The following is a 57,671-nucleotide window of genomic DNA, read 5'->3' on the forward strand; positions in this document are numbered from 1 at the left end:
TAATTACTAAGTAATCTGGGGGACTAATTCGAGAAGGTAAGTCTGTTAAATCGAAAAATCGTATATCTATTGCTTCGCTTTCATCGAATTTTAAAGAGCCATTATAATTTTTACAAATAAATGCAGTGACTACGTTATAAACTTCATCACCATTAGGATATTTATAATAAAAATCTTTACCTGAAAATGTTTTTAATAAATCTAAACTTATTGGAATTAATCCAGTTTCTTCTACCATTTCTCTTTCTGCAACTTCTTCCAAACTTTCTCCTAATTCCATAGACCCACCAGCAAGTCCCCAACATTGATTGTCTTTTCTATGTTGTAAAAGTAATTGATTTTTTTCATTCAGTATTAAAACACAAGCACCAACCATGATAATGGGAGCTGTACCAATCTTCTTTCGTAAATCCATTATATAATTCATTAAAATCACCTACTGTTAGTTTAATAAATCTTACGTTTTGGGATTCTTAAGGTTCCCAAAGCGTCCTTTTCTATGAGATTCTATTTATATGTTATCGCCATTCAGAACAAGTGGATCGAACAGTCTTCTTTAAAATTGAAGTACCAACAAACCACACACAAAAATACTAATGTTAATAAACCCGTCCATAAAGCACGAATAAATTTTTCCTTGTTGTCTAATTCCCAAAAGAGAAATTTCATAGTACCACCAACCTTTTAGTAAATTTTATTTCCATAGTGTATGTTCATCTTAACTTTGTTCAACTCTTTATCAATTTTGGAAATTAACATATGTAACTCTTCATTTTCTGAAGCCGTAAAGGTTTTACCTCTTTGTTTGCTTAAAATTACAGTTTGATTAATCAGCCTCAAACAAGATTTAATCAATGCCAAATCAACATTTATTGCTTCTTTGCTTGTGTCTAATCCATACATTTATACCACCTCTTATCATAAATTATATGACAGCAGCATTTACTTTTCTACCAAATAATAGGAATGTTTAACTAAATGAAAAAATGCACTAGCGTCAGACTACAATGAGACCTATAGAATAAGTACTTGAAAAAGGTCATCTTATAGGGTTATTTTTTAGTTGATAGTAAACAAGTTACCAAACCCTCGTTTGGTAACTTTCATTCCAGTTAAAACAGTCCAATCCCGTTCCCAAAATCGTATTTGTGTACTTTTCTATCCTTGACATTGTAAATCCGCATAAATCTGACGGAAAGTCACCGTAAATGACACTATTTTCCGTAAAATCTCTAATAGTTAAATAAGCATTACACGTTGAATTTCGATCACCGTAAACTTCGATAGGTTTTGTCATTTCAAAAACAAAGGACGTCAAAAGAAATTCTTTAATATTATGTTTTGTGCTTTCATTACTATAACTATCTACAAATAAAAACCAAGCAAGGTACTCGTCTGATTTAATGCGGTAGTGTTCTATCCTTTTTTCATTTGCATACGTTTTATAGGCTCTCCAAGCTTCTGTTACAAGTTACATTATTAGATGTCAATTTAGTGCCTATAATACCGTCAATTTTCGTCTTCACAACAAGCCCCAAACAAGCTACATTAACCTTTAACAGAGCAAAAAAATAAGAAAGTAACAAAGAGTCGTACTTTCTTTTCAAGTTAACATTACTTATTTGATTTCCTCAGCCAACTCCAAAATAATTCCTTCTGGACCACGAACGTAGCATAATTTATAACTTTCTTCATATTGCTGTATCTCGCTAAAGATTTCCGTATCCTTCTTTTTCAATTTAGCAACAACAGCTTCAATATCTTCAACAGTAAATGCAATATGTCGGATACCCAGTGTATTTGCAAAGGGTTGCTGAATATCTTTTTCATCTGCCGGAGTATAAAATTTGATTAGCTCTATCCATGTCTGACCGTCTGTCGTTCCCAAACCTACACACGCTACTTTAACGTCATTAAGCCCAGCTGCATATCCCATTAAATCTCCTTCCATTTCCCATTCCCCTTTCACCTCAAGTCCAAAATCGAGAAAAAACTCTTTAGCTGCAGAGAGATCATTTACGATTACACCCACATGATCTATTCTTTGGATCTTCAAATTTCATACCTCCATTGTTTTTGTTTTTTTGCAATATCCTGTATTCAAATTCTAGTATTAACTAAATCTGTTTGTTTGTATTAACAGCTACATAAAACAGAAAACTCGATAATTATCTAGGCCTCTTTATTTCTCATGTCGCAGTGATATGGAATCTTCCTTGTGTAGTTTTAATTTCAAAGTAATATTTTTCATTATTAGCGTGATTTGTGATCTCCTTATTCCACAAAACGCTATGTTATATCAGTTAATCTTTGTCATTTCCCCGATGCTTTTTGTTCTGCGCTATTAATCTCACCGCTTCCTTAATCCCAGTTATTTATCTTTTTATTCTAAAATATAAATGTCCTTCTTCAACTAAACGGCTTCTGCTTTATTTGGTAAATGGCCCCAAATCATTCTCCCTAATCCTTTACCGATATAATTAGGATCTATAAACAATGCATATAATTTCCGTTCACTAATTGTAAAGCTATAAAAAGCTACTATCTTGTTATCACTCTCCATTAAATAAACGGGATTTTCTTCTATGTATTCTTTAGTTACAGTCAAATCATCTTTACATTGTTGTAGAAAATCTTCTGTATATCCCCAGTAGGCTTTTGATTTATAGGCTAAGTTTGTTAGAAAATTGCAATCTTTTATTTTTGCTCTCCTAATTAACATTATAATTCCCCCTGAACTAATTTTTCCACACCACTTCACTTGGAAAATTTAATTTAAAGTTCCACAATATAGGCTCATCACCAAAAGTTGTGGATGACATTTGTTAAGACGTATGCTTTGTATATTAGTTGATTGGAGTGGAGACTGGGCGACTCCTTGGGGATTAGCGCTAGAGGAACGAAGGCTAAGAGCATCACGTCCTGTGATAACGCCTTCGTGACCTACATCGTGTAGACCCGAGACCCTGGAGCGAGCAACGCGAGTGAAGCGGCTCATCGGACGCCCCCAGGAAAGCGCCCAGTCGGAACGGAAATCAACCACACGTTATGGTGATGATCCACAATATAACTATACCTCGATACTTAAAGCTAAAAAGTTGATCTTGCCATTGCTGCTGTTTCTGGTGAAGGAAAAACGAAGAGGACCCGAGAGTAATAGTGGGTATCATGCAGTCGTTGATGAGTTTACGCCTACACAAAAAATAAAATGGGGATTATATATTCCCAATTGTGAAGGATAAGATAATTGAATTTGTCATAGAAGGTTTATTAAAAGAATAGAATTAGTGAGTTATCGAAATTCGATTACATACTTGGTGAAAAAAAATAATATAGAGATAAAAATATGTAGATACAAGTATTAAAGTGTGTTATTTTAAATGGTAATAATAGTTAAAGGAGGAGTTTACTGTGAGCAAACGAATGTTAGCAAAGGGCAAATTTTTCAAGGGGAAAACGCATAGCTAGCCCTCTAAACTGCGAACCCCCCTACTATTGAGAGGGGTATTATTTTGAGCCAATCATCAACAGAGTTTTTCATTCGTAACTTCAAACATGGGGATATGCCTTTACTTGGTGAGTTGTACCAATCAGTAACAGCAAAAGACAACGCGACATTTTGGTGGGTCGGGGACGAAGATAATTGGAGTAACGTTTATTGCGCATTTGAAGATGGGAAAATGGTCGCTAAGGGGCAAGTTAGCATCATTAACGTTGTTCCTCCTGGTCGTTCAAAAGAGAACAATCACTCTATATATATTAATCTGAAAACCATTTCTGAAAGAGAACAGGACATTACTCTGCTCGACAAAGTCTATCAATATCTTTTCACAAGAGCAAAGCAATTAAAGGTAACTTTACCTCAAGAATATGGAACAATACTTTGTGTTGGTAACGATTCGAAAGAAACAGCAAACAATCAGTTTTTTATCCAAAAAGGATATCTCCCTCTGAATAGTTTGTATAGCATGAATAGAGATTTGACTGAACCGATTCTTGAGTTAAAACTTCAGGAGGAGTTGCAATTCTCACACTGGAGCATGGAGACATCTAGCGAGGAAAGAGATTACCTTGATATTGAAGCTGAAATTTGGCCAGACGCTCCACTTGGTCTTAATAGGTTATCTGAATACAAAAATAACAAGTTATGGACATCCATGGTCATACGTCAAATAGACACTATTGTCGGCGGACTAATGACATGGCAGGAAGAAGACTATGGTGTAATTGAGGACGTTTTTGTCCGTGAACCATGGAGAAAGCGTGGGATTGCAAAGTTTACGCTTACACAGGCTTTGAAATATCTTCAATCTCATAAGCTACAAAAAGCTACTCTCATGGTACTAACGACAAATAAATCAGCCTTATCTCTATACGAATCAGTTGGATTTTATACGGATAAAGAAGAAATAAGATACTTCACAAAACTCAATTAGGTAACAAAAAGAGGGGTGGACTGCCCCTCTTTACTATTTCCCTCAATACATTACCGATTTAATTATCCATCCGAGCCAACAGTGAATAATACATGTATGTATAAACAGCATCTGGCTAGTGTTCGTAAGGAGCATCATTGCTGTCCACTTAATATTATTACCACTATCATTTCCACCTATCATCAAGAACGTTTGTTTGTGTATATTATTGAACTAACGTTCTGTTTATAAAAAATTGACCAGTATCACAAAATAATGTGAATATCTAGTCATAGTTATTCGTTATAACGTACGTTGTACAACAGAAATTAATAAGCTCAATGCCTCTTCATCTGTCATAAGCCTAATTTTTCGCTATGGTCAACCTTTATAACCCCTTTTTGAAATGTCGTTTTTAATAATGATTTTAAATCCTCTTTTGCGGTTGAAGTTAATGAGTTTGCCATATTAGTTTCCTCCTTTGGTTGTGCTGGTGTATATTGTTTTAAAGATTTCCCTAAATACTTTGCTAGTTCAGATGCTATCGCAAAGCATATTTTTTCGAAGTCGCGTCTATAAACAACTTTCCTGAAGTCTATCAGCAATTATATCAACACTGAGTTTGGAATCTTAGCGTGTTCAAATAAAATTTCAGCTGCAAATGGGGATGTTTTCTTATTAACCCAAGAGGACTGAGCCATTTAGAATACGTGAGCATTGAAAAGCTTGCCTTTTTTAATGTGATGTACTAGGTCGAGTGACGGTTGATAGTTTAAATATCCGCCAAGAAGCTAACGCTACTTCTGCAGTAGTAAGTAAGCTAAAAAAGGGCGAATATGTTCAAGTAAAAAGTGTTAAAAGAAGCAAGAAACCCTACATACTTAACTCTGTAGGGTTTCTTGTTCATGAATTATATCAACATGACAAGTAAGTAAACCTTCATGAATTGTAACTTCAAGTTGTGTATTTGTAGAAATCCAACCCATAGTATGGGAATGTCCAATAATGTTGAATATTATTTTCGCGAATTATAACAAAGTCTAAAAAACAATCAGGTTGAGTACCAGTGAAAAATCAATAGCATTCTTCATTATTTTCCCCTGCTTCAAGAATTAGAACAGACGTTATTTATCATTTTTCAATGTTTTAGCCATAACAGCACCAGCAGGTCCGGTTTCGACAATAATATAATCAAATTGTTGGTGATAAGAACTTGACTCACTCATCGCCATGATACTTTTTACAGTCACAATGTTTGAGTTCTTGGTCGCAGCACTGGGTAAATGAATCGTCCCGGCATACGCCTGGAATAGGGATGCATGGATCAAAATCATGATTTTGAAGTACTTGGTAAGGGCGCATCATATCATGATCCTCATGTTCAATGATATGACAATGCCATACATAAGTTCCGGTAAACGGCCCAAAACGTGCAATGATACGGGTAACTTCTCCAGGGTTTGCACGTACGGTATCTTTCCAACCCATTTCATTCAGATCCGGTTTCTTTGCTTTCCCTACTTTAATTATATTCCCATTTTCATCCACGGTAATTGGTGCTCTATTGAGAATCTGAAATTGAACTAGATGCAAATGTATTGGATGGGTATCGGGGGTTAAATTATAAAGTTCCCAAATTTCTATTGTTCCATTATATGGTGTTTCTGTAATAGGATCGACCCACATCTTGTTATTGAGTTCAAACAACGGTCGGCCATATTCATCAGTAGTTTCAACTAAAAAGTTTTTTCTTACATATATAGCATCTTTAGGTTCGAGTTTTTCTAAGCAACTTAATCTTTCAGGTACTGTACTTGTATCCGGCTTGGAAGATTTTTGTTTAACTTTAAATTCCATAATTTGCGAAAGATCTGGAGAAGGAGGAACTCCATCAGGAAAAGGTGCCGGAGCATCATTTGTCAGTATGATATTTTGCCCTCTATGTTTTGAAAAATCAATGATTACATCTGCTCGTTCTGCCGGAGCCAGTATGATTTCAGAAACCAGTACAGGTTTTTCTAATAATCCGCCATCCGTACCGATTTGAACGAAATCTTGACCAGAACTCAATCGCATACGGTAAAAGCGGGCATTAGAACCATTGAGGATTCGAAATCGGTATTTTCTCGGTTCAACTCTAAGGTAGGGCCATATTTTTCCATTTACTAAAATTGTATCTCCAACAAAACTCGGAACAATCGATGGATTCGGAAGATCAGGATCTATTGGAGGTGGTGGTTGTGGTGCAGGTGGTGGTTTTTGTCCGGGCTGAGAAGGATAGAACAGTTGACCGTCATCATAGAAGGAACGATCCTGGATAACTAATGGAATTTCAAATTCACCTTTGGGCAGATTTAGTTTTTCTTCTTCTTTGTCTCGAATAAGGTAAAACCCTGCTAACCCGGCATAAACATTTAATCGAGTGATTCCAAGGGCATGGTCGTGATACCAGAGAGTTGTCGGACGCTGACAATTCGGATAGTAGTAAACTTCATGCACGAATTTGCTGCCAAAGTTTTCAAAGTTTTTGGTAAACCATGCTTCTGGATATCCATCATTTTCAGGGCGAACACGTCCCCCATGCAAGTGAACTACCGTTCTCACAGGAGGTTGACTAGGTTCAGCACCGTGAATAGTAGTATCTACTGGCAGAAGGTGTGTAAAAGGTAGTTTATTTTCCCACTTCACAAGAATTGGAAGGTCCCTGAGAACATCAAATGTCGGCCCAGGATACATACCATTATATCCCCAAACTGTTGTCGGTGGTAAGGCCCGATGTAGCTTTTGTTTTATCTGCTGCATCAACACCTCATAGTAAGGGATTCCATCATGTATTCCAGCTGGTTTAATAGTAGGTGGAATCGGTAATGCATCAATAAACTTTTTTAATTTCAAATTAATTCCCTCCTTAATCAATAATTTATCCCATAGTCATTGTTAGTCATAGAATCAACATGACTTACTTTATTAAATGTATAAGCAGATAAAAATGTTTAGGTAAAGGAGGAAGGACAACATAAAATCTCAGAATTTTTCTACTAAGACGCCGTTAGTTGCGTTAAAGGTATTTATTTTTATTGAGATAAATGTTTGTAATCAAATATTTCAATTTTGAAACCGAGAGTACATTTATCCATATCACCTGTTAGCCATCTATGTAGCGCAAAAAGCAGCACCTCATCACAGAAAGATAATTAAATTCTTTCATGGGAGTTGAATAAGAACATTGACACATTAAACAATCGCAACCGATTCTTGAACAGTGTAAAACCGTTGATTTCCGTTCCAGACGGACACGTTCCGGAGGGCGTGCTGTGAACCAACCCGTTTGCTTCGCTTTCGTTGTTTGTTTCACCTGTCCCCTCGCCCTCCCATAGTCGCCGTCTTCCACTTCAATCAACTTTGAATCTGCTCCTTCATTTTGTTGGATATTCATATTCTTTTGGTTGCCTGCAAGACTTCTTTAACATGGGCAATATTGCCCCAAAACTTTGATAATTTTTTCTTGCTTCAGTCAATGTTAAGCCATTGTTTTGGTCACTTGCCTCAACATTACTTTGAATAAACAAATCCATCTCCCAAAAACATACGGGGCAAATGTAAGCAGGGGCATCGCCATTATTCGGAATTGTAATAAACTCGCAGCAAGGGCATGGTGAATTTCCAACTACTATATCAGATTCAATGTCATGTTCGCAGTTAGTTGTATCATCGTAGTTTATTTTTGGCACGTATTTTTTTGTCTTATTTTCTTCGTTTTTCATTTTTCATAGACCTCCAACATACCCGTCAACTTTATCCTCATTAATTTATCAAAAATTGTGGTAAAACCCTTCAAATTCTCTTTACCTAAGTTCTGGAACAACAATCTTTATGAAAAGCACTTTCCTTATTCCAGAAAAGCGAACGTTTGAAGATCATTGCTGAGCATTGATTAAGAAAAACACCTTTTCAATAAAGTCTTTTTGTATAACTTTCCTGAAGTCTTTCAGCAATTATATCAACACTAGAGTTTGGAATCTTAGCGTGTTCAAATAAAATTTTAGCAGCAGATGGTAATGTTTCTTTATTAGCCCAAGTAGACGGTTCCCATAATTTTGACCTCTTAAAAGCTTTTGCACAATGTATGAAACATTCCTCTACTTCCACTCCAATACCTACAATAGGTTTTTGTCCTTTAACAGCCATCTTTTCAAGTAGTTCATCATCTTTTACCAAATAAGCCTTACCGTTAACTCTGAGTGTTTCCCCTAATCCCGGAATAAAAAATAAAAGACCCACTTTCGGATTTAATATAATATTACGCATAGAATCTATTCTTTTGTTTCCTGGTCTTTCTGGAATAATTAAATGCTTATTATCTAGTACACGAACAAAGCCAGGCATATCCCCTCTTGGTGAAACATCACAGAAACCTAAATTATCAGAAGTTGAAATCACCAAAAAAGGTGACTTAGAAATAAAATCATAACAATGATGGTCTAAATCTGTAATCACCTTTCTTATTACTAAATCACTCGGAAATCCAATAATTGAACGTAATTCTTCTTCAGTTTCAATAGTATTTTTAAATTTTATATTTTGTTTCAAACAGACTTCGCTCCTTCGATTTAAGACTAACATATGAACTGATAAAACCATTCTTCTTAAATTAAATGAACCTTAAAAGCAAAAAGGGAGCAATTCTTATTCCATGAAAGCGCCCTTTTACGGAATAACTAAACTTCATTTTGTTGACTTTAAGTGTGTTTTCAAACTTTCATTTGGGAACGTTTATTGAATTTATAATGTATTTAGTATTTATTATTCAAGAATAGACATTACAGTAACACTTCAGACAATTAATACTAAAGTACCTGTTTTTTTAAGCACATTTGAAGCCAACAGTTATCCAAAGTAATTATGAAAACACCAAACAACAAGAAAAATACTTACTATCCCCCAAGCAGTGGTACTCCATATCCACCAAATTACGGATTTAGCTTTTGATGGATTTTCCTCTTCTTCCATATTTGCTTTTATAAAAGCGACCTTACTTTCCATACCTTTTTTTATAGAAGTGAGAACAACAAATCCAGCGAGAAGTCGCTACCATATACAGCACGTTGGAGAGGTAGTAAATTTATCAACATAAATCGCAATGTTTAAAATGCTTTATTCAACCACTAATCCAACCTTTTTCTTTTATATAAAATGAAAAACACAACAATGCCAATAGCTACTGCCACTGCAGCCCAAATATATATATGATTTCTATTATGTTTACCACTTAAATTAACTTCTTCAATCGGGGGCTGTCCTTCTCCAAGTACCTCCAAATCCTCCTGTGAAGAACTCAACACACCGGTACGATCACACATGGTTGATACAAGCGATTTTGCCTCGTACATAATTGATTCGTTAGCATAAACCAAATATTCTTCTCCCTTTATAAAATTATATCCACAATCGCCTCCACCTTGACCAGTAGTAATGATAATTTGTGATTGTTCAATACCCTTCCAGGTGTTCGTTACCTCAAAAAGAACTGATTTAGTTGTATATCCTTTTAAACTTAGTTTCTCTTTTATATCAACAACTTTCCCACTAAATACGGCTTTTGAACGTTCATATTCTTCTTCTACACTTGGTAAATCTGCACACGAACAAGCACTTGTAATCGAAGGAAAAGAGCCTATCATAAAAATGCCAATAAAAATGAAAGCCAGAAGTGTCATCGCTTTCTTCAAATAAATCACCTCAATCTCTCCTACTATCACCCGGGTTTAGTATTTTTTATAATCTAATACTAATATTAACATAGAGATCTAGTTTTGCTTGGTAATATTATTCCATTAAATGGCCCGATTGTTGGACACCTATTAAACAATGGTGCACCCATTGAAGTAATTCAAAGTTTAATGGGGCATAAAAAAAGTGAAACTACTCGGATTTATGCACAACTAAGTGGAAAGCTTAGGAAGGAATTTAACAGAAATATTTTTAGTTTATTTAAAACAGAGAAACACCTTAATAAATATCTCTCTGTTCAATTAACGCACCAGTTAGTTGAAGTAAAAATCTTCATAGTCTTTTTTTACCTCAACAAAATTTTATCCCTCAATGTATAGGGCATATTTTTTCGCTGTAAAGTACCATCTCACTTCTTTAGTTATTTATTTCGGGACCGATACCTAGCAGTCTTCTACCCATTAACCATATTGCCCGACCAGTTCTCCACAAGATTAGGGCAGAGCCAAAGCCTACCACAGACATAAATGCATTTATTTGATGTCCCCCTAGTGTGATCTTCGCAGGCACAAACAGTCATGTAATAATAGCAAGTAAACAAAGGAGTGCACCTGTAAAATAATAGAATTTAACTTGGAATAGAGGGGCCAATGGGATAAAATGAACACCGACAATAATAGCTATTAAGACAGGTAAAAGTTCAGTGTGACGAGTAGCGTTACAGACAGCAATTGTAATTGCTATTGCTAAACCCTCTGCCGCGAAAATAATGTTAAACCAAAACCTCGTACGATTCCCACATAACAATCAAATCAATATTCAAAACAATAATAATATAATAAAAAACAAAATAAATTTATTGATAATCGATAAACATTATATTAAAATCAAATAATCATTAAATCAGTGAGGTGCTTTAGATGAATGGTAAACTAGGTTCAACTTTTTTCTTAAAGGTTGTTGCTTTTCTTATTGGAATTGCGGTAGTTGTCGTGTGTATATTTTTGTTGCCTGAAGCAGCCAGAAGAGATGCTATAGAGCGTCCAGGAGATTACTCGATATATCCGTTGTTAATATGTGCGTATGGAGTATGCATTACGTTTTCTGTAGCTTTGTATCAAGCATATAAACTATTGAGTTATATCGATAGTAACAACGCTTTTTCTGAGTCATCCCTTAAATCCTTGAAGGTTATAAAAAAATGCGCTTTTACAATTATTTTCTTAATTTTATTAGTAATAGTTTACTTAAGGGTGTATGCCATGTTCACGGGTGATGACCCAGCAGGTCCAATAGCACTTGGACTAATAGGGATATTAGCAACAGCTATCATCACTGCCATTATGGACGTACTTCAAAAGCCATTAAAAAATATCCTAGAAAAAAAGAAATAAAAATGCAGATGTTTATTTTGCAGGTATAATATCTTTTTTCCCTATTAAATTAAATGGCTCTTAAATGAAAAATTGGCGCCTATTCTTTTTCAAGAATTGCGCCCGATTGTTGAATATCAAAATCGTGATTTCTCCTTTTTACAAGATACTTTTATGATCTCGGAAGAGGAGAAAAACCCCTTTTCATTTGTTTAAATGTCTCATTCATCCTTCCAACTACGTAAAAGTTCTTCGAAAAAGAGTTTCGGTGCAGAGGACTTGTCATCTTGTAGATAGCTACTACTTTGAAAAGGTGCTTAGTAATGACGGCCATACGGAAATTTTCTCACTGCAGGATGGACATATTGTTTCCCCCGCTAAATAATGCAAATGCTCGGTCAATATTTGCTCTCCGATAGCTGCTGCCCGCTCCGTTAATGTTCGTACTTCTTCATCAGCAAATGAAGTGACTGGGACAATCACTTGTGGTTCTTGACCCGTGTGAAAGACGGGATCGTGTTCATAGGCTTGAAGAATTCCTGCTTGGTCTTCAATAGGCCATAAATAAACCTCTCCCTCGCAAGCCGGACAGACGGCGACATACTCATCACCTTCACTGAACGTCATTAACATATTGGCAGGGATATATGAGCCGCGATAAGCAGCATCCGCCATAAGGATGTAACGCTTCTTTATCTCATCCATAGTTTGTTGGGATGCATAGTCGAACACTTCCTTTGTAAGCGTCCTTAGCTTGTCAATTGCCTCTACATATTCTCTATACAATTCAGTGCAAACAGAGCTACCTACATCCTCAGCTAGTTCAGCCCATGTGGCCGGGAATGGTGCCTCATCTCTCCCATCACGGCTTGCCTCGATGATACCGCAATTGATATACAGTTCTTTGCGCACTTCCGCATCCGAAGTGGAGCATGCTAGCTGTGCTAAAAACGGCATCGCTGCGTAAGTAGCCGTATATATCGTGTTTTGATGGAACAAATATTCCTGAAAGAGTTCGTCAAAAACTCCTGGCTATACTCCTGCATCAGTTGCTGCAATAACACAGGTACGTTGTCTGCAGAACCATACGGACCTTTCAGCTTACCCCATACATCGCTATCCCACTTAATCAAACTTTCCCTCCGTTCCTAATTGCCAACTTCATCATTCTACTTAATTGTATCAAATAAAAAAACTGGAACCACAATATGTTGGTGTAGTTTCTAAATAAAGTTTGATCAATAAAACTGAAAATGTTATTCAAGGAAAGGATCATATTGTGGAATAGAATTTATAAGTAGATTAGAAGGTCGCGTGTTGATCGATACTGATAACGAACCGATTGAAGCATATTGGGGCACAATGAAGTGAAGGAAGTATTATTTAAATAAGTACGATTCATAGGGAGAGTTAATACAAGCTATTGATGACTATATTCATTTTTATAATCACCATCGCTACCAGAAACGATTAAACGGCTTGATCCCTTTAGCATTCAGGGTTCAAGCCGCAAAGTGGTTAAACTCAATGCGTTACACTTGGCACAAAATCATTATTACTGCTTTAATCGCCATGATAGAAGATTAAACTTTTGAGTATTTAAAAACATCTACAACATTTCGTCTCTCATTATAGTTTAGAGGAATCTCAAGCTTTTCTAGACCAAATGACAACAGGAATAAGTAATAAGGATAAAAGCCCTCCAGCTAAAGATAATACTGCATAACTTGCATTAGCAACTACCATCCCCGAAAGAGCACCACCAGAAGCTCCTGCTAGTGCAACTAAAACATCAATTTTCCCTTGCGTTTTTGCACGTGTAGAAGGCTCTGTCGAATCAACTATTTGAGCAGTACCACTAATTAAGCCAAAGTTCCAACCTAATCCTAGTAAAGAAAGAGCAACTATTAATAGAACCATAGAATCGCTCGGTGCGAATGCAGCTAATAAACCAGCGAATAACAAAGTCACTCCTGACGCAATACTCATAGCTGTTCGTCCAATTTTATCAACAAGAATACCTGTTACAAGCGAGGGAAGATACATGGAACCTACATGAAATCCTATAACAATACCAACTGCCGCCAAACCATGACCATGATGTTTCATATGTACAGGTGTCATTGTCATAATTGCAACCATTACAATTTGAGTAAGTACCATCACCGTTGCACCTACTGTAAGACCTCTTTTATTGATTTCTTTATTAAAGGATTCCGTCTTATTTTTTTGTTCATATTTTTGTTTATGCGCTTCAATCCTTTTTGCAATCTCTAATGGATCAGGACGCAACATAATAAAAAGAACAAGACCTGCTAAAATAAAAGCTGTAGCTGATAAAATAAAAGGACCTGCGAGTGCCGGAACACCAATAGAAGTAGCAAATTGACCCATAATTTCTACTAAATTCGGACCTGCCACAGCCCCGAATGTTGTCATAACCATTGTCGTACTGATAGCGGTTGCTCGTTGTTTATTATTTGCTAAATCTGTCCCTGCATAGCGAGCTTGTAAATTTGTCGCAGTCCCTGCACCATAGATTAGTAGAGAAGCAAATAATAAAATGACACTATTCATCATGGCAGCAATTACAACACCAATTGCCCCCAGTCCACCTACAATAAAACCTGTCGATAAACCTGTACGACGTCCATAACGTTGAGATAGTTTACCTACGATAAAAGCTGCTATTGCTGACCCTAACGTGAATAAAGCAGAGGGCACCCCTGCATAGGCATCCGTGCCAAGCATTTGTTGAGCTAAAAGAGCACCAACCGTAATCCCTGCTGCAAGCCCTGCCCCACCAAATATTTGGGAAAGACTCACAACAAACAGCACACGCCTATATAAATTTTTTAGCTTTTCAGGTGAATCTATATAACTCTCAATAGAATCTTGTGATTGACCAAACACTTATATACACCTTCTTTCTACTTAATATAAATGATTAAAATTATACCCATTTTTTAAGCCTATTCGACAACTTCAACTCTAATTTAATTATTTCGCAAATTGTAGCCATTCTTTAACGCCCTGTTCCATTCGAAATGCCTTAATTCCGTTTGCCTTAAGAATCTTTACCGCATCTGCAGACATTAAACAATAAGGTCCTCTGCAATAAGCAACCACATCACAATTTACTTGTAAAGACGAAAGTGTATCCCCCAATTCTTCAATAGGAATCGAAATAGCACCTGGAATATGCGCCTCGGCAAATTCTTCTTTCGGTCTTACATCCAATAGTAAAACCTCACCTTTCTCCATTCGAGGAATAAGCTCTGAAAGTGTTATTCCTTCTAAGCCAAGTTGTTCATTTAAGAATTCTTCTTTAATTTGTTGAACTTGGATAAGCTGCTTTTCTGCTAAAGCATGGAATGTGATTAAAAAATCAGAAATAACTTCATCTGCTAGTTCATAAATAACAAAATTTCCTTCCTTCTTAAATTTAACCAATCTCGAATTAAAAAGTGTTTTTAAATGTTGAGACACATTGGCAACTGACATATCCGTACTTTTGGCTAAAGCATCTACAGACTTTGGGCCTTGTGATAATATATCAAGAATTTCCAATCGTTTAGGACTTGATAAACTTTTTCCAATCCTTGCGAACTCTTGATATAACAAATCCTTTAAATTTCGTTCATTCAATACAGATGACCACCTTTAAACTATTCAATTAATTTATTGAATAGTTGAATAATAATTCTAAATTTTACTATTGTCAATACAATAGCCTCGAGGATATTGCGCATTAGCCTAGACGACAACTATGCCCTTAGTTATTCACACCTTCAACAATAAAAATATCCGGATAGAACATCATTCTATCCGGATACAGAAGCATTATTTTACCAATAACCAAGAAGCTTCCACCATAATCCTCCAACTATAGTAAAAATCAGAATGGTAACAACGGAAACGACAAATCCAACTGTCCACCACTTTTTTTGTTCAATATAACCTGCGCCAAAAAAGACCGGTGCTGGACCAGAACCATAATGAGTAGTGGCGCCAAATAAATTACTAAAAGCTGCTAATAATATAGCCGCTAGCATAGCTGGTGCCCCTGCTTGCAACATAACAGATAAAAAGGCTGCATACATCGCACTAATATGAGCAGTGGAACTCGCAAAGAAATAATGGGAGTAGAAATACACTAATGCTAATATTACAACAGCCCATACCCAACTATACCCAGATACAAGTCCACCAACTTCATTACTAAACCATGGAATTAGTCCTAGCTTGTTCATAAAAGATGCCATCATAAATAATGTTGCAAACCAGACAAGCGTATCCCATGCCCCTTCTTCCTTTTTGATATCTGCCCATGTTAATACATTTAACAATAAAAGCAAGGAAAGACCGATTAGAGCTGATGTAGTGGCACTAATTCCTAAAGAGTCTCCGCCAATCCATAACGATAACACAACAATAAATACTACAATCATTCGCTTTTCAGAACTTTTCAGTGGACCAAATTCATCCAGCTTCTGTTTAGCGATAGCTGCTGCTTCTGGTGTCTGCTTGATTTCAGGCGGATAGATTTTATAAATAATATAAGGAACAACGATTAAAGCTGTTAGCCCAGGGACAATCATAGCCACCGCCCAGCCAAACCAAGTAATCGTTACTCCAGCTGTATCACTTGCCAACTTTACAATTAAAGGATTCGCTGCCATGGCTGTCATAAACATAGCAGATGTTATTAAATTACCTTGAAAGCCTACCGTCAAAAGAAAGGCCCCCATCTTACGCTCTGTACCGTCTTCTGGTTTAGATCCAAAGGTATGAGATAATGATTGGATGATTGGAAATATAACACCACCAGCACGAGCTGTATTACTAGGAATAGCTGGCGCTAATATTAAATCACTCGCTAGTAATGAATAAGACAGACTCAAGGTTTTTTTCCCAAAAAGACGAACAAATAGATAGGCAATTCGTTCTCCTAGTCCCGTTTTAATAAATCCACGTGAAATAAAGAAGGCAATGACAATTAGCCAAATTGTTGAATTGCCAAAACCGCTTAATGTCTCTTCAATGGTTAATGTATTTGTTATGGCAATCACAGCCATAGCAATAATGGATACAGCACCCATTGGCAACGGTTTAGTAATAAATCCTATAATTGTCGCAACAAAAATAGCAAATAGATGCCACGCCTTTTCATCTACTCCTGAAGGTACTGGACAAAACCAAATAGCCACACCAACAGCAAGGGTAATTAAGAAAGGAACCCATTTGACTGCACTTTTTTCTTCTTTCATGATGTAAATGCTCCTTTACCCCAATGTATTTTCAAAAGTGATTTCTCCCATGTTTTAATATTTCCCCATTATCTAAAAAACATAAGTATTATATATGCTTTATGTAATAGATGAAAAGAGTTTTGGTACATTTTTTAGAAAAAAACGGCCTAGAATTAGAAATATTTATCTATTATGTTAATCTATTGATAAAAACTAACTTTTTATAGGATTTTTTTTACAATAAATACTTACAGCAGGTGGAATGGGGGTTTTAAAATCATGTGAGACACTAGAGAAGAAACCAAAAGTTTATGACCTATTACAATCTTGATCGAGGTAGTGGAACCTAAAAAAGATGACAACTGCACAATGCAGACATCATCTTCTTCAAGTTGCCTAGAGCTTTTTAAAATGACCTTTACAAAGAGCACACTTTATTTTGGTTAGAAATATTATTTTGTTTTGGATCTGTGTTGATCTAAAAGAATAGGATTACCATCAGGATCTTCAATTGTAAAACTTGCAGGGCCATCGCTTGTTTCATCTGCTTCAGATAATATTTTAATTCCTTTTGCTTTAAGATGTTTCTAAATGTCTCGAATGTCTGTAAACGAATTTAGATTTTCTGCATTTTCATTCCATCCTGGATTAAAAGTTAGAATATTCTTTTCGAACATTCCTTGGAATAGACCAATTATACAGCTTTCATTCTTCATAATGAGCCAATTTTGAGTAATATCCCCCCGAATACTTGAAATCCAAGATTTTCGTAAAATGTTTTTGATTTGTGAATGTCTTTTACACTTAAACTTACAGAGAATGCATCAAGTTTTATATTTCCTCCAATAAATTAGGATCATCACCATAACGTGTGGATGATTTCCGTTCCAACTGGGCGCTTTGTTGCTGTCGCTTCGCTTTCGCGCAGATAAAACATTTGCCGCTGACGCTTCGCTTTCGCGCAGAGCAGAGCTTCCTGGGGGCGTCCGATGAGTTGCTTCACTCGCGTTGCTCGCTCCAGGGTCTCGGGCCTACACGATGTAGGTCACGAAGGCGTTATCACAGGACGTGATGCTCTTAGCCTTCGTTCCTCTACCGCTAATCCCCAAGGAGTCGCCCAGTCTCCACTCCAATCAACTAATATACAAAGCATACGTCTTAACAAATGTCATCCACAACTTTTGGCGATGAGCTATAAATTAGTTAACATAGCAAGTTTTTACATAAATCGAGTATATATTACTACTTTGAAAAATACATTTCAGTTTGTCCAATTTTTCTAAAATAAAACCAAAGTTAACTCAATAAGCCATATTCCATTAATTGATCCGATTCAAAAAGGTTGTTCTCTTCATTCAAATAATGTGCCTATAGCTAAATACCTCTCTCTTCAAATATAGTGAAAATAAGAAAGAACTGTCAAAAGTACGACGAAGATTGACAGTTCCTAAAAAAGAAATATTAATTTTTACTCACTTAATGCGCATGCATGACAACATTCTTTTTCTTTGAATATAGTAAAAAAGATATTGTTAAACTTAAACTAATGACGCCGAAAACTAGCCCCATACCACTTAGACCAATTAAATCTAACATCATGCCTGTCGACAATAATACGACTTGAAAGATGACGGAATCGATCATATTTCGGAATGAGAAAAATCGTCCGTGAAAATCTTTTGGTACTTGCTTTTGAAAAATCACCATTGTCGTTGGGAAAAAACAGCCTACTGAAAAACCAAAAATGCCAAATGTCATGAGCGCAAAGAATTTAATATCCGATAATAATAGCATTAGCTCCATCGAACCAATGATAAATGCTAATGAAAAGAGCAGTGTTCCTATTTTCACCCGTTCAGTAATCAATTTTAAACCTGCTGCACCTAGCATAAAACCGATACCTTCAACCGTATACAATAATCCTGATATCGTCGTTGACTGATGGATTTCAGAAATTTTCATAATAACTAAATTAAAGGACCCTAAAAATAATGTTGGAATTAACATTAGAACAAGTGTCATCAATACAACAGGGTGCTCCTTCACCATTGGTAATACCTCTTTAAAACTACCCTTTTCCTTATTTGTTTTCGACTCATTAGCCGTTTCCTCTAATTGTAGGAAGCTCGTAATAACAAACATCATCATATAGACGATCAATGAAATGATGTACAACCATTTAAGCTCAAAGAAACTTAACATAAATCCTGCCGCAGCAGTTCCAATAATTCTAGATATCGTTCGAGCATTCATTTGCCAAGCATTTAATGTAATTAAATCCTTATCCTTGACAATCATTGGAATGATAGATTGTAGCGCCGGCATATAAAAGGCAGCTGCTATTTGCAATGTTATTAAAAAAAGAATCATCCAAATAACCGAATTTGTATAAAGTGCCATAAACATAAATAACACACTTATAATTCGTCCTATACTTGCCTGCTGCACCACTGTTTTTTTCTTCGACTGGTCAATAATACGACCCGCCAACGGACCTACGACTAAACCTGCTAGTATACCGCAAGCAATAATTAATGATTTGTGAAAGTCAGAGGGAACAACCTCTTGCATAAAAGCTAGATTCCCTATAATCCCAGCCCACAAGCCAAGACCTACGACAAATTCACCTAATAAAATTATCCATACATTCCGATTATGCCACATGCGCATCTCCTTGTTGATTCACTTTCAATTAATTACTTCAATAGTAACAAAATTACAAATATTCGTACATATAAATCTGGCTCATCACCATAACGTGTGGTTGGTTTCCGTTCCGACTGTGCGCTTCATGATGAATTCCATCAACACTTGTAGTCGTTACAAAAGTCCAGTCTTCACTCCAATCAACTTACAAAACATACGTCTTAACAAATGCCATCCACAACTTTCGGTGATGACCCTCAAAAATTACAAACTTTGAAATTTTTGTGTTCCTATAAAATATTTTCTACTTACATGCATATGTATTTTGTTACTAATTCTTGCTCATCCACCATTTTTATAAAACATCTAACCATCCGGTTGTCTCCCCTTTTCCATTTACTCTCAAAAGTATACTGTTTTTACAGAAAATAAGTATCATGCAAAAGTTTGAAATAGACACAATAAAATAACAAAAAAGCATTGTTTGAATACATGATCAAACGATGCTTCCACATAATAGAACTTCTAATTTACGAACGAGCGATTTTCTACGGTACTCGAAGATTGTTGACTTACTAATGTAACGACGAAAAAAACTCCCACAGTTGTTGCCTTGATCCCTGCAATGGACGTATCCCCAAGCTTCGCTAAATAATATCACAGTAGTAAAGGAAATTGTTGTCATAAAACCATCATATAGAAAAACAACTGGAATGCCAATGGAGGCAGCATAGACTGGGTTAAAGGTCATTAACTTCATTTCTTTAAAGTATAATAGCAGGAACGTAATATTTATTATCAGGACAAGGAGTAACATCCATACAGCCTTTGGCATTGTAATCGAAAGCAATGACCTTCTATCCCTCTTAATTTATAATAATTTCCTTATAAGCTGGCGCCAGCTTATCCAGAAAACAATTACCATCATTCCCGCTCCGACAGACTCTGTTAGTTTCCATAAAAGTGTAAGAATTATCAAAATACTCAACGGAAGAATTGTTAGCTTCACATCATCTAACTCTTTCATTCACTCACTCTTCTTTCTCGGACGATATTTTGTTTCCTTTAGGAAAGATATATGCTTAATGTAAAAAAAATTCAACCATTTTATGAAATTTTCTTTTAAAAATTTTTTCTTATTACTTTTGCCTAGCACAAAAAACACCAACATTTTTCGTAAAAAATACTGGTGTTTAGTCATTTGTTTGTATCAATACACTCTTTTTAATTACTCGATTCATCAGCATAAAACACGACACAAAAACGAATAGCTTGTGTCAAACCCTCATGGATTTTTCTACTTTTATAACAGTTCCACTTCACTAATTCCTTCTACAACTTCATATTTCATCCGTCATATTAGTTGGTATTCTCCTGATACAAATACCTTAGTCACAATCTATTTCGTTTAGTAGTTTAATGCTTGGCAGTTTGTTTTCGATTTGTGCTGTTTAATTATTTACTTCTTCATAACAGTCGGGTTCTATGTGTTGTTTTTTAAATATCCAGAAACATAAAAAAAAGACGACTCCATCCTATCTTAGAATGAATCGTCTGAGATTTTCACGTTCCCAAAAAATAAGGGGGGTTTTAGGAGCGTAATCATGAACTAGCAATACTTCTGGAGAAAAGTAGCTAAAGTTCATCCTCTCTACACTGTTTTGTAAATGAGGAATAATCTTTATATGAAAATGATAACCATTATCAATTGAAACGTCAACAATAATCTAATAAATTTTTCTATCTTCATGCAGTAGAAGATTCTCTCTCTATAAGTGTTGAGATGAATACCAGTATAATCTTTTTTCAACGGGCACCCAAACATGCACTTAAATAATAAATGGTCAGGATTTTTCAGCACTTCCGAAAAATATCAATTTACTTTTGACTAATCTAAAAATACAGATTTTCAATTTTCCTGCTTTCTTAAAAGAATCGTCTCCTTTAATAGTTTCCTCCCTCGTCCTTTACTAGAAAAATTTGCAGTTTTTATCCGTATACTGCAAACTATTAACATACCTAGCTAGAAAGGATGTCTGAAACTAATGAAAAAATTAGTATGCGCTTTAATGCTTTTTATACTTGTTGTGACAAGTGGTTACACAGTACAAGCTGCTGGCTTTAAAGATGTACCAGAAGATCATTATGCATATGAAGCCATTATGTGGGCCGAGGAATATGAAATCGTTAACGGCTATGCAGATGGTACATTTAAACCTAATGCAACAATTACAGAGCAACAATTTGCGAAACTACTTGCCAATTTTTATGAGCTTGAATCGCCGAATGATGAATTAAAAAAACAGACCCCTGCTGCAAACTGGTCTGATGAATATTACAATCGTCTTGCAAGCTATGGTGTGCCATTAAATGGATATTTCGATAACCATATTCGAGCAGCTACTGTAAAGCGTGGAGTTGTGGCACAGGCAATATCACATTTAACGAATGGTAAAAGTGGATTAGATCAATCGATTCAATTTTTACTCGATTACTACATTTCTACTGGTCAAAATCCTCAGTATGAAAATCGTAATTTGCAGAAGTTTTTCGGCGTTACAAACAATATGACACGTGCTCAAGTCGTTACAATGCTCCATCGTATGGATGAAAGAAATTTTTATGCCATTTCAGAGGACGCGCAAGCCATTCATGAAAATGCTACCAATGCTTCTTTAAATACACGAGCAAAAAATGGCCAAAATCAGCTAGATAAAACAATGCAGCTCACAACACCATCAAAAAGTGCTTGGGAAGGTACCTATTCGTATTACTATAAATGGGGTAAAGGTGCGACTGATTTCAATCGCCGTGATGCCATCATCTCCAATGCAACAAGTAATAGCTTTAATATTTTCATTACTGCCAATGATGGAACAGCGGCCGGGAGTGTCGATGGGACAGCAACGATTACTTCTAGCACGAAGGCCGTGATGAACAAATCCTCAAACGGCAATCGCTGTGTACTAGAATTTGAGCGCCTTCATAATGCACTTAAAATTACCGAGGTTGATTGTAGTGCAGAGCATGATGAAGGAACCAATTTTTCTGGGACTTTGAAGAAGCAATAGGTTGTATGTCCGACTCGTAATCTCTTAACTTATTATGAATATCACAATGTTGAATTACTACACCGTTGAGGTACTTTTATAAGTCAAAATTGTGCAGATCAACTAAAAAGTGCGAAATGAATTATAGTATTCATTCGCACTTTTTTAATAACTCAACTAGCACTTTTATCACTGATGCAATCTTTATAAAAACAAGCGTGTTGATTAGGAAAGTCAGGCTTATTATTGAGCGATAAAAGAATTTTTTTGTTGCTATTTTGCTAATATCTTCCCATTTTAATTGACTGTAGCCTGTGGCGGTAATAAATTCAGTGAAATGTGGTTTCTCTTTTATAAACAGTACAACCCTTATTTTAAATCGACTTTTAGAGTGTTGTCGATTCAATGGCCAGCACCTTTTTGCTAATCAGTCGCTAGTTGGGGGCTCTTAAAACTTCTTATAACTATTAATGGCAATCTCAATAAAATCCGAGAGGTACGGAGATATATGTTTATTCTTATGCCAAGCAATATCCGTAAAAATATCTGCTAAATTCATGGATGTCGTCAATTCTTCTAAACGATGGTTTTCTAACTCCTTTTCCACCACCATTTTCGGTAAGAATGAGATGCCTAAGCCAGCCATCACACATTGCTTAATGGCTTCAATACTAGCAAATTCAATCATTTGGTATGGTAGTGCACCTTCCTGCTGTAACTGTATTTCCAATTGATTACGGTAGGAACAACCACATTCGGTCAAGAGCAGCGTTTCATTTATTAATTGTTGTGAAGAAAATACACCCTTCGCAAAGTGATCATCGGTAGGTGCTGTGACAAATACTAATTGCTCTTGTAAAAGTCGTTCCCTATGTAACATAGGCGTCTCTCTATAAATATCTGTAATAAACGCTACATCGAGATTGCCTGACTGTAATAAATCTTTGGCAATTTCGGTTGTGTGTACGGGCTTAAAAATAATTTTTACTTGGGGATGAGATTTTTGAAATTGTTGTAAAATACTTGGAAGACGATATACACACTGACTTTCCTGTGCACCTATTTTTAACACCGCTTGTTCCTGCTCGTTTAACATTGCTTTTTTCATTTCCATATCTAAGTCGAGCATTTTTTGGGCATACTGTTGTAATCGCTTGCCCTCTTCTGTCAAAGTAATACGTTTTCCTAGCCTCTCAAAAAGAACAACTCCAAGCTCCTCTTCAAGTGATTTAATTTGTGCGGTAATAGTCGACTGTGCATAATCCAGTAGCTGTGCTGTCTGCGTAAAGCTTAACGTTTCTGATGCTGTTAAAAACGTTTGTAGCTGTTTAATATCCATCTCTTTCACCTCTAAATCGCCTTTTTCGATATATTCCATCGAAACATTCATCTTTATCGATAACAAACATAAGTTTACACTAGTTATAACCTGAAAAACAGAGGAGGATTCAAATGAACATTACCGCTTTTATTGGAAGCTCTAGAGCCGATAGTAATAGTGAGCAACTAGCTGACTATGTATTAGAGGGTATAAGACATGAAAAAATAGACCTTAAAAATTTAACGATTGAGCCTATTCACGATTTGCGCCATGATGATAATGGCTTTCAGTTTGTAGATGATGATTATGATCAAATTATTCAAGCATTTTTAACAAGTGATCTCGTTATTTTTGCAACACCGATTTATTGGTACAGCATGTCAGGAATTATGAAAAACATGGTGGATCGACTGAGTCATGCTATTCGTGATGAGCGCTTTCCACAACTAAAAGAAAAACTACAAAATACTGAGGCAATCGTTCTTGCTGTCGGAGGTGATGACCCATATATAAAGGGTCTACCAATGATTCAACAATTCCAATATATCTTTGATTTCTTAAAGATGCAGTTTTCCTCATATATTATTGGAGAAGCAAACATACCTGGTGAGATTCATCATGATGAACAGGCACTAGCACAGGCAGCCATATTAAATAATCAGTTAAAAGCACGTATAAATGTTCAATAAGAAAACGACCTGAAAGCGGTTATGCTTTTAGGTCGTTTTTCAAATGTTCGATTTTTCCATGTGACGTCAAAATATTTTGTAGTAAAGATTTATCGTTAAATGAAGAAGCCCATTGTATAATTTCCATTATCACCCCGAAAAAACGACCACATCTTAATAGTCGTTTGTAAATTCAAGCTCTTTAGGTGGCTCCCCTTTTTTATTCATCAGGCGCATACGAATCGGCTCGATTTTTAAAGTAATCATTTCATCTTGATTACCAACGAAAATACTTGTAAAAAACTCAGCTAACTTATTTTTTAGTCCTTCCTCATGAATTTCTGTTAGCTTTCCTTCAATTTCAACATACGAATCACCAAATCCTCCATTTTCGTACCCAAATAAAATATGTGTATATGGATTATTGTGAAGCTCTTCCATTTTTTCTGAATGTTTATTCGTTACTGTATATAACACAAAATTTTCATTTTCGAACGTCATATAGCGTGAAAAGGGTTTACCATTTCTCACAGTTGCCATCGTTCCTATTTTTTCTCGATTTAAAACTTCTAATATTTCGTCACGTACAGAGCTCATGTGATCCCATCCTTTCTTATCCCCTTATATTTTGTCCTTATTTAGTTAAGTTAACCGTAAAATTTTTAGAAAAATACGAAATATCAATCTTCGGAGTTATTCTCAATCTATTGTTATAATATCTTTTTGGACACAAGAATTTTCAGAATGAGGGTATTTAATGATGAAGCAAGCTTTTTTCACACGCTGTCTGTTCTTTCTTACAGGCATTTTGGTTTTATCTCTTGGTATAACGTTAACGATTAAAGGGCAAATTTTTGGTGTTGGTTCGTGGGACGTTTTACATATTGGACTAACGAAAACGTTCGGGTTAACAATTGGTACTTGGTCAATTATAATTGGACTAGCTATTCTAGCAATTGATATGATCGTAACGAAGAAGTTTCCACTGCCAGGCACATTTATAGATATGTTTTTAGCAGGTATTTTTATTGATATTTTTAACTATTGGCTTCCTGATATAAATGGCTTTTGGATGCAACTGCTTGCTTATATATGTGGCTTAGTATTACTTGGTTGGGGCTGTGGTATGTATATGGTGGCGAATTTAGGTATTGGTCCTCGTGATTCATTAATGCTTCTTATGGTTCATAAGCTTGGCTGGAGTGTCACGCGCGCTCGTACAACGATGGAAGTTACAGTAGCTATACTTGGTTTTTTACTTGGCGGACCTATTGGGGTTGGAACGGCTCTAATGGCCTTTGGGCTTGGACCAATTGTACAATTGGCTTTAACATACAACGAGAAATTATTTACAAAATGGACAGGCGTGAAGAGCGCTGTTATATAAAGTGAAAGTTTATTCCGTGGGGTGTTCTTCACCCCATTTTTATGGGCAATTCATGCGGGATTAACTTTAAGGACAATGCATTTTAAGATGCATTGTCTTTTTTTGTATACAGTTGCATTATACAGTTGGACTATATATAATCAAACTATACAGTTGAACTGAATAAGAGGTGTGACATAGTGAAAAAGCATAAATTACTACCTTTATCGGAAACGATGCACTATATTTTACTAGCTTTACGCGAACCGCTTCATGGTTATGCAATGATGCAAAAAATCGAAGAAATGAGCGAAGGTAGTGTAAGGATTGCTGCTGGGACCATGTATGGGGCAATTGAAAATTTGTTGAAATATCATTGGATTTCGCCTGTAGAGACCCAAGATACGAGGCGTAAGGTTTATCAAACAACAGCTGAGGGACTAGAAGTATTAACGGCCGAGCAAGAAAGATTGCAGCGAATTTTATCTTTATATGAGGGAGCTGATGGACATGATCAAGTTTAAACTCTTTATTGATATCGAAAAGGAAGAAAAATGGTTAAATCATATGTTGTCCAAAGGATGGGTTTGTACAAATGTGATTTCTGGCGGTTTTTATACATTTAAAAAGACAGATGATCTTGAACAAGTTATCCGTATTGATTTTCAGCAAGATCTTAAGAAAGAAGAGCGATCTAACTATAAACAGTTATATGAGGATTTTGGATGGCAAACATTAAAAGAAACATCGTATGATGGTTCTTATTATTGGTTTAAAAGAAAAGATGGCAATGATGAATTATTTTCTGATAATGATTCGCAAATTGCTAAATATAAACGATTAATGAAACATTCCAGCTATTGGGCTATACTCTTTTTTATATGGCTAATGATGTTTTATTCCAATGATAACTTTTACCCTTTCAATATAAAAGATGCTTATTTTACGCCAGGTTTATGGGAAAAAGAAGGTTTTTCTTTCCTTTTTTCTTTTTTATTTGAAACACCCCTTGCCATCATGCGGTTTATCCTACCTTGGCTATTTTCCGCAACTTTCGGTATGTATGTTGTGACTTATTTCCGTTACCGCAAATCTTTACAGCAGTTTATGCAATAAACAGCAAGGAACCACTTACAGCACGTGTAAGATGGCTCCTTTTTTGTTTCTATTCTTCTGATGCAGGTGTATTTTTCCCAGTAGCCTCGATTACTTCTGGGGTACCATCTACTGTGTCGTCCTCCTGTACATTTTCAGCAGCAGGCGGTGTAATTGTCACTAATGTATAGTCATCTTCTTGTAAAATTTCAAAGGAAAACTTTTGACGAATATCTCCTACATAAAGTGATGTTCCGATGGCTACATCAGTCACATCCACCTCTATTGTTTCAGGGATTTTAGTTGGATTTACTTTTATTCGAACTTCACGATTAGGCTGTAATAGGAATCCACCATCTGCAACTCCAATGGCATTACCGGTAACCGTTACTGGAATATCAACCTCTAGTTCCTCCGCCATATTAATGGACTTGAAATCTACATGCTTAACATTGCCTTTTAATGCACAACGTTGCACTTCTGTTAGTACTGCGTTGATCCGATTACCGTCAACATCTAATTGAAAGACACTTTTATTTCCGAATGCCGCTAACATTTTTGCAAATACTCTAGCATCAAGCGATATTGCTGTTGGCTCCATTTGATAGCCATAAACAACACCTGGAATAGCACCTTTCTGCCTAAGCTGAGTTAATGATGATTGACGCCCTTTTTCACGTTTATTTGCGGTTAAAACAGTACTCATCGTCATTTTCCCCTTTCATGGAAACTAGTCTCATAAAAGGTTTTGCCCGTTCTATAGATTTTTATACATTTAATCAATTTCTACAATCAACGCGAAGCTTCCAAAATGTTCCAGCGTCTGTCTCTTCATTTAAAAGGATACTCCAACAACAACATATTTTAAAAAGATTAAAAGCCGAGACGTATTTATGCTCGGCTAATTTTATCCTATTATAATCTTCCAGCAGCGCTCAATGTCACCACTAGCATTTTGGCAAACTCTCCACGTGTAATATATTGATTTGGCGATAGATTTTCATTGTAGTCTAGAGCACCAATGGCATACAATGTCTCCGTATGACGCAATGTTTCCCCTTGGAGATTGTAAGTATCTCGATAAGGTAAAACTGCATATTCTTCTTGTACAAAATCAACAGCATCTAATGTCCGCCCTAGCATTAAAATTGCCTGCTGGCGTGTTATTTTTCCATTTGGATCAAATAATTCTTGCGTTTTCCCTTTAATAATCCCTAGAGAATGTAAGGCACCAACATATCCACCATACCAAGATTTTTTGGCATCAATGTCTTTGAATTGTGTTGGTTGTACTTGCTGAAAGCTGAATGCACGAGCTAGTAATGCACTAAATTGAGCACGCGTTAAGGAATCATTAATGCCAAAATTATTTGCGGTTCTTCCTTGAACAATTCCCCGCTTCGCTAAAGTACTAATGTACGTACTGTATGCTGAATGACCTGTATCACGAAAATAATTGGGCTGTGGATTCACAAATTTTAATTCCGCATTATTATGAAGCGTTACAATCACTCGGTCCCCTAAATCTCGATAAGCAACAGGCTCCATTACGCCTTTTTTAGCAACTTGCTTTAATACACCATCCTGACCATTTTTGAAGATTTCCACTTCAAGCGGCTGACGGTTATTGACAATATCTGCTTTAATGCTAAAAATATCTCCTTTTTCAGATGCATTAATGGTAGCACCATATGCAGAGTAAACTGTCATATTTGGCGTTTTCATATGTACATAATTCGTTGGCTCTTGATAGGCATATGCTTGTAGGGGGGTAGCAAGTGATAGACCTAACATTCCTATTAACACTACCTTTGGAATTTTCCCTTCCATATTACTCCTCCTTCTTTTCATCTAGAACTATCATACTGGATTTCTCTATGTAAAAATATAGTATTTTTAGCACATTCACCAACACTTTAGTGCCATTTAAAAACTACGCTTCAATTGTTTAGACTTCCGAACAATTGAAGCGTAGCTCAAACATGCACTTACAGAATTGCTATTTTATTATCTAATAATACATGTAACTCATAAAGCTTTTTAATTTCAAAATGTGGTTGAATATCGCTTGTATTTTCTATATTACGTATATTAAACCAGCATGTATCAATACCGGCCTGTAATCCGCCTTTAACATCCGAAGTTAAAGAATCCCCAATAATTAGGGTTTTATCTTTATTTAGATCTTCGATACGTTCAAAAACATAATCGAAGAATGCTGGCATTGGTTTTTGATAGCCAGTTTGCTCCGAGATAAAGATACCTTTGAAAAATTGCGCTAAATTAGCATCCTCTAATCGTTTATTTTGAGTCATTGTTTTCCCATTTGAAACGACATATAATTCATAGCTATCTGCAAGCTGTGCGATTACTTCATAGGCACCGTCTACATAATGATGTGCCTCTTTCAAATATTTTTGGAAGATTGCTTCAAAGTATTCCCCATCTACATCTAGGCCGAATTCCTTTAACGCAATTGAAAATCGAGTGTTATGTAGTGTATCTTTAGACACCTCTCCCCGTTCAAAAGCACGCCACATCGATTCATTAATCTCTTTATAACGAGCAATCATCGTTGGAGTAGTTGCAATATTTTCCTGTTTAAATAAACGGTCAAGGGCTGCATTTTCAGCTAAGTCAAAATCTAATAATGTGTCATCCACGTCGAACAATAATGTTTCATATTTAGTCATGTCATTTCCTACTTTCTTTGGTGCAATATTACCATCTTGGTACTTCTATCATAACGTTTTTTTAAAAAAATAACAGGAAATGTACCCAACCTCTCTTTTTACAGAATTTTTGGAAATGTCTTTAAAAAAAGTCGTTAAAATTATTTCCTTAATTGGGTAATAAATATGATCATCTAACCTAAAAATAGCCCTTTCGATAATTTCGTATTTGAAATTTTTAGCGAATATGAGACAATAGAATGCTAGAAAGGAAGATGTACGAATTATGACGACCCTACAAAAAATTACGCCTGTCTTTGATCCATGGGAAGCGTATTTAGATGTTGAACAACATGGGCATATGACCCTATCTAATATTGAATTTACAACGACAACACTTTGTAATATGCGCTGTGCACATTGCGCGGTTGGCTATACATTGCAAACTAAAGATCCTGAAGCACTTCCAATGGAGCTGATTACAAAGCGACTGGATGAAATTCCGCACTTAAAAACGCTAAGCATTACTGGTGGAGAACCGATGATGTCTAAGAAATCCGTTCAAAACTATGTATTGCCTTTATTGAAATATGCACATGAACGAGGCGTGCGAACACAAATCAACTCAAATCTAACAATAGAGCCCGAACGTTATTTAATGATTGCACCGTATTTAGATGTGCTACATATTTCACATAACTGGGGCACAGTTGATGAATTTGTTGAAACAGGCTTTGCCATGATGGAGCGAAAACCAACGTATGAGCAGCGTGCCGCTTTATTCCAACGCATGATCGACAACTCAAAAATGCTTGCAGAACACGGTGTAATGGTATCGGCGGAAACAATGTTAAACAAAAAAACTTTACCATACTTAGAACATATCCATAATCAAATCATTAACGACATGAAATGCGCACGCCATGAAGTGCATCCTATGTACCCTTCAGACTTTGCAAGTGCCCTTACGTCTTTATCACTTGAGGAAACACGTGAAGCTATTCATCATCTACTTGATGTTCGAGATGAAAACACGTGGATGCTATTTGGCACGCTTCCGTTCTATCCATGTAGCGTGAATGAAGAAGATCAAAAGCTCTTAAAACGACTAAGAGAAGCAAAAAACGTTACGATGCGTAATGATCCAGATGGTCGCTCACGCTTAAATATCAATATCTTTACAGGTGATGTCATCGTGACAGACTTTGGCGACACACCTGCACTTGGAAATATTGTGAACGATGAACTGCCTGCAATTTTTGATAAATGGATGGCAACAGATTTAGCGAAATCACTAAACTGTCATTGTCCAGCAGTAAAATGCTTAGGTCCAAACGTTCTTGTTAAAAATATGTATTATAAAAATGCACAGTTTGTTAGCGGCTCTGCTACAGTGTAAAAATGAAAAATGTCCAATGCAAAAGTCTATATGCATTGGACATTTTTTATACTATAGTATTGTTTAATAAATATTTCGGTTGCATTGAAAATGAAAAAGCATCGGGTCACTATAAATTTTATGAAAAAGTGAATATATCCATACTTTATATGTGTTTCTTACAGTAAATCTAAGCTTTTTATTCTTTCAATTTCTTCTCTCGATAAGCCTAATAAATCCATTATTTCTTCAACCGTTTCATGACGTTTCAGCAATTTTTTCACTAACTCTATTTGCGCTTGTTTACGCCCTTGCTCTATTCCCCGCTCTATTCCCTGCTCTATTCCTTGTTCTCTCCCTTTATTGATTCCATCAATGTAGCGAGCTTCTTCATCTAAGATATACTTTAAGCGAGACTGATAAGCAAGAATTGTTTCAGGGGATTGACTAATTTCTCCCCATGTATCAAATGCTGCACGTAAGTTTTCATCTTTCATTGCTAACTCCTCCAATTCACGATATATCTCTGCATATACTTTCTTTTTCCGACCATCGACCATACCAAGTAATAACAACCATCGAATTAAGATATCATCAAGTGCATCCAATTTTTCTTCATGCCAGAGAGTAATAAACTTGTTCATCTCGATAAAGTGGATTTCCAGCACATCTTCGTCTGGCATTAGCCTTGATAATATTCTGTCTTCATACAGATGATAAGTACTATGATAATCTTTGATGTCTTTAAACATTGTAAAATCGCATATATTGATCGTAATGGTTGGGCGTAATTCACTATATCCCATACCTCTGACTAGTTGGGTTTCATACATTTTTGCCCAATAATATAGCGTTCTCTTTGTCATATCTTGCTGATTGGATAGTTGGATTTCCACATTGATAAAATCACCATTTTGTGTTTTCACAAGAATATCGAGCCGAGATTGTTTATCGTCCTGATATTCACCGCCCAATTCATGCTGAATAAATGTTACTTCTTTAATAGTATCTCGCCCAGTAAGCTTTAAAACTGCATTCAAAAAAACTATCGTAATTTTTTTATTCTTTTCACTACCGAACAATTGCTTGAAGGCAAAATCAACCTTCAAATCAAAAAACTTATCTAACGGAATTCTTCGTATTGCTTTTCGATTCATCAGGCATCACCTCTTTTTTATTACTATCATTATAGCACGGGTTACTATTAGACCTCTATAAAACATCAAAAACGAATTATGTTACTTACAAAACCTTAAATATGTGTAAAGAACTATTAATCTCAATTACAGAGCCATCGAAGAAGATGATAAAGTTTAGTATAAAAAAGAAGCCATGTTCATTTTACTGAAACATAGCTCTTTTTTCGTTAATTTCCAAAACACTTCTTATATTTCTGCTACTATCAAAGGAACGGATTTTTGTATCTTTATATATTACATGCCACCATACTTATGATTCTATATTTTGAAATGTAAAGTTTAATATATACTTACATCTGTAACTACATTATTTTTACAACAATTCCTTTGCAAGTAGCTTATAGGAATTCATGCGACTTTTTAGTGCATATTGATTGCAATTAAGCATCACTTCGTCAAATCCATACTGCTCTTGCTCTGCCACTAAAAATTCAGCGATTTCCTTAGGAGTTCCAACAAGATTGGCTTTACGATTATCGGCAATTGTCATTTTATCCAATTCCGTAAGTGGGTAATCCTGTGCTTCCTCAGGTGACATTACCTGAATGATTTGTCCCTTCATAAGCTGGAGACGAGTAATATCAATAGGTCTAGCCAAATATTCCGCTTCCTCTAATGTATCTGCAACTGTCGCCGCATAGGTAACGATTATTTGTGGTTTCTCCATGTAATAGGAAGGTGTAAAGTAAGTTTTATACGCATCAAAAATATCCTTTGTCATATTTCCAGTGAAAAACTGCGCATATGAATAACCCACACCTAGTCGTCCTGCCTGCATAGCGCTTTGACCACTAGAACCAAGTAACCAAGCCTCTGGTAATTGAATATTTACTGGTGCCGCTATCACTTGGTCATAAACATTTTCGCCCGTTTTTTGATTATTCATCAATTTTAAAATGATTTCAAGCTTATCATATTGCTCTGTAAATCGTTCTCTTCGGCCTTCTGCTAGTGCATAAATAGAGGCATGGTCGCCACCAGGGGCTCTGCCTACACCAAAGTCAATTCGATTCGGTGCCAAGCCACATAATGTTTTAAAGACCTCTGCCAGTTTATACGGTGAATAGTGCATCATCATCACGCCACCTGTACCGATGCGAAGACGCTTTGTTTTCGCAGCTAAAAAAGCAGCTGTCACCTCGGGCGCTGAACTTGCCAATGAATGACTATTATGATGCTCCGCTAGCCACATACGATGATAGCCAAGCTCTTCACCTAAAAGCGCTATTTGTTCTGTGCGCTGAAAGGCTTCCTCCGCAGTATGGCCTTTTGGTACAGGCATTTGATCTAAAATACTTAATCTCATTGAACACACCTCTTTGTCTCTATGTCCTCCTCTTCACTCTAATATAGGAAGTTCGTTTTACAAAGTAAAAGACCTTACTCATAGGCAAGCTGCTCCAAATGCCATGTTTCATAAACCATGCCAATAAGCATTCGTCTTTGTTCTGCACTCAATACTTCATCATTAAACTTCGTCGCATAAACAGTAAATTGCTGGGTTTGTTCATCTACTACAAACTGTAAAATCGCATGCCCCTTTTCACCTTGAAATGTAATATCACCTGATAATTCGACAACATGCTCACCCGTTTTAGCCTGATAATATCGCCAATATGGTTCAAAAAATGCATAATTAAATGCATTACGAACAGCTACATCCGAAAAATTTTCCAAATATCCTTCTTTCACTATATTGATATACTCATGATCTGTAATATCTTTTTTAGCATTATAAACATATCCGACAAGTAGCCCCATAAGGACAACACAAATAAATACTCTTACATGATTTGCTAAACTCAAATGTCATCACGTCCCCTTTACGTAAAGAACACTATCACCTACATAATACATTAAAAAATGCACTTAAAATAGAATATTTTTGATTTTTGTAGAATTTTAAAATATTAAATTAAATTTCAATACTACTCTATTAAAAAAATAATAGAGAAATACTATTTAAGCTATTTACAGTTATTTTTCATTTCGCTAATATCAAATTATTATCATAGAAAAGAGATGACCTATTGTGCCTTTCGATTTAGATGTAAACATTTTACTCATTCTTATCTTTTTTGGCTTTCTTGCTGCATTTATCGATTCTGTTGTAGGAGGCGGCGGGCTTATTTCATTACCAGCGCTTATGTTTGTTGGTCTTCCACCATCTGCGGCCGTGGCAACCAATAAATTAGCAGGTACAATGGGGTCACTAACAAGCACTTTGACTTTTTATCGCTCTGGACAATTAGATATTAAATCCGTTTATAAATTGTTCCCGTTTGCTTTTATAGGTTCAATGATTGGTGCATGGATTGTCCATCTGATGGATCCTAGCGTTCTCAAACCATTAATGCTTGTAATGCTAGCAGCCGTAGCTATTTACACTATTTTCAAAAAAGACTGGGGTAGCATGTCTACCCATAAAAAATTGACACCTAAACGTTACGCATTTTTTGTGGTGATCATTACCTTAATTGGGTTCTATGACGGCTTTTTAGGGCCAGGGGCAGGCTCATTTCTACTATTTGCCTTTTTAATGGTTGGCTTTGACTTTTTAAAATCAGCAGGCAATGCCAAATTTTTAAATTTCGCAAGTAATATTGCCGCCCTTCTTATGTTTATATACTTAGGGCAAATAAATTATGCCTATGGTTTACCAATGGGACTTGCACAAATTGCTGGAGCCATTGTTGGTTCTAAATTTGCCATTAAACGTGGGAGTGGGTATGTACGTAAATTATTTATCGTAGTGACAATTCTATTACTATTGAAAAATACATATGACTATTTTTCATAATTGGTTCGAAGGGAGACTTCTGTACCTGTCGCTTTCGGTACAAAAATTATCTGCTGAAGGAAGTACAATTATTTTCATCACAACACTTAAATGGTTGTGTATGATCGCTTTTGTTTTTGTATGGTACTACTTTAGAATGATAAAACTTATCTCATAGTAGAGGTAAGTTTTTTTATTGCTATCAACTTTTTCTCCCCTTTTGCACGTCTAGTAGTTGTATACAATTTGAAAATTAAAAAGGAGCTTCTTTGGACATGAAAACAAGAAATGCATTTCAACATGAAGAAATATTTGTCCAGCTTATTCGTGAACAGAAAGAACGGTTTTATTTGCTCGCGTATAACTATACGAAAAATGAACAGGACGCACTTGATGTTGTACAAGACAGTATTCAAAAAGCAATGCTTTCACTTGATCGACTAGAAAATGTCGAGTATATGAAAAGCTGGTTTTATAAAATCGTCGTACGTACTGCTATTGATTTTTTACGTAAGCATAAACGCTTACAGGTGACAGACGATGATACATTGCAATATTTAACACCTGCACAAGAGGATGTCTACGAAAACGTTGACTTAGAGCATGCGTTAGAGGACTTACCTCAAATGTATCGTGAAGTTGTCATTTTACACTATTTTGAAGATTTAAAGCTCGCTGATGTAGCAGATATCCTTAACATTAAGCTAAGCACAGCCAAATCTCGCCTTTATAAAGCGTTAAAACTGCTAAAAATCCAAATGCAAGATGTGAAGGGAGAAACAGCACATGGATGAAAAATTAAAACAATTAGAAAAACAATATAATGAAATACCTATTCCAAAGGAGCTTGATTTTGTAGTTGAGAAAGCACTAAAGCAAGGTAAAAAGAAGAGAAAAAATCGAGCACCACAATGGTTACTTGGATCTGCAGCGGCTGCAGCCCTTTTTACAGCTAGTTTAAATGTTAGTCCAGCAATGGCACGAACTCTTTCAGAAATTCCTGTTGTTGGTAGTATCGTAAAGGTTTTAACATGGACTGAATATGAGGTAAAAGAAGAAACATTTGATGCTGACATTAAAGTACCTTCTATTGAAAACTTAGAAAATAAAGATCTTGCCAATACTTTAAATGAAAAATACCGTTCAGAAGGTAAGGCTCTTTATGATGACTTTGTTTCTGAAGTTGATTATATAAAGGAAATTGGAGGCGGTCATGCAGGGATAGATAGTGGTTATGAAATTAAAACAGATAATGAGCAAATCTTATCGATTGGCCGTTATACTGTCAATACAGTTGGATCATCTTCTACAGTTATGCAGTACGATACAATTGATAAACAAAATGAAATATTAATTACATTGCCGATGCTATTTAAAGATGATAATTATATTAAAACGATCAGTGAAAACATTATTGAACAAATGCGTGAGCAAGCGGCATCCGACTCAGATAAAACGTACTGGGTAAAAGGAGGAGGCATTCCTGACGAAGAGCTTTTTGACGAATTTAAAGCTATTAAAGCGGATCAACAATTCTATATTTCTGATAAAGGAAAGCTTGTTATCTCCTTCGATAAATACGAAGTAGCACCTGGCTATATGGGTATAGTAGAATTTGAAATCCCAACAGATGTCCTGAAAAAGGATCTTGTAAGCACAGAATATATTCATTAATCATTTTGTTATAAATATAGTTCCAAAACACGAGGTATTTGACGATAAATTGTCAAATACCTCGCTTTTTTATGTATCATACACTCTTTTAAGAGGAGCCTGTCATGCTTATAATCCTCACTTTTTGTCAAAGCTAAAGTGTATCAATTAACGTTAGAGGGTTTTCATATGAAAGGTGTAGGAACAATTAGTATTTTACATGTTATTTTTTTATCCATGACTGTCATTGGCTTAAAAAATCACGTGACAATTATTCCCCCACTACTTGATGTTGCAGGAAGGGACGGATGGATCTCTGTACTAATGGCCTCAGCTATTATATTCTTTTGGCTATTTCTTTTAGTTTATATACAAAAAAAGACAAATCAGGAGCCAATCAGGGACTGGTTAGATGAAAAAATCGGAAAAACAGGCTCAACAATTATTATTTATAGTATCGCTATATTTTTATTCATCCTCAGTGCTTTTACGATGGTTGAAACACTGCAATGGGTAAACACAACATTTTTACCCCAAACTCCAGTCATTATGTTATTACTCATATATACGGTTCTTTGTATTTTACTCGTTACAACAAGTTTACAAACCATTGCTATTTTAAATGTCTTTGTATTATTCGGTGTAGTAGTCTTTGGCTTTTTTGTCGCATTTACAAATCTACAGGTAAAAGAATACGAGTTATTACGCCCATTTTTTGAGCACGGATTCACCCCTGTTATGAAAGGGATGATTTATCCAGCTTCAGGATTTATTGAACTATTAATGCTTTTATTTTTACAACATCAATTTAAAGAGCGTATTCGTTGGTATCATTTTGGCATCATGCTTTTCATTTTAATGGGACTTACTTTAGGTCCGCTGATCGGTGCAATTACAGAATTTGGTCCAACTGAAGCAGCAAAGCAAAGATATCCTGCTTACGAGGAATGGGGATTAGTATCGATTGGTCGCTATATTGAGCATCTTGACTTTTTCTCTATTTATCAATGGCTTACTGGAACATTTATACGAGTTGGCTTCTTTTTATATGTAATAGCTGATTTACTGAAAATGACTGGGGATCCAAAACGAATATGGAAAATGCTAGCTCCCCCCTTCTTTCTACTTTGTTTGCCGTTAATTATTTTAAATGAAAACATATTTTTGAAAGTGAAAGGGAACTATATATTAACAGCTACTTTTATTTTCTTTTTTCTTTTATCCATTTTTTTCGTACTAGTAGCTTTCTTTTCAAATAAATCTTCTAAAAAAGGGAAACCTGAAAAACAAGAAATGGAAAGTGGTGAGTTATAATGCCTCAGCAGGAGAAGGCTATAGACCTAAACACCTTAAAAAAACTATTTCAAAAATCAGCAGATATTCAATTTCAGGAATATACATTTAATCAACAAAAGGTTCAATTCATAACTTGTGATGCAATGATAGACCAACACCTGCTCAATGAAGTCATTATTAGGCGTATCCAATTTCTTTATGATCATTTAGCTGATACATCTTTTGAAGAAAATATTACAAATCAACTTCATATCCCGACTCTTCAAAAAGTCAAAGATAAAGAAGAAGCTATTACCTTTGTATACACTGGTTTCTTATTACTTTACTTTGAGGAAGAAGAACTTTTATATGCTAGTAATATCGCTAAAAAGCCTAATCGAAATCCGGAAGAGACGAGAATGGAAGTTCTTGTTAAGGGACCTAGAGATAATTTTATTGAAGATATTCGCGTCAACATTGCACTATTGCGCAAACGTTTACCAACGAATTCGTTTTGTGTAGAAAAAATGGAAGTAGGTAAACGTTCAAAAACAACCGTGGCCATTCTTTATTTCGATGATATTGTCGATATGGATATTTTACATGGAATAAAAAAACAACTAGCATCTGTAGATACAGATATTGTCTTTAGCGGGGATATACTAATGGAGCGGATTAACAAAAACTCTAAGCTTTTCCCGAAATTTGATTATACTGGACGGCCCGATTATGCAATTCAGTCACTAATTAGAGGACGCTTTCTCATTCTCGTTGATGGTGTAGCATATGCCGTCGTCACACCTGTAAATTTATTTTTACTGCTGAAATCTGCAGAGGATAATGAATATCCTGTCATTTTCAGTTCTGTTGAACGACTTTTGAGGATCTTAGGGATTTTAATTGGGTTACTGTTGCCCGCATTTTGGCTCTCGCTAACGACTTATCACCAAAATCAACTACCATTTCAGCTCTTAGCAACAGTTGTCCAAGCAAAAACAGGGCTACCTCTCCCCTCCTCTCTCGAAATGTTACTAATGCTATTAATGTTTGAATTGTTTCGTGAAGCTGGCTTACGTCTGCCTTCTGTTATTGGAGGGACGATAAGCGTTGTTGGCGGTTTAATTATTGGTGATGCAGCCATTCGCGCAGGTGTGACAAGTCCAGAAATGATTGTAGTTATTGCTATCTCTACAATTGCAACATTTACACTTGTAAACCAATCTCTTGTCACAACCATCAGTATATTGCGTGTTGCTTTCATTCTTGCCAGTGCATTTTTTGGTTTATTTGGATTTTTTATATCCCTTTACCTTACACTTCTTTACTTATGTAATATCCGAATCTATGGTTACTCTTACATGAATCTTGCCACAGATTTAAATTGGTCAACTATTAAAAAATCGATCTTCCGCTTATCTGCAAAAAGTTACACTGAGCGTAATAAAGCACTTGCACCTCAAGATTACACTCGTACCGCTGAAACCAAGGAGAAGAAATGAAGAAAAAAAGGCAATAAGAAATATCCCCTCAAATGAGCATATCTATTTGAGAGGATATTTCAATTTAAGTAATGCCATTTTTAGTTTAATTCAACATACTCCTGCATGGATGGCTCCCCTTGTCCTTTACGAAACTGAATATGATGAAGCTTAGCGAAAATGCCATTTTGTGCAACAAGCTCATCATAAGTTCCATCTTCTTCAATTCCATTTGGTGTCACTACTAGGACTCGATCAGCATTGCGGATGGTTGCCAGTCGATGGGCTATAACTAGGGTTGTTCGATTTTCAGCAAGCTCAGTTAATGACTGTTGGATAATCATCTCTGTTTCTGTATCCAAAGCAGAGGTTGCTTCGTCTAATATTAAAATCGGTGGGTTTTTTAGGAACATTCGAGCAATGGCAATTCGTTGCTTTTGTCCACCGGAAAGCTTTAAACCACGCTCCCCGATTTGCGTCTCATAGCCATTTGGAAGCTCTGCGATAAATGCCTCTAAATGTGCCCTTTTAGCCGCCTCACGAATTTCTTCCTCACTAGCACCTAATTTTCCATAAGCAATATTTTCTCGAATAGTCCCTGTAAATAAAAAGACATCCTGCTGTACGATACCAATTTGCGAACGTAATGAAGCCTGTGTCATATTTCGCACATCAATCCCATCAATCGTAATGGCACCGCTACTTACTTCATAGAACCTTGGAATTAAAGAACAAATCGTTGTTTTACCAGCTCCGGATGAACCAACAAATGCAATCGTTTGTCCAGCAAGTACGTCAAAGGAAATATCCGTTAACACCGTTTTGGATGTGTCATAATTAAAGTGAACATTGTTAAATGAAATATCTCCGTAAAGATGTTGAACTGCCTTTGCCCCTTCACGATCCAGGATTTCTGGTTCCTGTTCTATTAATTCACGGAAGCGTTTAAAGCCTGCCATCCCCTTTGGATAAAGCTCTAGCAATGCACTAATTTTATCGATTGGTTTAATTAGAACATTTGTATATAAAACAAAGCTAACTAGCTCACCGTAAGATAGTTTGCCACTAAAGCTTAGCCATGACCCCACAACAAGCACAACTAACGTTAACAAGCGTGTCATCATATAAATACTGGAGTGCGTTCCTGCCATAATTTTATAAGCATACAATTTGGCAGAGCGGAAAAAGCCGTTTTGCTCCTTAAAGCGTTCAATTTCAAAAGCTTCATTTGTAAAGGATTTGACCACGCGTACGCCAGATACACTATCCTCTACACGACCATTCACATCAGCGATTTTCCCATACATTGTTTTCCATGCATTGTTCATTTTAATATTGCTAAATGTAACAAGCCATGTTAAAAACGGCACCATTATTGCGGCAATTAACGCTAATGTTGGATTAACATTAAACATAATAGCAAAGGCCCCGACAAATGTCATAATCGCAATAAATAAATCCTCCGGTCCATGATGGGCAAACTCGCCGATATCAAATAAATCATTTGTAATACGGCTCATAATATGACCTGTTTTCGTATTATCAAAAAAACGGAATGATTGACGCTGAACATGTGTAAATAACTCTTGTCGCATATCTGTCTCGATGTTAATACCTAGTTTATGTCCTAAATAGTTGACAATAAAGTTAAGGATTGTGCTAATTACATAAACAAGTAATAATAGCACACTTACTTTGACAATCATGCCCCAGTCACCTGTAGGTAATAACTCGTCAATAAACCACTGAACAGCTAGAGGAAAAGCGAGTTCTAAAATTGCTACAATGATCGCACTCGAAAAATCGATCACAAATAATCGTTTATGTGGTTTGTAATATGAAAAAAACTTTCTATACATGTATGTCTCCTCTCTATGCTGCTAATATTTTCGCATCTCTCCAATAGTACCACTTGTTTAAACTGTTCGGTAAAGGATTTTTTCACTTTATTTTCACATTTTTATTTGCAATGGATTAGAAACATGTTATAATCCATGTATAAAGAATTGAATAGCTTTTGACAATTTTGTCAAAGGGGAGTAGCTAGCAGATGTAAATGAAACATCTGATTTCACATTCGTCATTACATGGTCATATGCCATCGGGTGTGAAGGCATTTTTTGTCGTACACGATATTTTTCTGTGCAACTAACAGTTAATTGCTTAGCAAGACCTTTGCCTATTTTTTAGGCAGAGGTCTTTTTATTTTGCCTAAAATGCAAAGAATACGTTAAAAGCAGCACATTCATTTCTGTTCGAAGTATAAAGGAGGAAACAAATTTGGAGGCAATTTTATTAGAGTACGCATGGGTACTCATCGTATTAATTGTACTAGAAGGTTTATTAGCTGCTGATAATGCAGTTGTTATGGCCGTTATGGTAAAACATTTACCTAAGGAACAACAGCAAAAAGCACTATTATATGGTTTAATAGGAGCATTTATTTTCCGCTTTGCTGCACTATTCCTTATTACAACGCTCGTTAATTTCTGGCAAATTCAAGCTCTTGGTGCTGCATACTTATTATTCATGTCAGGTAAGCATATTTATGATTCACGGAAGGCTGCACAAAACCCCGAAGAAATTCAAGAGCCTAAAAAACAATCTGGCTTCTGGATGACTGTTATGAAAGTTGAGCTTGCCGACATCGCCTTTGCGGTAGATTCAATTTTAGCAGCGGTTGCTATTGCAGTAACGCTACCACATGTCGGAGATTTTGATATTGGCGGCATTAATGTTGGTCAATTCTCAGTGATGTTCTTAGGTGGTATTATTGGTGTTATCATGATGCGTTTTGCGGCTCGTTGGTTCGTGCAAGTTCTTGATAAATTCCCATCACTTGAAACAGCTGCCTTCCTAATCGTAGGCTGGGTTGGTGTAAAGCTGGCTGTTCTAGCATTAGCACACGAAAAACTAGCTATAATTCCACATGATTTTCCACACTCAACAACGTGGAAGCTTATTTTCTGGACTGTATTAATTGGTATTGCCCTTGGTGGATACTTAGTTGGCGTGAAAAACCAAAAGAAAAATGCAAAATAATTAATCAAAAATTCGCCTAGACATACCATCTTGGCGAATTTTCGATTTTATACAATTTCTCAGAGGATTCCCTATCACCCTGCCAAAAAACTGGCTAGTCCAGATCCGTCATGATTGTTTCCACAAACCGAAGAAGCTGTGGATGACATTTGTTAAAATATACGCCCTGTATATTAGTTGATTGGAGTGGCGGCTGGGCGACTCCTTGGGGATTAGCGAAAGAGGAACGAAGGCTAAGAGCATCACGTCCTGTGATAACTTCTTCGGACCAACATCCTGCCGCTACGTTAGCACTAAGCTTTCGCGCAAAAAACATCTGTTGCCCCAAGCGGCTCATCGGACGCCCCCAGGAAGCTCTGCTCTGCGCGAAAGCGCAGCGTCAGCAACAAATGTTTTATCTGTGCGAAAGCGAAGCGGCAGCAACAAATGTTTATCTGTGCGAAAGCGAAGCGGCAGCAACAAATGTTTTATCTGTGCGAAAGCGAAGCGGCAGCAACAAATGTTTTATCTGTGCGAAAGCGAAGCGGCAGCAACAAATGTTTTATCTGTGCGAAAGCGAAGCGGCAGCAACAAAGCGCCCAGTCGGAACGGAAATCAACCACACGTAATGAGCCAAATTTTTATAAATTTGAATCTTTTTAGAAACTGGTTCGTATAATTATAGATAATTATTTTACAAAAGAAAGGATTTTTCAACATGGCATATGCTAACCGCAATCATAACTTGAACAAAATTTTGAAACACTTTGCCTTTATGTGGGTGTTAACAGTAATCGGGATGTACATCGCAACATTTTTACCCCCTGCTATTATCATGCCGATATCCATTATTACAATTGTGCTTCTTATCATTGCCTGCTTTGTGCGAAGTCTGAAACTCGCTAATTCCATTATGTATATGATCCCCTTCTTAATGGGGATTACACTATTTTGGACAACACAATTTTTCATTGCAGAGCTAGGACAACAGCTTGTGTTACTTGTTTTCGTAGCGACCGTAGCCATCTTCATTGTGCTAGCACTTGTTGGTATGATGATGAATAAAGACATTTCCAATTGGGGAAGCTATTTATTCACCGTATTAATCGTTGTACTCGTATTTTCTCTAGTTTTTATGTTTATCCCTGTAAGCAATATGGTTGGACTGATTATAGCGGGAGTAACTGTACTACTATTTAGTCTCTATACAGTTTATGACTTTAACCGAATCCGACATAATCACGTTTCAGATGATGAAGTCGTTGGTATGGCCTTAAATCTTTACTTAGATTTTATTAATTTATTTACTAATCTATTAGAAGTAATTTGGCGATTAAAAAATGAATTTGAATAAAATTGAAGATTTCTTCAGTGGGGTTGGGGTTCGCTTCATCCCCCACTGGATAGAAGGACACAAACATTTCCAATGAAAGTATTTGTGTGACCGACATCCTGTTGCCCCTCACCAATCGGGCTTTTACAAGCAGTTAACTTCCCATCTTTCTCCTTAATTTTGAGGTAGGAATCTTACTACGGGATTTTTTAATTGAGAACAAATATCATTTGTATAACCCCCTACCTTCGTTGTATACTATAAGACATCAACAGGTATTTACTACTAAGGGAGGAAAACTTTTATGTTATCTGAAAAACTACACACAGCACTAAACGAACAAATGAATTTTGAATTTTTCTCAGCGCACGCCTATATGGCAATGGCAGCATACTGTACAGACCAAGATTATGATGGCTTTGCCAACTTCTTTTTAGTACAGGCTGAAGAAGAGCGCTTCCATGCTATGAAATTTTATAATTTTCTAAGTGATATGGGCTACCGCGCAACAATCCACGGCTATGATAGCCCTGAAAATAATTTTGATTCGATTCTACATGCTTTTAAATCTGCTCTTTCACACGAAAAAGAAGTGACTCGCCGCATTTACAATTTATCCGATATCGCTTTAGATGAACGTGAGCATGCAACAATGGCTTTCTTAAAATGGTTCATAGACGAGCAAGTAGAAGAAGAATCAACGTTCGATACGTTAATTCGTAAAATTGAACGCATTCAAAGTGATTCCAACGCAATCTTTATGCTTGATGCTGAATTAGCTAGCCGTACTTTTTCACCAGATGCTGAAGCATAAAATTTATATTTAATTAAAAAAGAATCTGCCGTATGAGCAGATTCTTTTTTGACTATTTCAATGGAATTTCAACCGTTTGAGTTCCATCTAAAAAGTTTTCATAATGGGTGAAATAAATGCGGACTGGATTGGCAACTTCCTTTATGTCATATGTTTCTGTTTGTTCGATTATGTTTTCATCAGGTCTATGGAAACTTGCTGAATTACTGTAAACAGTTTCGCCATTTGCATCAATTGCTGTGCCAAGTAAACTGATATTTTTATCTTTATAAGAAGTTGGAACATTTATTGTTACCATTCGCTTATTAACTTGAACCTTTAAGCCCGGGAGTGGTGGTTTGGATAGTACTTTCTTTTGCTTAAAATCTACTTCTATAAAATCCTGTCCTTTTGGCAATGCTTTTACTTTACCAATGGATAAGGTCAACTTTTTGGGCTCTCTAAAATAATTACTTTGCATAAAGACCGTTTCTTCTTCATCTATAAGATTACCTGTAGCTGTTAAGCCATTACTGATTGTCGTCCACTCCTCCCCTTTTTCATCCAATAGACGTATGTCATCAAATCCTAAAATACGCATTTCATTATTTGGATCAAGAACGATTGTAATACCTGTACGAAGTGGTGAAATAGAAACGGACTTGACGATGATATGCTGTTCTTCAAAGCTCATTTTTTCATTCAATTCATAGATCTTCGTTTTCGCAATTGGCTTTTTAAGTAAAAATGGAATCGTAAATTCTGTTTGTTTTTCATCATCAAATTGTATATTTAATTCAAATTTGGCATTGTCATAACTAATAGGATCCTTAAATGTAGCCTCAAGTTTTTCTTCAATCAAAAATGTTTCCTTTTCGTCATACCCGCTGTAACTCATTCCTGCAGGTAATACCCTACCATTTTGGCGGAGCTCTATTTCCTTGATTTTTAAATGACGAACATCAAACGGTGCGGAAAATGTATAAGGTAAAATCATACCTGTTTCATCAGCAATAACCCCTAGTAGTGTAAAAGTTAAACCATTTTTCGTTTGTGACAATCCTAGTTCCTCATAATAGTTATTATGGAGTATATCTTCGACACCTTTATCGTACGTGATCATCTGAACTAGTGGAGCAAAGCCTGGGATTTTTGCGATGGCACTAGCAAAAGCTGGAGATATACGAATGGACGTTACAAATAGCAATAGTAATGCACAAGTAACAACGATGCCCTGCCATTTACGTTGTCGATTACGCTTCTCTTTTTGAAAGCGTATGATACTTTTTATGTACGACTCTTCTAATTGTTCATGTGGAATGTCAATTTGTTCCAACTCTTTGACGAAAGTATCATAATCATGCTTTTTTACCTGTTTCATCTACAGCTCTCCCTTCTCCATAAAATAGAGTTTTAACTTTTTCAATGCCCCATGCAACCTCGATTTCACTGTTCCTTCTGGAATATTTTGAAGTGCAGCAATATCTTGATTTTTATAGTCTTGAAAATATTTCAAAAAAATTAGCTCCTGTTGCTCTTTTGGTAGCTTTGTAATGATATCAGTCATTTCAAAACGCTCATGATTCGATGCAGTGTTACCGATATCTATGTTCTCCTGTAAATCTAGACGCTTACTTTTTTCCCGCATATCATGACAAATATTGAGTAAAATTCGGACAAGCCACGTACCAAAATAAGCTGATTCTTTTACGGTATGTATCTTTTTTAAGCTACGGTATGTTGCTTCTTGCACTGCTTCAATGGCATCATGTTCATTCTTTAAATAGGCGAATGCCATACGGTACATTGTCTGTTCATATTGATTAAGTAATTGTAAAAATGCTAGTTCGTCTCCAGCCATCGCACGCTTTACCAATGCTTGTTCATCCAACACATTCACTCCCTTCTATTTATTAGACAAACGAGCTGACACTTTCGTTCATTTTATTTTCTTTTAATGCAAATAAAAATGCGAAGTTCTTCTCAAAAAGAAAACATATCCCAAAAAACACGGATATGCTTCATCAACAAGTTTTTTATTCATTCACAGTTTACTTTCGTCGCTCATATGGCTTTGCTACTTCGCTAGCTTTAAAATTATAAACGGGTGTAATCACTTTTAATATATCAGCAGTTTCCTCGAGAACAGATGTAATTTCTGACATCGGCTTATAAGCCATTGGCGCTTCATCCAACGTTTCTTCGTTTACGGATGTTGTCCAGATACCTCGCATCGTTTCTTTAAAATCTTCCATGTTTAGCGCTTCTTTTGCAGCACGTCGAGAATACATACGTCCCGCTCCATGTGGTGCCGAGTAATTCCATTCTACATTCCCTTTCCCTATACAAATAAGTGAGCCATCTCGCATATTCATAGGAATAACCAGCTTCTCTCCTTTATTTGCTCGAACGGCTCCTTTTCTTAATGTCATTGTTTCCGTATCAATATAGTTATGGATCGTATCAAACGTTTCGTTAAAGTGCCAGTTCATATGCTTCGCAATTGTTTCAGCAATTGTCCAACGATTCATCCGAGCATACTGCTGAGCAATTTTCATATCGTGAATATAATCATGGAAATACTCACCCTCTAAATACGCCAAATCTTTTGGTACAATAGGATTTTGCTCTTTATAAGCTTGAATCATCGCTTGAATTTCTTTTTCCCGCCCCTGATTTTTCAGTTCGCCTATTTTTTCTTTTAAATCTTCTCGTTGCAATGTTTCATAGGCTCTTTTTTGATGCCAATTTGCTACCTTAGCTCCGACATAACGCGAGCCAGTATGGATAAGTAAATAATGTGTGCCTGCTTCGTCTTTTGCAAGCTCTATAAAATGATTGCCTCCCCCAAGTGTACCTAGTGATAAATTCGTATAGTCATCCTTTAAGCCACTCGCTACAAACTGTTTTCCTTCGAATTCTACAAAATGTCGGGCAGGCGATACTTCCTGATGGATATCCTGTCCGCTTGGTATATGTGCTCGAATTGTAGCATCAAGTTTAGAAAAATCTATACCCGTCTCATTTAACTCAGCTACAAATACACCGCAACCTACATCAATACCTACAAGGTTAGGCACTACACGATTCTGAAGCTGAATCGTTGTGCCAATAACACAGCCCTTCCCTGCATGATAATCTGGCATAATCCGTACTTTTGTTCCTTCCATAAAGGCTTGATTTGCCAATTCTTTAATTTGATCGATAGCCGATTGTAATGCTGTATTAGAATAAATTTTCACTTCCGTAAAACGTCCGTTAATTTGAATCATTTTAATCCCTCCTTCTATTTATACGAAAAAATACCATATTTTGTTTCATCCCTCATCATAAAAAATGCCCTAAAAGTTTAAATTACTTTTAGGACATTTCCTTTTACAGTCTATTCTTCATATTGGATATCTAATTTTTTCGGAATTTCTGGTATATCGTTTGATTTTACATCCTCTTCTACTAAAGCTAACGTATGTAACGGATATTTTTGCTGAGCTTCAAAAGGAATTGCCGTACTTTCCATTTTTTTGTTCATTTGACTACGTGCAAGTAAACCATTATTTGTTAAGTCAATGCTCACTAAACTGTTTATTGTTTCTTTTAGCATTTCAATATCCTTTGTTCTAAGGGGCATTTGCTCGTCCATTAAAAATGGTTGAATCTTTTCTTTAATATAGCCCTGTGCCTCAATCAAACAAGAAAATTCATTTAATTTGTTAGCGTATAATTGTAATTGGTGCTTTTCTCTTGAACGTTGTTGATTAAGTTCTTGCACTTTTTGCTCAATACGTACCAAACGGTTTCTCGATAAATCCATTAGATGACTTTGTATGGATTGAATGGACTGAAGAATCAATGTCTCCGTTTCGTGTACTTTTTCAAAATGTGCAATACATAGTTCTTGCTGCTCATTTAACTTGTCGACACGTTCCTTGAAAAAGTCATTTTGTGTATGCTGACCAAAGATAGCCTTGATCAGACCTTTTCCATGAATTTTTTTATGTTGTGCGTCCAATCGATCATATTCACGCATATATTCGCTCTGCATATTGCGGTATTCCCGTACCTTTAGTTGATAATAAATAGCCTTTTCTGTAAAGCTTTCCACAATTTCATCTTGTAAATAATCATTTTGTGAAATGGTTTGTAAAAGCTGGTATAATGTTTGAACATTTTTAAATACATTGGCAACCTGTTCGTATTCTTGCTCATATTCAGTCACAATCGTTAAATCACGTTGATAGCGTGAAAATTCATATTGTGTATCGCCTGCGTACTTTTCAATGTTCTCAACAGCAGATTGGAAAGGATCTCTTTGTGGAATAACAGTTAATTCGAAGCGGAATCGTTCAAGCCATTGTAAAAAGCGAATTAAAATGGCATACGTTTTCTTATCACTATTTTCTGCAACTCGTTGAATTTCTGTAATTAAATGCTCGTACTGGCTTTTTTGCCAAAGTTCATCACAGTTAGTCTGTTTAGCTTCAAGTGCTTCTGTTGCAGAGATAGCAACAAAATTACTTGTTAAATGGCCAAACCGCTCTCTCTCTGAATTGATAAACATCTCCGTATTTTCATTTGAATCAATACCATTGATGACACAAAGAGGCTCAACACCTTTGTTTTTTAAGGTCTCCATCAATAATATTTCTGGATAAATAGCCATTGAACCTGAGCGTAATACCCAAAAGATTTCGTCAACACGGTTCATCAACGCTTCTGAGAAATAGGCCATTTCTCCTCCCCCTGCCTCCAATGAAACAGAATCTATGATTGTAACTGATTTTAATAAATCATTTTTCAAATATACTTCTAGGTAATCTAAATGCTCGCGTAGTATTTCAGATGCAAAAGTATCGCCAGTAGTCAATAATTCTAGCTTACTCATATCGAATGTGGCTACAACGCCATCTAAAAAATACGCTTTTATTTCTTCATTTTCACCGTAACGCAAGAATGTATTTACACCTGTAGAATGCTGATCACTAACAGACAAAACTTGACGTCCTAGCAGTCCATTCACTAGTGTTGTTTTTCCAACACGCTCTTTCCCAACAAGAAGAATCATCGTTTCGTTGTTAGCATCTTGAATGATACGGTTTAAGTGTTTAGCTGTATCTTTCACATATGTATTTTGTACAATAATGCCATGTAATTGGCGTAAATGATCCACAAACTGTGGCAAAATATTATTCGCTGAGGTCGTATTTTCAATTGGCAGATTGTCAATGTTCGTCATCCTCATAACCTCTTTTCGTATGTATATATATTCATTATAAATGAAACTAGCCCTTCTCTAATACATAGTACTTAGAATTAATAATAAAAAAGGATAATTTACTTACTTTCAGTTGTCACAAATAGGAGTTCATACTTATACTATTAAACCTATAATCTCAAATATTATTCCCCACTAAGACTAAAAGAAATACTATATATATAACTATTATAAATTAAATAGGATAGTTAGTCTTTCAGCACCTACTCTCCTGCTCTATTTTATTAAAGTGACTTTTATACTATAAATCTGTCATTGTACTTTATTCTTCTCCAGCCATACGTGCGTAAACGGCTTCAAGTGTTGGCATCCCGCTTTGGGCACCGTATTTCTCTACAGATAAAGAAGCGGCAAGATTTGCGAAGTACACGGCCTGATCCAAAGATTGTCCTTCTACTAATGCATAAGCGAGTGCACCGTTAAACGTATCCCCTGCGCCAGTCGTATCTACTGCATTTGTCATAAAACCTGGAACATGTATTGGATATTCGCCATCAAAATAGCGTGCTCCATCACTACCTAACGTAATAATCATTTTATTAGGATATTTTTCTAATAGTTGATCAAAATGATCGCCAAACAATTGCTTACACTCCGTTTCATTTGGTGTGATATAAGTGATATCATCCATCCACTGCACATCAAAATTAGCCGCTGGTGCTGGGTTTAATAAAACAGGTACATTAGCTTCTTTACATAATTTTATTGCATACGCAGTCGTTTCCATTGGGATTTCTAGCTGCATAATGACCATCTGACTTTTTTGAATGATTTCTTTCGCTGCCTCTATATGGTCAGGCTTTAATTCATAATTAGCGCCAGGTACGACAATGATGCGGTTATCATTATTGTAGATTAGAATATTAGCTATCCCAGTAGGTACTGAAGTGCTTGCAATCGCTTCTGTTTGAATGTGCTCTTGCTGTAAAACAGTGCGCAATGTTTCACCAAAACTATCAGAGCCTACACACCCTATCATTGCGATTTCACTTCCAAGACGTGCAGCAGCAACTGCCTGATTAGCCCCTTTTCCTCCTGGCATTGTTTGAAAATCTTTACCAAGGATTGTTTCACCTTGCTTTGGAAAAGCTTCCATTTGTACAACTAAATCCATATTTAAGCTACCTATAACTGTAATCATCTGTTGACCTACTTTCTTTTTATTTTTCCATTCTAACCGAGAAAACAGTAGAAAGACAGGATCATTTACATTTGATCATTACGATGAGGTATTTAGCTTCTCATCTGATATTCTCCAGCTTTTTTAATGGGACCCATATATTTTTACCTATAAAATAGTAAGCTGTCTTGAAAGAAGTCTACAATAAAAGTGAAGTTAATTATTTCGATACACCTATTTTCAATTTATAGTTTTCCCAATAAACCTTTCCTTGCCTCTAATTCAATTCTTCGATCACAATCTTCACAGGAAAATTTCCCTTGCATATTTTGTTTATACAGTCTGTATTTCTTTGATCCTTCTACCACTTCAAATGTTTTCTTACAAAAAATACAATGAAGCGAATAACTAATCATAATGTTTCCTCCTTCAAACCTATGTGGATTTTTTTGGAATATAGCACAAAGCATAATGAAACCGAAAATATGATACTTATAATACCTAAAATAATTGCAGTCATTTGAAGCGTAAATAATTCTGCAAACAAACCTAATAGAAACGTAAAGGTAATTTGTAAAATATTTTGAAATATATTTGAAATACTACCGAATCTCCCCATCATTTCTGGCGGTACATTTTGCTGATAAAATGTTTCATAACCTGTATTACTAAATGCCATAAAAAAGCCTAGAAAAATAAAACTTACACATGCCAATATACTTGATGTCGACGCATAAAAGGCTGTATAAAACACCATTGTCAAGAACAAGCCAAAAGCCATATATGAACGGGTGGACCATTTCTTCGCAAAGCTTGCAGCAACCAATCCACCTAAAATCGCTCCTGCTCCTGCAATACTCACAAAAGCTCCATATATGCTATCCGATAAAGCTAAATCTTGTTTTATAAATGTCGCTTCTTGAGAATCAAGCGCAAATGCAATCATTAACGCACTTTGGAACAATAAATAAATCGTAATAAATAACGGATTTTGTCGGATGAAAGCCACTACAGTTACATAATCACTTTTTAATATTTGCCAAGTAATACGTTGCCTCTTCGAAGTTTCCTTCACATCATCTACATCAGGTAATAAGTAAATAATTATCGCACATACAAAAAATGTAAAGCTATTGAACCAAATTGTAACTGTTGTATTAAAAAGCATGATGAGAAGACCCGCTAGTGCTGGACCTACTAAAAACGAACCTGAATTGAACGTGCCAAGTATTGCATTGAATCGTTGTCTATCTTCTGAGGGAATAAATTTTGTAATATAATATGTACTACTAGGTCCAAAGAAACTACTCGCCATATTTGCTAAAAACAACAGCGCATAGATGAGCCAAATAGATTCCATAAACGGCATACAAAAAACGATAACACCTCGTATCATATCAGTTGTAATCATCAACTTGCGTTTATTCATACGATCAATGAAAGAGCCTGCGACCAAGTTGGTTAAAACTCTAGCGATAGGACCGACAATAAAGATCCCGGCCATCGCTGCAGGTGATTGTGTTAAATGCCATACAAATAAATTAAGTGCAACGAGGTAAATCCAGTTCCCTAAATTGGAAAAACCTAAGCCCCCAATTAACAGACTGTATTTTCGAATGATATTCATGATAAGTTCCCCCTTTCAAAATAACTAGCCTCATCATCATCCGAATCGTTTCACTGTCCCCCTACTAAACAATCCATTTATTCCCTCATAAATATATTATCAAAATATTTCATTAATTTGTTGTGTATTTTTACAAAACATTAACTTATCAATTATACCTCGACAGAATTGTGTCCGGAGGCATTGGGGCAACAGATGTTTTTTGTGCGAAAGCGCAGTGCTAACGTAGCGACAGCAACACGTTTTTTCTGTGCGAAAGCGAAGCGACAGCAACACGTTTTTTCTGTGCGAAAGCGAAGCGACAGCAACATGTTTTTTCTGTGCGAAAGCGAAGCGACAGCAACATGTTTTTTCTGTGCGAAAGCGAAGCGACAGCAACATGTTTTTTCTGTGCGAAAGCGAAGCGACAGCAACACCAACACGATGTTAGCAGGTGTGTTGATTGACCATTTTTATCCATCCCAATAACTAGAAGGCTCCGCATTAATGAGCTTTGATTATTCAGTGTTCGGGTGTGCTTTGAACGATATCCCCCTTCACATCCCTTGAAGTAGGAGTCTTCTGTCGGGAAATAAAAAAACGATAAAAAGACCGAAGACATCATCAAGTATGTCTTCAGTCTAAAGGAAATCGCATCAACGATTAATAGGCAATACGTTTTGCTTCGTAAGCAGCGATTTGTTCTTCGTATTTAAAGGTTAGGGCGATTTCATCCCAACCATTTAACAGTGTTTCTTTATAGTAAGGGTCGATGCTAAAATGATACACTCCCCCATCTTCACATGTTACTGTTTGTGCCTCAAGATTGACTTCCACCATGTACGGTTTTTCTAAGCCCTTAGCTAATATTTCATCACACTCTGCTTCTGTTAACTTAATTGGTAATATCCCATTTTTGAAACAGTTATTATGGAAAATATCTGCAAATGATGGTGCAATCACTACATTGTAGCCGTAATCTAAGATTGCCCACGGTGCATGTTCACGAGAAGAACCACAGCCGAAGTTATCTTGTGCTACTAAAATTTTGGAGTCTTTAAATTCAGGTTTATTTAACACAAAGTCCTTGATTTCATTACCATCTGCATCAAAACGCCAATGGTAAAATAAAAACTGTCCAAAACCTGTACGCTCAATACGTTTTAAAAACTCTTTCGAAATAATTTGGTCTGTATCAACATTTTTACGATCAAGTGGTGTTATCACACTATTTACGATATTAATTGGTTCCATTTTCAATCATCCTTTCCGTGCTAATCAATTTCGCCTTGGCGTAATTGCGTCCTGGATTTTGAATTGTGCTTAGGCCTGCACGAGGCAGGTCAGTTAGCCGTTTTCGCAGGATGCGAAGGTTTAGGCTAACATCCTTATTTTGGCCCCTTTCAAAATCCGTGACATCTGCCAAAGGCTTTATCTTCATCCAGTCTTATTTTTGTATTTGGTAACCTACTGAATAGAAATTACAATCGTAATAATCTCACCACAAATATGAGGTGCCTTCTGAATGAAGATAAAAATTACACAGTTTCCTTTACGAATTCACGAACATCCACAAAGTGACCAGCAATTGCTGCCGCCGCTGCCATTGGCGGTGATACTAAGTGTGTACGAGAACCAGCTCCTTGACGGCCTTCAAAGTTACGGTTTGATGTTGATGCACAGCGTTCACCAGCTGGTACTACATCATCATTCATTGCTAAACACATGGAGCAACCTGTCTCACGCCATTCAAAGCCTGCATCTGTAAAGATTTTATCTAATCCTTCTGCTTCTGCTTGTTTTTTCGTCGAATGTGAACCTGGTACAACGATAGCTGTTACATTCTCATGCACCTTACGTCCTTTGATGATATTCGCTGCTGCACGTAAATCACTGATGCGTGAGTTTGTGCAAGATCCGATAAATACGTGTTGGATATCGATGGAAGTTAATGGTTGACCTTCCTCTAAGCCCATGTAGGCAAGTGCTTTACGAAGAGCGGCTTTATCTGACTCATCTTCATAATCTGCCTGTGTTGGAACATTACTTGAAACACCTGAACCCATTGACGGATTTGTTCCCCAAGTGATGATTGGTTCAATTTCTTCTGCTTGAATGATTCGAACTGTATCATATGTTGCGTCTTCATCGGATGCTAAACTTAACCAATAATCTGCTGCTTCCTCAAACTTTTCTCCTTGTGGTGCATGTTTACGTCCACGGATATAGTCAACAGTCGTTTGGTCAGGGGAAATTAGCCCTGCCTTTGCACCTGCTTCAATCGACATGTTACAAATTGTCATCCGTTCTTCCATAGATAGCTTGTGGATAGCCTCTCCAGTGAATTCCACAATATGTCCTGTGCCGACACCGATACCGAATTTAGAAATAATCGCTAAAATAATATCTTTGGCCGCTACCCCTACAGAGAGCTCACCTTCTACACGAATTTCCATTGTTTTTGGCTTGTTCTGCCATAACGTTTGCGTTGACAATACATGTTCTACCTCGGAAGTACCAATACCGAAGGCAATCGCTCCAAAAGCACCGTGTGTAGAAGTATGGGAGTCACCACAGACAATCGTTTTACCAGGTTGAGTTAAACCTAGCTCTGGTCCAATTACGTGAACGATTCCTTGGTCAGGATGCCCCATCCCTGCAAGCTCAACGCCAAACTCTTCAGCGTTTTTTGCCAACGTTTCGATTTGGTTTCGTGCAATTGGATCATGGATTGTTGGTAGATTTTTTGTAGGCACGTTATGATCCATTGTCGCAAAGCTTAATTCTGGACGACGCACTTTACGTCCGTTCATTCGTAAACCTTCAAAGGCTTGCGGAGAAGTTACTTCATGAATTAAATGGAGATCAATATATAACAGGTCCGGTTTGCCCTCTTCCTGATAAACGACATGTTTATCCCAAATCTTTTCAATTATATTTTTACCCATCATCTTCACCTATTTCCTAAATGTATGTTGTCATAATGCTTTCCGAAACAAAGCTAGTATCAATCTCATTCATTACTTTATCTGTCCATTCGTTTGTAGATAGTATACGATCGCCATCTCGTGCAAGATCTGCAGTGAAATAGCCATCATCAAATACTGCACTGACAGCACGTTCAATTTCTGCAGCCTCTTCTTTTAAGCCAAATGAATATTGTAGCATCATGGCAACTGAAAGAATGGTTGCTGCTGGATTTGCTACACCTTGGCCAGCAATTTCTGGTGCGGAGCCATGTACTGGTTCATATAGACCAAAATTATCACCCCGAATAGATGCAGATGGTAATACACCTAAAGAACCTGTAATAACCGATGCTTCATCACTTAAAATATCTCCAAACATATTTTCAGTAACTACTACATCATAATGACAAGGATTTGTAATTAATTTCATCGCAACGGAGTCTACTAAATTGTGCTCCACTTGCACATCCGGATAATCTTTTTTCTTCGCTTCTACAACTTCGCGCCATAAACGACTTGTTTCAAGTACATTTGCTTTATCAACAGAGCATAATTTGCCTCCACGTAAACGTGCTAATTCAAAGGCATTTTCAACGATACGCTCAACTTCTGCAGTTGAGTAAACCGTTGTATCAATCGCGCCATTCTCAGTACGCATACGTGGTTCCCCGAAGTATACGCCGCCTGTTAGTTCACGTACAATCATTAAATCGACGTTTTCGGCTACTTCACGTTTTAATGGTGAAGCATCTAGTAAACTCGGGAACGCCTTTACTGGACGTAGATTTGCGAATAAGTCAAAGTGCTTGCGAATACGTAATAATCCTTTTTCTGGACGTAATTCAGGTGGGTTATGGTCCCATTTCGGCCCACCAACAGCTCCCAGTAAAATAGCGTCACTATTTTCACACATCTCGATTGTTTCATCTGGCAGTGGATTATTGTGTTGGTCGATGGCAGCGCCCCCGATTGTTGCATAACCTAAATGGAATGTATGGTTGAATCGCTTACCAATTACTTGTAATACACGAACAGCAGAAGCAACAACCTCTGGTCCTATTCCGTCACCAGGAAGTACTGTAATTTTTTTCTCCATCGTCAAAACACCTTTCTTTGTATAGCGTTGAATCCGCTATTTTAGTAAAGACTCTCACCTATATTTATAGATGAGAGTCATCAACTACGTCTTTGCGTAATTGAAATGCTTAAAATACACAACGGCCTAATTGCGTCTGGAATGTGAAGTACACTAATACCATTCACTACCATCTAAATCTGTGACATTTACCAGTTGCCTACTAATCAATTAACTCACATACTGTGCACCAAGGCTTGCTTGAATTAAATGACGGTTAATAGCATTTAATTACGCTTTTACTGATGCGTCTAATACATCTGCCGCCCCAGTTGCTTGGCGATTTCAATTTTCTCTGCTGTGTTTAGGTTCATACCAGCAGATTGTTCGCCGTCGCGAAGTGTTATATCGAAAATATCAATTTTTCGCACTTGCAGCTACTTCTCTCACAACTTTTTCCTTACCTTCGTTGATGAATGGCATCATAGCACGTAATTTAGCACCAACTTCTTCGATTTGGTGATTTGCACCCGCTTCTTTGAATTTTGTATATTCTGGACGACCGTTTTCATTTTCCTGAATCCAACGGCGAGCAAATGTACCATCTTGAATATCTGTTAATACATCTTTCATTCGAGCTTTTACAGAGTCATCAATGATACGTGGTCCTGCAACATAGTCACCCCACTCAGCTGTATCGGATACGGAGTAACGCATTGTTGCCATACCACCTTCAAACATTAGATCAACGATTAATTTCAATTCGTGAAGTGTTTCAAAGTATGCTAACTCTGGTTGGTAACCTGCTTCTACTAATGTTTCGAAACCTGCTTTTACTAATTGTGTAGCACCACCACAAAGTACTGCTTGCTCACCGAATAGATCAGTTTCCGTTTCTTCTTTGAACGTTGTTTCAAGTAATCCACCACGCGCAGCACCGATTCCTTTACCGTATGCAAGGGCTATATCTTTTGCTTGACCAGTTGCATCTTGGTGAATTGCGAATAAGCCTGGTACACCAGCACCTTCTTGGAACTGACGACGCACTAAGTGTCCTGGACCTTTCGGTGCAACTAAGAATACGTCAACATCTGCTGGTGGTGTAATTTGACCGAAGTGAATGTTGAAGCCA

General features: G+C 36.4%; 57 protein-coding genes and 4 pseudogenes (2 of these 61 cut by a window edge). 21 read left to right on the forward strand and 40 right to left on the reverse strand.

Going from position 1 to position 57,671, the window contains the following annotated elements; genetic code table 11:
- The 5 genes and pseudogenes from BFJ97_RS10470 to BFJ97_RS10485 form a co-directional block, all read right to left on the reverse strand.
- Positions 1-427 carry the 5' portion of an NUDIX hydrolase gene (locus BFJ97_RS10470; protein WP_068984597.1) on the reverse strand. Its footprint begins 47 nt before the window's first position, so the window shows 427 of its 474 coding nt (coding positions 1-427); it begins with the start codon at positions 425-427; the stop codon falls past the left edge of the window.
- A 257-nt stretch (positions 428-684) separates the two neighbouring features.
- Complete coding sequence (locus BFJ97_RS10475) at positions 685-903, reverse strand: phosphoglycerate mutase (RefSeq protein ID WP_068984598.1); 219 nt, start codon at positions 901-903, stop codon at positions 685-687.
- Between the two features lie 365 nt (positions 904-1,268).
- Positions 1,269-1,547: pseudogene (locus tag BFJ97_RS23615) on the reverse strand (IS1595 family transposase); the annotation flags it as partial.
- Between the two features lie 71 nt (positions 1,548-1,618).
- Complete coding sequence (locus BFJ97_RS10480) at positions 1,619-2,056, reverse strand: VOC family protein (protein WP_068984599.1); 438 nt, start codon at positions 2,054-2,056, stop codon at positions 1,619-1,621.
- A gap of 357 nt (positions 2,057-2,413) precedes the next feature.
- On the reverse strand, positions 2,414-2,722 hold the full coding sequence (locus BFJ97_RS10485) for a GNAT family N-acetyltransferase (RefSeq protein ID WP_068984600.1): 309 nt from the start codon (positions 2,720-2,722) through the stop codon (positions 2,414-2,416).
- A gap of 262 nt (positions 2,723-2,984) precedes the next feature.
- On the opposite strand from BFJ97_RS10485, the gene BFJ97_RS10490 reads away from it, so the two are divergent.
- Positions 2,985-3,242, forward strand: coding sequence for a hypothetical protein (locus tag BFJ97_RS10490; RefSeq protein WP_068984601.1), 258 nt, complete (start codon positions 2,985-2,987; stop codon positions 3,240-3,242).
- A 270-nt stretch (positions 3,243-3,512) separates the two neighbouring features.
- Positions 3,513-4,436, forward strand: coding sequence for a GNAT family N-acetyltransferase (locus BFJ97_RS10495; protein ID WP_223556419.1), 924 nt, complete (start codon positions 3,513-3,515; stop codon positions 4,434-4,436).
- 1,197 nt (positions 4,437-5,633) lie between these two features.
- Here BFJ97_RS10495 and BFJ97_RS10500 read toward each other — a convergent pair.
- From BFJ97_RS10500 to BFJ97_RS10515, 5 genes and pseudogenes are all read right to left on the reverse strand, one after another.
- Entirely contained in the window at positions 5,634-7,310 is a 1,677-nt protein-coding gene (locus BFJ97_RS10500) for a multicopper oxidase family protein (RefSeq protein ID WP_068984603.1), read from the reverse strand.
- Positions 7,311-7,831: 521 nt separating this feature from the next.
- The gene (locus tag BFJ97_RS10505) at positions 7,832-8,179 is read right to left on the reverse strand and encodes a CPCC family cysteine-rich protein (protein WP_083226994.1); all 348 of its coding nucleotides are present in this window, start codon (positions 8,177-8,179) and stop codon (positions 7,832-7,834) included.
- Positions 8,180-8,366: 187 nt separating this feature from the next.
- The gene (locus BFJ97_RS10510) at positions 8,367-8,993 is read right to left on the reverse strand and encodes a pyridoxamine 5'-phosphate oxidase family protein (RefSeq protein ID WP_254660161.1); all 627 of its coding nucleotides are present in this window, start codon (positions 8,991-8,993) and stop codon (positions 8,367-8,369) included.
- A gap of 309 nt (positions 8,994-9,302) precedes the next feature.
- Positions 9,303-9,500, reverse strand: a pseudogene (locus BFJ97_RS25820) (hypothetical protein); the annotation flags it as partial.
- A gap of 80 nt (positions 9,501-9,580) precedes the next feature.
- Positions 9,581-10,153, reverse strand: a complete 573-nt coding sequence (locus tag BFJ97_RS10515; protein WP_139114421.1) for a hypothetical protein — start codon at positions 10,151-10,153, stop codon at positions 9,581-9,583.
- Positions 10,154-10,228: 75 nt separating this feature from the next.
- Between BFJ97_RS10515 and BFJ97_RS10520 the strand changes: the two genes are divergently transcribed.
- Positions 10,229-10,525, forward strand: coding sequence for a tyrosine-type recombinase/integrase (locus BFJ97_RS10520; protein ID WP_068984604.1), 297 nt, complete (start codon positions 10,229-10,231; stop codon positions 10,523-10,525).
- 196 nt (positions 10,526-10,721) lie between these two features.
- Here BFJ97_RS10520 and BFJ97_RS25825 read toward each other — a convergent pair whose 3' ends face one another.
- A complete protein-coding gene (locus BFJ97_RS25825) occupies positions 10,722-10,952 on the reverse strand; it encodes a DUF7010 family protein (protein WP_375199289.1) in 231 nt (76 codons plus the stop codon).
- 113 nt (positions 10,953-11,065) lie between these two features.
- On the opposite strand from BFJ97_RS25825, the gene BFJ97_RS10525 reads away from it, so the two are divergent.
- Positions 11,066-11,539, forward strand: coding sequence for a DUF2975 domain-containing protein (locus BFJ97_RS10525; protein ID WP_068984605.1), 474 nt, complete (start codon positions 11,066-11,068; stop codon positions 11,537-11,539).
- A 279-nt stretch (positions 11,540-11,818) separates the two neighbouring features.
- On the opposite strand, the gene BFJ97_RS10530 is transcribed toward BFJ97_RS10525, so the two are convergent.
- Positions 11,819-12,517, reverse strand: coding sequence for a hypothetical protein (locus tag BFJ97_RS10530; RefSeq protein ID WP_254660154.1), 699 nt, complete (start codon positions 12,515-12,517; stop codon positions 11,819-11,821).
- A gap of 414 nt (positions 12,518-12,931) precedes the next feature.
- Between BFJ97_RS10530 and BFJ97_RS25680 the strand changes: the two genes are divergently transcribed.
- Positions 12,932-13,105: an IS3 family transposase gene (locus BFJ97_RS25680; RefSeq protein WP_083226995.1), complete on the forward strand. Its 174-nt coding sequence runs from the start codon at positions 12,932-12,934 to the stop codon at positions 13,103-13,105.
- Positions 13,106-13,165: 60 nt separating this feature from the next.
- On the opposite strand, the gene BFJ97_RS10535 is transcribed toward BFJ97_RS25680, so the two are convergent.
- From BFJ97_RS10535 to BFJ97_RS10565, 7 genes and pseudogenes are all read right to left on the reverse strand, one after another.
- The gene (locus tag BFJ97_RS10535; protein WP_068984606.1) at positions 13,166-14,431 is read right to left on the reverse strand and encodes an MFS transporter; all 1,266 of its coding nucleotides are present in this window, start codon (positions 14,429-14,431) and stop codon (positions 13,166-13,168) included.
- A gap of 87 nt (positions 14,432-14,518) precedes the next feature.
- Positions 14,519-15,166, reverse strand: a complete 648-nt coding sequence (locus BFJ97_RS10540) for an ArsR/SmtB family transcription factor (protein ID WP_068984607.1) — start codon at positions 15,164-15,166, stop codon at positions 14,519-14,521.
- A 200-nt stretch (positions 15,167-15,366) separates the two neighbouring features.
- The gene (locus BFJ97_RS10545) at positions 15,367-16,788 is read right to left on the reverse strand and encodes an anion permease (RefSeq protein ID WP_068984608.1); all 1,422 of its coding nucleotides are present in this window, start codon (positions 16,786-16,788) and stop codon (positions 15,367-15,369) included.
- 434 nt (positions 16,789-17,222) lie between these two features.
- A pseudogene (locus BFJ97_RS25170) lies at positions 17,223-17,605 on the reverse strand (VOC family protein).
- Between the two features lie 24 nt (positions 17,606-17,629).
- On the reverse strand, positions 17,630-17,773 hold the full coding sequence (locus BFJ97_RS24680; RefSeq protein WP_175401730.1) for a hypothetical protein: 144 nt from the start codon (positions 17,771-17,773) through the stop codon (positions 17,630-17,632).
- A gap of 473 nt (positions 17,774-18,246) precedes the next feature.
- Positions 18,247-19,434 (reverse strand): MFS transporter, encoded by a 1,188-nt coding sequence (locus BFJ97_RS10560; protein WP_068984610.1) that lies wholly within the window; start codon positions 19,432-19,434, stop codon positions 18,247-18,249.
- Between the two features lie 478 nt (positions 19,435-19,912).
- Entirely contained in the window at positions 19,913-20,251 is a 339-nt protein-coding gene (locus tag BFJ97_RS10565; protein WP_368072747.1) for a metal ABC transporter permease, read from the reverse strand.
- 1,210 nt (positions 20,252-21,461) lie between these two features.
- Here BFJ97_RS10565 and BFJ97_RS10570 point away from each other — a divergent pair.
- Positions 21,462-22,487 (forward strand): S-layer homology domain-containing protein, encoded by a 1,026-nt coding sequence (locus tag BFJ97_RS10570; RefSeq protein ID WP_068984612.1) that lies wholly within the window; start codon positions 21,462-21,464, stop codon positions 22,485-22,487.
- Between the two features lie 427 nt (positions 22,488-22,914).
- Here BFJ97_RS10570 and BFJ97_RS10580 read toward each other — a convergent pair whose 3' ends face one another.
- Positions 22,915-23,805 carry a LysR family transcriptional regulator gene (locus BFJ97_RS10580; protein ID WP_068984863.1) on the reverse strand — a complete coding sequence of 297 codons (891 nt, stop codon included), beginning with the start codon at positions 23,803-23,805 and terminating at the stop codon, positions 22,915-22,917.
- Positions 23,806-23,918: 113 nt separating this feature from the next.
- Between BFJ97_RS10580 and BFJ97_RS10585 the strand changes: the two genes are divergently transcribed.
- A complete protein-coding gene (locus tag BFJ97_RS10585; protein WP_068984614.1) occupies positions 23,919-24,476 on the forward strand; it encodes a flavodoxin family protein in 558 nt (185 codons plus the stop codon).
- A 153-nt stretch (positions 24,477-24,629) separates the two neighbouring features.
- On the opposite strand, the gene BFJ97_RS10590 is transcribed toward BFJ97_RS10585, so the two are convergent.
- On the reverse strand, positions 24,630-25,052 hold the full coding sequence (locus BFJ97_RS10590; protein ID WP_068984615.1) for a pyridoxamine 5'-phosphate oxidase family protein: 423 nt from the start codon (positions 25,050-25,052) through the stop codon (positions 24,630-24,632).
- Positions 25,053-25,215: 163 nt separating this feature from the next.
- Between BFJ97_RS10590 and BFJ97_RS10595 the strand changes: the two genes are divergently transcribed.
- The 3 genes from BFJ97_RS10595 (at position 25,216) to BFJ97_RS10605 (ending at position 26,937) form a co-directional block, all read left to right on the forward strand.
- On the forward strand, positions 25,216-25,842 hold the full coding sequence (locus BFJ97_RS10595; protein ID WP_068984864.1) for a YczE/YyaS/YitT family protein: 627 nt from the start codon (positions 25,216-25,218) through the stop codon (positions 25,840-25,842).
- 215 nt (positions 25,843-26,057) lie between these two features.
- On the forward strand, positions 26,058-26,345 hold the full coding sequence (locus BFJ97_RS10600) for a PadR family transcriptional regulator (RefSeq protein ID WP_068984865.1): 288 nt from the start codon (positions 26,058-26,060) through the stop codon (positions 26,343-26,345).
- Positions 26,332-26,937, forward strand: coding sequence for a DUF2812 domain-containing protein (locus BFJ97_RS10605; RefSeq protein WP_068984616.1), 606 nt, complete (start codon positions 26,332-26,334; stop codon positions 26,935-26,937). The genes BFJ97_RS10600 and BFJ97_RS10605 overlap by 14 nt, the downstream gene beginning before the upstream one ends.
- A 49-nt stretch (positions 26,938-26,986) precedes the next feature.
- On the opposite strand, the gene BFJ97_RS10610 is transcribed toward BFJ97_RS10605, so the two are convergent.
- From BFJ97_RS10610 to BFJ97_RS10620, 3 genes are all read right to left on the reverse strand, one after another.
- The gene (locus BFJ97_RS10610; RefSeq protein ID WP_068984617.1) at positions 26,987-27,622 is read right to left on the reverse strand and encodes a 50S ribosomal protein L25/general stress protein Ctc; all 636 of its coding nucleotides are present in this window, start codon (positions 27,620-27,622) and stop codon (positions 26,987-26,989) included.
- A 209-nt stretch (positions 27,623-27,831) separates the two neighbouring features.
- Positions 27,832-28,746, reverse strand: coding sequence for an S-layer homology domain-containing protein (locus BFJ97_RS10615; RefSeq protein ID WP_068984618.1), 915 nt, complete (start codon positions 28,744-28,746; stop codon positions 27,832-27,834).
- Between the two features lie 158 nt (positions 28,747-28,904).
- Positions 28,905-29,609 (reverse strand): YjjG family noncanonical pyrimidine nucleotidase, encoded by a 705-nt coding sequence (locus tag BFJ97_RS10620; protein ID WP_068984619.1) that lies wholly within the window; start codon positions 29,607-29,609, stop codon positions 28,905-28,907.
- A gap of 265 nt (positions 29,610-29,874) precedes the next feature.
- Here BFJ97_RS10620 and yfkAB point away from each other — a divergent pair, with 265 nt between their 5' ends.
- Positions 29,875-30,987, forward strand: a complete 1,113-nt coding sequence (gene yfkAB / locus BFJ97_RS10625; protein ID WP_068984620.1) for a radical SAM/CxCxxxxC motif protein YfkAB — start codon at positions 29,875-29,877, stop codon at positions 30,985-30,987.
- Between the two features lie 158 nt (positions 30,988-31,145).
- On the opposite strand, the gene BFJ97_RS10630 is transcribed toward yfkAB, so the two are convergent.
- The 3 genes from BFJ97_RS10630 to BFJ97_RS10640 form a co-directional block, all read right to left on the reverse strand.
- Positions 31,146-32,123: an Rpn family recombination-promoting nuclease/putative transposase gene (locus BFJ97_RS10630; protein ID WP_068984621.1), complete on the reverse strand. Its 978-nt coding sequence runs from the start codon at positions 32,121-32,123 to the stop codon at positions 31,146-31,148.
- A gap of 355 nt (positions 32,124-32,478) precedes the next feature.
- Complete coding sequence (locus BFJ97_RS10635; RefSeq protein WP_068984622.1) at positions 32,479-33,471, reverse strand: LLM class flavin-dependent oxidoreductase; 993 nt, start codon at positions 33,469-33,471, stop codon at positions 32,479-32,481.
- 74 nt (positions 33,472-33,545) lie between these two features.
- Positions 33,546-33,971: a hypothetical protein gene (locus BFJ97_RS10640; RefSeq protein WP_068984623.1), complete on the reverse strand. Its 426-nt coding sequence runs from the start codon at positions 33,969-33,971 to the stop codon at positions 33,546-33,548.
- 226 nt (positions 33,972-34,197) lie between these two features.
- On the opposite strand from BFJ97_RS10640, the gene BFJ97_RS10645 reads away from it, so the two are divergent.
- From BFJ97_RS10645 to BFJ97_RS10665, 5 genes are all read left to right on the forward strand, one after another.
- The gene (locus tag BFJ97_RS10645) at positions 34,198-34,965 is read left to right on the forward strand and encodes a TSUP family transporter (protein WP_068984624.1); all 768 of its coding nucleotides are present in this window, start codon (positions 34,198-34,200) and stop codon (positions 34,963-34,965) included.
- 254 nt (positions 34,966-35,219) lie between these two features.
- Positions 35,220-35,738, forward strand: a complete 519-nt coding sequence (locus BFJ97_RS10650) for a sigma-70 family RNA polymerase sigma factor (protein ID WP_068984625.1) — start codon at positions 35,220-35,222, stop codon at positions 35,736-35,738.
- On the forward strand, positions 35,731-36,618 hold the full coding sequence (locus BFJ97_RS10655) for a DUF3298 and DUF4163 domain-containing protein (RefSeq protein WP_068984626.1): 888 nt from the start codon (positions 35,731-35,733) through the stop codon (positions 36,616-36,618). The genes BFJ97_RS10650 and BFJ97_RS10655 overlap by 8 nt, the downstream gene beginning before the upstream one ends.
- A gap of 168 nt (positions 36,619-36,786) precedes the next feature.
- The gene (locus BFJ97_RS10660) at positions 36,787-37,911 is read left to right on the forward strand and encodes an endospore germination permease (RefSeq protein WP_068984627.1); all 1,125 of its coding nucleotides are present in this window, start codon (positions 36,787-36,789) and stop codon (positions 37,909-37,911) included.
- The gene (locus BFJ97_RS10665; protein ID WP_068984628.1) at positions 37,911-39,371 is read left to right on the forward strand and encodes a spore germination protein; all 1,461 of its coding nucleotides are present in this window, start codon (positions 37,911-37,913) and stop codon (positions 39,369-39,371) included. The genes BFJ97_RS10660 and BFJ97_RS10665 overlap by 1 nt, the downstream gene beginning before the upstream one ends.
- An 80-nt stretch (positions 39,372-39,451) precedes the next feature.
- On the opposite strand, the gene BFJ97_RS10670 is transcribed toward BFJ97_RS10665, so the two are convergent.
- Complete coding sequence (locus tag BFJ97_RS10670; RefSeq protein WP_068984629.1) at positions 39,452-41,209, reverse strand: ABC transporter ATP-binding protein; 1,758 nt, start codon at positions 41,207-41,209, stop codon at positions 39,452-39,454.
- Between the two features lie 421 nt (positions 41,210-41,630).
- Between BFJ97_RS10670 and BFJ97_RS10675 the strand changes: the two genes are divergently transcribed.
- From BFJ97_RS10675 to BFJ97_RS10690, 4 genes are all read left to right on the forward strand, one after another.
- Positions 41,631-42,392: a TerC family protein gene (locus BFJ97_RS10675; protein WP_068984630.1), complete on the forward strand. Its 762-nt coding sequence runs from the start codon at positions 41,631-41,633 to the stop codon at positions 42,390-42,392.
- Between the two features lie 149 nt (positions 42,393-42,541).
- On the forward strand, positions 42,542-43,000 hold the full coding sequence (locus BFJ97_RS24130; protein ID WP_139114422.1) for a hypothetical protein: 459 nt from the start codon (positions 42,542-42,544) through the stop codon (positions 42,998-43,000).
- Between the two features lie 89 nt (positions 43,001-43,089).
- Positions 43,090-43,725 (forward strand): Bax inhibitor-1/YccA family protein, encoded by a 636-nt coding sequence (locus tag BFJ97_RS10685; protein ID WP_068984632.1) that lies wholly within the window; start codon positions 43,090-43,092, stop codon positions 43,723-43,725.
- Between the two features lie 283 nt (positions 43,726-44,008).
- Complete coding sequence (locus BFJ97_RS10690; protein WP_068984633.1) at positions 44,009-44,518, forward strand: ferritin; 510 nt, start codon at positions 44,009-44,011, stop codon at positions 44,516-44,518.
- Positions 44,519-44,570: 52 nt separating this feature from the next.
- On the opposite strand, the gene BFJ97_RS10695 is transcribed toward BFJ97_RS10690, so the two are convergent.
- The 7 genes from BFJ97_RS10695 to BFJ97_RS10720 form a co-directional block, all read right to left on the reverse strand.
- Positions 44,571-45,878 (reverse strand): DUF4179 domain-containing protein, encoded by a 1,308-nt coding sequence (locus BFJ97_RS10695; protein WP_068984634.1) that lies wholly within the window; start codon positions 45,876-45,878, stop codon positions 44,571-44,573.
- Complete coding sequence (locus BFJ97_RS10700; protein ID WP_254660155.1) at positions 45,879-46,391, reverse strand: sigma-70 family RNA polymerase sigma factor; 513 nt, start codon at positions 46,389-46,391, stop codon at positions 45,879-45,881. It lies immediately after the preceding gene.
- Positions 46,392-46,548: 157 nt separating this feature from the next.
- Positions 46,549-47,769, reverse strand: coding sequence for an RtcB family protein (locus BFJ97_RS10705; protein WP_068984635.1), 1,221 nt, complete (start codon positions 47,767-47,769; stop codon positions 46,549-46,551).
- Positions 47,770-47,879: 110 nt separating this feature from the next.
- Complete coding sequence (locus tag BFJ97_RS10710) at positions 47,880-49,730, reverse strand: GTP-binding protein (protein WP_068984636.1); 1,851 nt, start codon at positions 49,728-49,730, stop codon at positions 47,880-47,882.
- 301 nt (positions 49,731-50,031) lie between these two features.
- Positions 50,032-50,910 (reverse strand): ribokinase, encoded by an 879-nt coding sequence (gene rbsK, locus BFJ97_RS10715; RefSeq protein WP_068984637.1) that lies wholly within the window; start codon positions 50,908-50,910, stop codon positions 50,032-50,034.
- A 224-nt stretch (positions 50,911-51,134) separates the two neighbouring features.
- Positions 51,135-51,305, reverse strand: coding sequence for a hypothetical protein (locus BFJ97_RS24685; protein ID WP_175401731.1), 171 nt, complete (start codon positions 51,303-51,305; stop codon positions 51,135-51,137).
- Positions 51,302-52,516 carry an MFS transporter gene (locus BFJ97_RS10720; RefSeq protein ID WP_068984638.1) on the reverse strand — a complete coding sequence of 405 codons (1,215 nt, stop codon included), beginning with the start codon at positions 52,514-52,516 and terminating at the stop codon, positions 51,302-51,304. The genes BFJ97_RS24685 and BFJ97_RS10720 overlap by 4 nt, the downstream gene beginning before the upstream one ends.
- Before the next feature lie 195 nt (positions 52,517-52,711).
- On the opposite strand from BFJ97_RS10720, the gene BFJ97_RS10725 reads away from it, so the two are divergent.
- On the forward strand, positions 52,712-52,984 hold the full coding sequence (locus BFJ97_RS10725) for a hypothetical protein (protein ID WP_068984639.1): 273 nt from the start codon (positions 52,712-52,714) through the stop codon (positions 52,982-52,984).
- Positions 52,985-53,158: 174 nt separating this feature from the next.
- On the opposite strand, the gene leuD is transcribed toward BFJ97_RS10725, so the two are convergent.
- From leuD to ilvC, 5 genes and pseudogenes are all read right to left on the reverse strand, one after another.
- Positions 53,159-53,749: a 3-isopropylmalate dehydratase small subunit gene (gene leuD, locus BFJ97_RS10730; protein WP_068984640.1), complete on the reverse strand. Its 591-nt coding sequence runs from the start codon at positions 53,747-53,749 to the stop codon at positions 53,159-53,161.
- Positions 53,750-54,033: 284 nt separating this feature from the next.
- Positions 54,034-55,443, reverse strand: coding sequence for a 3-isopropylmalate dehydratase large subunit (gene leuC, locus BFJ97_RS10740; RefSeq protein ID WP_068984642.1), 1,410 nt, complete (start codon positions 55,441-55,443; stop codon positions 54,034-54,036).
- A 16-nt stretch (positions 55,444-55,459) separates the two neighbouring features.
- Positions 55,460-56,560: a 3-isopropylmalate dehydrogenase gene (gene leuB / locus BFJ97_RS10745; RefSeq protein WP_068984643.1), complete on the reverse strand. Its 1,101-nt coding sequence runs from the start codon at positions 56,558-56,560 to the stop codon at positions 55,460-55,462.
- Between the two features lie 302 nt (positions 56,561-56,862).
- Positions 56,863-56,970 (reverse strand): annotated as a pseudogene (locus tag BFJ97_RS23630) (hypothetical protein); the annotation flags it as partial.
- A protein-coding gene (gene ilvC / locus BFJ97_RS10750) for a ketol-acid reductoisomerase (RefSeq protein ID WP_068984644.1) crosses the window boundary here: on the reverse strand, positions 56,957-57,671 show its 3' portion. It continues 320 nt past the right edge of the window; only the last 715 of its 1,035 coding nucleotides appear in the window; its start codon lies off the right edge, out of view; it ends in the stop codon at positions 56,957-56,959. The pseudogene BFJ97_RS23630 and the gene ilvC, both read right to left, overlap by 14 nt.

The organism is Lysinibacillus xylanilyticus (assembly GCF_001708185.1).
Lineage (GTDB): Bacteria > Bacillota > Bacilli > Bacillales_A > Planococcaceae > Lysinibacillus > Lysinibacillus xylanilyticus_A.

Excerpts from the sequence above, each read along its gene's own strand:
- BFJ97_RS10670 (WP_068984629.1), bottom strand. The coding sequence starts at position 41,209 with ATGTATAGAAAGTTTTTTTCATATTACAAACCACATAAACGATTATTT.
- BFJ97_RS10595 (WP_068984864.1), top strand. The coding sequence starts at position 25,216 with ATGAAGCAAGCTTTTTTCACACGCTGTCTGTTCTTTCTTACAGGCATT.
- BFJ97_RS10615 (WP_068984618.1), bottom strand. The coding sequence starts at position 28,746 with ATGGAAGGGAAAATTCCAAAGGTAGTGTTAATAGGAATGTTAGGTCTA.
- BFJ97_RS10660 (WP_068984627.1), top strand. The coding sequence starts at position 36,787 with ATGAAAGGTGTAGGAACAATTAGTATTTTACATGTTATTTTTTTATCC.
- BFJ97_RS10725 (WP_068984639.1), top strand. The coding sequence starts at position 52,712 with ATGTTTTTTGTGCGAAAGCGCAGTGCTAACGTAGCGACAGCAACACGT.
- BFJ97_RS10720 (WP_068984638.1), bottom strand. The coding sequence starts at position 52,516 with ATGAATATCATTCGAAAATACAGTCTGTTAATTGGGGGCTTAGGTTTT.
- leuC (WP_068984642.1), bottom strand. The coding sequence starts at position 55,443 with ATGGGTAAAAATATAATTGAAAAGATTTGGGATAAACATGTCGTTTAT.
- BFJ97_RS24685 (WP_175401731.1), bottom strand. The coding sequence starts at position 51,305 with ATGATTAGTTATTCGCTTCATTGTATTTTTTGTAAGAAAACATTTGAA.
- BFJ97_RS10620 (WP_068984619.1), bottom strand. The coding sequence starts at position 29,609 with ATGACTAAATATGAAACATTATTGTTCGACGTGGATGACACATTATTA.
- BFJ97_RS10590 (WP_068984615.1), bottom strand. The coding sequence starts at position 25,052 with ATGAGCTCTGTACGTGACGAAATATTAGAAGTTTTAAATCGAGAAAAA.
- BFJ97_RS10710 (WP_068984636.1), bottom strand. The coding sequence starts at position 49,730 with ATGACGAACATTGACAATCTGCCAATTGAAAATACGACCTCAGCGAAT.
- BFJ97_RS10635 (WP_068984622.1), bottom strand. The coding sequence starts at position 33,471 with ATGAGATTAAGTATTTTAGATCAAATGCCTGTACCAAAAGGCCATACT.
- BFJ97_RS10580 (WP_068984863.1), bottom strand. The coding sequence starts at position 23,805 with ATGGATATTAAACAGCTACAAACGTTTTTAACAGCATCAGAAACGTTA.
- BFJ97_RS10585 (WP_068984614.1), top strand. The coding sequence starts at position 23,919 with ATGAACATTACCGCTTTTATTGGAAGCTCTAGAGCCGATAGTAATAGT.
- yfkAB (WP_068984620.1), top strand. The coding sequence starts at position 29,875 with ATGACGACCCTACAAAAAATTACGCCTGTCTTTGATCCATGGGAAGCG.
- BFJ97_RS10560 (WP_068984610.1), bottom strand. The coding sequence starts at position 19,434 with ATGTGGCATAATCGGAATGTATGGATAATTTTATTAGGTGAATTTGTC.
- BFJ97_RS10605 (WP_068984616.1), top strand. The coding sequence starts at position 26,332 with ATGATCAAGTTTAAACTCTTTATTGATATCGAAAAGGAAGAAAAATGG.
- BFJ97_RS10485 (WP_068984600.1), bottom strand. The coding sequence starts at position 2,722 with ATGTTAATTAGGAGAGCAAAAATAAAAGATTGCAATTTTCTAACAAAC.
- BFJ97_RS10505 (WP_083226994.1), bottom strand. The coding sequence starts at position 8,179 with ATGAAAAACGAAGAAAATAAGACAAAAAAATACGTGCCAAAAATAAAC.
- BFJ97_RS10570 (WP_068984612.1), top strand. The coding sequence starts at position 21,462 with ATGAAAAAATTAGTATGCGCTTTAATGCTTTTTATACTTGTTGTGACA.
- BFJ97_RS10565 (WP_368072747.1), bottom strand. The coding sequence starts at position 20,251 with ATGCCAAAGGCTGTATGGATGTTACTCCTTGTCCTGATAATAAATATT.
- BFJ97_RS10610 (WP_068984617.1), bottom strand. The coding sequence starts at position 27,622 with ATGAGTACTGTTTTAACCGCAAATAAACGTGAAAAAGGGCGTCAATCA.
- leuD (WP_068984640.1), bottom strand. The coding sequence starts at position 53,749 with ATGGAACCAATTAATATCGTAAATAGTGTGATAACACCACTTGATCGT.
- leuB (WP_068984643.1), bottom strand. The coding sequence starts at position 56,560 with ATGGAGAAAAAAATTACAGTACTTCCTGGTGACGGAATAGGACCAGAG.
- BFJ97_RS10655 (WP_068984626.1), top strand. The coding sequence starts at position 35,731 with ATGGATGAAAAATTAAAACAATTAGAAAAACAATATAATGAAATACCT.
- BFJ97_RS10475 (WP_068984598.1), bottom strand. The coding sequence starts at position 903 with ATGTATGGATTAGACACAAGCAAAGAAGCAATAAATGTTGATTTGGCA.
- BFJ97_RS10600 (WP_068984865.1), top strand. The coding sequence starts at position 26,058 with ATGCACTATATTTTACTAGCTTTACGCGAACCGCTTCATGGTTATGCA.
- BFJ97_RS10690 (WP_068984633.1), top strand. The coding sequence starts at position 44,009 with ATGTTATCTGAAAAACTACACACAGCACTAAACGAACAAATGAATTTT.
- rbsK (WP_068984637.1), bottom strand. The coding sequence starts at position 50,910 with ATGATTACAGTTATAGGTAGCTTAAATATGGATTTAGTTGTACAAATG.
- BFJ97_RS10525 (WP_068984605.1), top strand. The coding sequence starts at position 11,066 with ATGAATGGTAAACTAGGTTCAACTTTTTTCTTAAAGGTTGTTGCTTTT.
- BFJ97_RS10705 (WP_068984635.1), bottom strand. The coding sequence starts at position 47,769 with ATGATTCAAATTAACGGACGTTTTACGGAAGTGAAAATTTATTCTAAT.
- BFJ97_RS10650 (WP_068984625.1), top strand. The coding sequence starts at position 35,220 with ATGAAAACAAGAAATGCATTTCAACATGAAGAAATATTTGTCCAGCTT.
- BFJ97_RS10695 (WP_068984634.1), bottom strand. The coding sequence starts at position 45,878 with ATGAAACAGGTAAAAAAGCATGATTATGATACTTTCGTCAAAGAGTTG.
- BFJ97_RS10630 (WP_068984621.1), bottom strand. The coding sequence starts at position 32,123 with ATGAATCGAAAAGCAATACGAAGAATTCCGTTAGATAAGTTTTTTGAT.
- BFJ97_RS10665 (WP_068984628.1), top strand. The coding sequence starts at position 37,911 with ATGCCTCAGCAGGAGAAGGCTATAGACCTAAACACCTTAAAAAAACTA.
- BFJ97_RS10545 (WP_068984608.1), bottom strand. The coding sequence starts at position 16,788 with ATGAAAGAAGAAAAAAGTGCAGTCAAATGGGTTCCTTTCTTAATTACC.
- BFJ97_RS10685 (WP_068984632.1), top strand. The coding sequence starts at position 43,090 with ATGGCATATGCTAACCGCAATCATAACTTGAACAAAATTTTGAAACAC.